The following is a 45,054-nucleotide window of genomic DNA, read 5'->3' on the forward strand; positions in this document are numbered from 1 at the left end:
CCCACTTGCCTGTCATGATCCGGCCCGAACAGGGCGCGGTCACGGAAAGGCGTGGGTGGATGCGGGCATTGGGGACGATGAAGAGAGGATCGAAGGACGGCGTGGATGAGACCGGGGCCATGCCCGTCGTCGCCGCCTCGCGGGCGGCAGCCCGGGGCGGCGACGGAATGCGGTGTCCAGGCAGGCAACCCGACGCGACGTTCGCGTCACGCGGTCGCCACGCCGCGAGCCTTACTCCACGGCCTGCGCGAACAGATCCTCGAACACCTTCTTGGCCTTGCCGGTCTGCTTCGCCGCCTTGGCCTCCTCGATGTTGCCCGGCTCGCCGACGACGATCAGCGCCACCATGCCCATCGCGTAGTGCGGCTTGCACTGGAGACCGTAGACGCCCTCCTTGTCGAAGGTCACCGAGATCGGCTCGTTGAACTTGGTCTTGAAGGCCTCCGCCGCCTCGGGGATCATCCCCTTCATGGTCTCCACGTTGTGCCCCTTGTCGGTGGGCACGAAATGCACCGTGTCGCCGGGCGCCAGCCTGAGAAAGTCGGGCTCGAACACCATCGCGCCCTTTTCGCCCTTGTTCAGCATCTTCACCTCGAACTCGGCGGCCAGCGCGGCGCCGGACAGGGCAAGCGCAACGCCGATCGTCAGCACGGCAATGATCTTGGTCATGATGTCGTTTCCTTTCTTGCGACGGCCGATGTGCAACCGTTGGTCGCCGGGATACCGCGGGTGGACCGTCGCGACTTTGCGCGAACGCAAACAGTCGGTAGAAAGGCCCGGCACGGACAGGAAGCGAGCGCATGCCGCCACTCGACAGAAGCCTCATCGCCGGCCTGCCCGCCTTCGCCGGCCTGCCGGGCGACCAGCTCGACGCGATCCTCGCCCGGGCGCGCTCCGCTCACTTTGCCCGCGACGCCGAGATCTTCGGCCAGGACGAGGACGCGACCGCCTTCCACCTGCTCCTGTCCGGCCATGTCCGCGTCGTTCGCACCTCGCCGGAGGGCCATCAGGTGATCGCGCGCTACATCGCCGAGGGCGAACTCTTCGGCATCGCCATGGCGATGGGGCGCACCACCTATCCGGCCAGCGCCATCGCCGCCGCAGACTGCGTGGTGCTGACCTGGCCCAACGCCGCCTGGCCCGACCTGCAGGCGCGGGTCCCGGCCTTCGGCGCCTCCGCCTGGCAGACCATCGGCACGCGCCTGCAGGAAACCCAGGCCACCGTCATGGAAATGGCCACCGAGCAGGTCGAGCAGCGGATCGCGCGCGCGGTGCTTCGCCTGGTGCAGCAGTCGGGACGCAAGACGCCGGAGGGCATCGAGATCGATTTTCCGATCACCCGCCAGGACATCGCCGAAATGACCGGCACCACGCTGCACACGGTCAGCCGCCTGCTCAGCGGCTGGGAGCAGCAGGGCCTCGTGCGCGGCGGCCGCCAGAAGGTCACGGTCGTGGACCCGCATGCCCTGATGCTGATCGCCGAAAACCGCCGCAAGGGTTGAGTGGACGGGCTCAGCCCGCGATCGCCGCCTCCAGTTCGGCCATGAACACCGCCTCCGCCACGCCGTGCTCGCGGCATGCGTCGGCGACGGTGTGGAAGCCGCCGATCGGGCAGCCGATGCACAGCATGTCGTGGCGGATCATCACCGCGATGGTCCGGGGCCACCGCCGCATGATTTCGTCCACAGGCATGTCTGGGTCGAGGGGGGAGGCGTGCGGCATGCTGGTTTCTCATCGATCGAGCGCATCATGATCTCACCCGCCGCCCCGCTGGTCGTTGCGCTGGAGCAAGGAAATCGATGTCGCCGCCCTGTCGCGCCGTGTCATCCGCCTCTCTCGACCGCGCCGTCCGCGCCTGATAGTCGCTGTGTGGAACGGTCGAGGGAGGAACCATGGTGACGGGCGGGATCGAAGGGCCGGGATCTTCGGCTGAACTCGCGACCTTCGCGGCCGGGCTGCGCTTCGAGGACATTCCGGCGTCGGTGGCGGGACGCGCGGTCGACCTCTTCGTCGACTGGGTCGGCTCGGCGCTGGCCGGCAAGGATGTCCGCCCGGTCGAAACCATCGCCGCTTTCGCCAGGACCATGGGTCCGGCAACCGGCTCCTGCGAGACCCTGATCGATCGCTCCGTCTCCTCGCCGCTGTTCGCCGCGCTGGTCAACGGCGCCTCCTCGCATGTCGCCGAGCAGGACGACGTGCACAATGGTTCGGTCTTCCACCCCGCCGCCGTGGTCTTTCCGGCAGCACTCGCGATCGCCCAGTCCATCCGCGCTTCCGGTCAGGAGTTCATCGCCGCTGTCACGGCCGGCTACGAGGTGGGCATCCGCGTCGGCGAATTTCTCGGCCGGTCGCACTACAAGGTCTTCCACACCACCGGCACGGCCGGGACGCTGGCCGCCGCCGCCGCCGCGGGACGCCTGCTGAAGCTGTCGCCCGATGCCATGCTCCATGCCTTCGGCTCGGCCGGCACGCAGGCCGCCGGCCTGTGGGAATTCCTGCGCGACGCGGCCGATTCCAAGCCGCTCCACACCGGCAAGGCCGCCGCCAACGGCCTCACCGCCGCCTTCCTCGCCCGCGACGGCTTCACCGGGGCGAGCCGCATCCTCGAGGGCCCGCAGGGCATGGCCGCCGGCATGTCGAGCGACGCCGACCCCGCGAAGCTGACCGACCGGCTCGGCACGCGCTGGGCGCTGGCCGAGACCTCCTTCAAGTTCCACGCCTCCTGCCGCCACACCCACCCGGCCGCCGACGCGCTCCTGAAGGCCATGACCGACGCGCAGTTGACGATCGGCGACATCGCGGCCGTCACCGCGCGCGTGCACCAGGCCGCGATCGACGTGCTCGGCCCCGTCGTCGTGCCGTCGAGCGTCCACCAGGCGAAGTTTTCCATGGGTACGACGCTCGGTCTCATCGCTTTGCACGGCCGGGCCGGCATGGCCGAATTCGATCGCGACCACGCCCGCCCCGATGTCGCCGCGTTCCGCGACCGGGTGACGATGGTGCTGGACGACGAGGTGAACGCCGCCTATCCCGCCCGCTGGATCGGCAAGGTCGAGGTCGCGACGGCCGACGGGCGCCGCATCGCGGCGCGGGTCGACGAGCCCAAGGGCGATCCCGGCAACACGCTGTCGCGCAGCGAGATCGACGCGAAGGTGCGTGGCCTTGCCGCTTTTTCCAGCGCCGCGACGCCGCCCGAGATGGACGCACTGCTCGATCGGCTCTGGAACATCGATCGCGCCAATGCGCTGGGCGCCCTGATGCCCCGCCGCCCAGCCGACTGACGGGTCCGGAAACCAGACGCAAGGACGAGGGAACGACCATGCCGATCAAGGACCTGCCGCAGGGAGACGAGATCGCCCAGATCCGCGAGAGCGTGCGCAAGCTGTGCGAGACCTTCCCGCCGGACTACTGGCGCAGGCTCGACCGGGAGAGCGCGTACCCGTCGGAATTCGTGAAGGCCCTGTCGGATGCCGGCTACCTGTCGGTGCTGATCCCCGAGGCCTATGGCGGTTCCGGCCTGCCGCTTTCGGCGGCGGCCGCCATCCTGGAGGAGGTCCAGCGCGCGGGCGCCAACGGCGCGGCCTGCCACGCGCAGATGTACATCATGGGCGCTCTGCTGCGGCACGGCAGCGAGGCGCAGAAGCAGGCCTACCTGCCCGCCATCGCGGCGGGTGAGCTTCGGTTGCAGGCCTTCGGCGTGACCGAACCGACGAGCGGCACCGACACCACCTCGATCCGCACCTTCGCCAGGCGCGATGGCGATCACTACGTCGTCAACGGCCAGAAGGTCTGGACCTCGCGCGCCGAACATTCCGACCTGATGCTTCTGCTTGCCCGCACCACGGCGAAGGAAGACGTCGCCAAGCGCACCGACGGGCTTTCGGTCTTCATCGTCGACATGCGCCAGGCGCTGACGGCCGGCATGACGATCAAGCCGATCCGCACGATGATGAACCACTCCACCACCGAGGTCTTTCTCGACAATGTCCGCATCCCGGCCGAAAACCTGATCGGTGAGGAGGGCAAGGGCTTCCGCTACATCCTGTCGGGCATGAACGCCGAGCGCATCCTGATCGCCGCCGAATGCATTGGCGACGCCAAGTGGTTCATCGACAAGGCCTCCGCCTATGCCGGCGAGCGCAAGGTCTTCGGCCGGCCGATCGGCCAGAACCAGGGCGTCCAGTTCCCGATCGCCCGCGCCTATGCGCAGATGCGCGCCGCCGAACTGATGGTGCACCAGGCCGCTTCCCTCTTCGAGGCGGGCGAGGATTGCGGCGAACAGGCCAACATGGCCAAGATGCTGGCGGCCGAAGCCTCGTGGGCGGCGGCGGAAGCCTGCGTCCAGACCCATGGCGGCTTCGGCTTCGCGGAGGAATACGACGTCGAGCGCAAGTTCCGCGAGACGCGGCTCTACCAGGTCGCGCCGATCTCCACCAACCTGATCCTGAGCTATGTCGCCGAGCACGTGCTCGGCCTGCCGCGCTCCTACTGATCCGGCGAGGTGGCGTCATGGACGGGATCGACATCGGGCACCTGAAGCAGTGGGTCGGCCGCGAGGATCGGCAGGCCGACGTCGTCACGCCGGGCCTCGTCGAGCGGTTTCATGCGACGCTCGGCGCGTCGGCGTTCCACGAGGCGGGCGAGGCCCCGCTCGCCATCCACTGGTGCCTGTCGCCGCCGTCCCTCGGTCCGGACGCGCTCGGCCCGGACGGCCATCCCGTGCGCGGCGGCTTCCTGCCGCCGGTGCCGCTGCCGCGGCGCATGTGGGCGGGCGGTCAACTGGATTTTCATGCACCGCTTCAGGTGGGGGCGGAAGTCACGCGCGTCTCGCGCATCGCCGATGTCGCCCACAAGGCGGGCCGCAGCGGCGAACTCGTCTTCGTGACGGTGGAACATGCCATCGAGAGCGACGGCCGGACGATGCTGAGCGAGCGCCAGGACATCGTCTACCGCCCGGCGGCGGAACCCGGCCTGACGTCAGCCACCGCCCCTCGGCAGCCTTTGGCCGACCCGCGCAAGGCCGAGGTCAGCGACACCGTCGACGCGACCACGACGCTGCTCTTCCGCTACTCCGCGCTCACCTTCAACGGCCACCGCATCCATTACGACGTCGACTACGCGCGGCAGGCGGAAGGTTACCCCGGCCTCGTCGTGCACGGCCCCTTGCAGGCGACGCTCATGTTGCATCTCGCCGCGCGCATGTCCGGCGGACGAACCCCGCGACGCTTCGCCTATCGCGGCGTCGCACCGCTCTTCCATGGCGCCCCGTTCACGGTCAATGCCGCGGAGGCAAGGCAGGGGCTGGAACTCTGGTGCGCGGATGCGGCGGCGCATCCGACGATGACCGCGACCGCGGTCTTCTGAACCAGCCGGGCAGGGCGTCGTCCCGTCAGGACCGCCCTTCGAGGCTGGTCTCCAGCGCGGCGGCCTCGGGGAGCGCCTCGGGTTCGTACGCGGCCGCGAGCCCGGACATTTCCTCGCCCGCGGCTTCCCGCACCCATTCGCGCCAGATCGCCACCAGCAGCGCCATCAGCACCGGTCCGATGAACAGGCCGAGGAACCCCATCGTTTTCACCCCGCCGATGAGGCCGAAGAAGGTCGGCAGGAATGGCAGGCTGATCGGCCCGCCGACGAGCCTGGGCCGGATCGTCTTGTCGACGATGAACAGTTCCAGGCTGCCCCATGCGAAGAGGCCGATGCCGGCCACCGGCGAACCGCTGGCGAGGAGATAGATCGAAACCAGGGTCATGGCCAGCGGTGCGCCGCCCGGTACCAGCGCCAGCAGCCCGGTGATCACCCCCAGCGTCACCGGGGAAGGAACTCCTGCGATCCAGTAGGCGGTGCCGAGCACGATACCCTCGCCGATGGCGATCAGCGTCATGCCCACCACCGTCGAGCGGATCGTCAGGGGAACGACGCGCGAGATCCGCTCCCAGCGGGCCGGCAGGATGCGTTCGCCGATCTTGTCGAGCTCGCCGGCGAAGCTTTCGCCATCGCGATAGACGAAGAACAGCACGATCATCATGAACAGCAAGGTCAGGATCAGGTCGAAGGCGCCGCTGCCCGTGGCCAGCACCGCGCGGTAGATGTTGCCGATGTTGGCGCCGCTGACCATCTGGGCGAGTTCGCCCAGCGCCCCGGGGTGGCCGATGTAGCGGACCCACTGCTCGTCGAGCCACTTTCCCACCAATGGAAGCTCGGCGATCCAGAACGGCGTCGTCGCGCCGCGCTCGTTGGTCTCGACAGCCCAGCTGAACCAGATGGCGATCTCGTCCAGCGTGTAGGCGATGGCGACCGCGATCGGCACCACCAGGAAGAACAGGATCAGCAGGATCGCGATCGTGGCGCCGAGCGTGCTGCTACCGCCGGTCCGGTCGAGCAGATGCCGGTAGAGCGGCCAGCTGGCGAAGCCGATGACCAGCGCCGCCAGCACCGGCACGAGAAAATCCTGAAAGAAATAGATCCCGGCCGCCGCGATCAGGACCAGAAGCCAGCGCGCGGCCGAGAGCGGCGGGATCAGGGCGGTGCGTGTCGGGAGCGACGAGCCAAGCCAAGGCTGCTCGTCTCGATTCGCCCGGGGTTCCATCACTGTGGGCTCGCTGTTGTCCCCCGCTTGTGTCCCAAGTGCCGGCGGTTTGCAAGCGCCCGCTCGAGCCGCACGCCGCCGGGGCGACGAGGAAGCGGCCACCGCTCATCGTCTCAGTCGAGCGTGGCCACCTTCGGATGCGACAGGGCGGTGATGATGCCGCGCAGTTCGGCCAGACCCTTCAGCCGTCCGATGGAGGGATAGCCCGGCTGCGCCTTGCGGTTCAGGTCGTCGAGAATGTCCTGCCCGTGGTCCGGCCGCATCGGGATCGACCAGTCGGCCCGGCCCGCGGCCTTGCGCCGGTTCTCCTCGCGCAGCGCGGCGGCCAGCAGCGCGACCATGTCGGTGTCGCCGCCCAGATGTTCGGCTTCGTGGAAGGAGCCCCTGATCGCGCCGGTCTCGCGCTTGACGTTGCGCAGGTGGAGGAAGTGCACCCGCTCGCCCATCCGCTCCATCATGCCGGGCAGGTCATTGTCCGGCCGTGCGCCGAGCGAGCCGCTGCACAGCGTGATGCCGTTCGCGGGCGTGTCCACCGCGCTCATGATCGCCTGGTAGTCGGCCTCCGTCGACATGACGCGCGGCAGGCCGAGCAGGTCGAAGGGCGGGTCGTCCGGATGGCAGCAGAGCCTCAGGCCGAGATCCTCGGCCACCGGCGCCACTTCGGTCAGGAAATCGATGAAATGCGCGCGCAGCCGCCCGGCGTCGATCGAGCCGTACTCGTCGAGGTGCCGGCGAACGTCGTCGAGCGTGAAGTTTTCGGCCGCACCGGGCAGGCCGAAGACGACGTTGCGGGCGAGTGCGTCGCGATCCGCCGCGCTCATCGCCGCGTGACGCGCCCGGGCCGTCTCGGCGATCTCGTCGGGATAGTCGGCAGCGGCGTTGCGCCGCGAAAGGATGTGGATGTCGAAGGCGGCGAAATCGGCATAATCGAAGCGCATGCAGGTCGCCCCGGTCGGCACCCGCCAGGCCAGCGACGTGCGTGTCCAGTCGAGCACCGGCATGAAATTGTAGCAGATCACCTCGATGCCGGCGTCCGCCAGGTTCTTCAGGCTGATCTTGTAGTTGGCGATGTGTTCGCGCCAGGCGCCCTTCTGCTTCTTGATGTCCTCCGACACAGGCAGGCTTTCGACCACCTCCCAGCGCAATCCGGAGGGCTGGCCGTCCTTCATCACGGACAGCTCGCGCTGGCGCCTGGCGATCTCATCGGGCGACCAGACGTTGCCGGTGGTCACATGGTGAAGCGCGGTCACCACGCCTTCCACGCCGGCCTGGAGCATGTCGTCTATCGACACGATGTCCTTCGGTCCGAACCATCGCCAGGTCTGTCTCATGCGCTTCTCCTCTCGCCGGGCTCTTCTTCTAGCCGAAAGCCGCGTGGCGTGGCGATATCAGAACGTCGCGGTGCAGGACATGGGCAAAAAGCGCAAGCCGATGAGACGGCAGCCATGCCCGTCCGTCGGACCGCTCCGGAGTGGCCCGGGGCGACACACAGCCCAAACGCCCGTGCGCCATGCGGTTGGTGGGGGAGGGCATTCGCCCTCCCGCCTGCACGGCATTTCGCGTCTGGACCGGGGCCCGTCAGATCGCCTGGTAGGCGGCCAGAACCGCGGCCACCTGACTGGCGTTCATGGCCTGGATCTGCGCCGAGGTCAGCGCCTGCACCTGATCGGCGCTCAGGCTGCCGATGTCGTCGGCGGAGAGGCCTGAGATGCCGTTGGCGCTGATCGCCGCGATGTCGCCGGTCGAGAATTCGGCGAGGTCGTCCGTCGTCATGGCCGCGATCTGGCTGCCGCTCAGGGCCGCCGTCTGCGCTTCCGTGAACGCCTCGATCTGTTCCGAGGTCATGGCGTCGATGTGGTTCGCGTTCAGGCCGGTGACGGCGTTGACACTCAGCGCCGTCACCTGGTCGGTGCTCAGGGCGCCGATCTGGTCGGTGGTCATCGCACCCACCTGTGCCGCGTTCAGTGCGCCGATCTGGCCGGTCGAGAGCGCGGCGATCTGGTCGGTCGTGAAGGCCGCCACCTGGGTTGGCTTCAGGCCTGCAATCTGGGCGTTCGACAGAGCACCCAGCTGGTCCGTGGTCAGCGCCGAGATCGCGTCGTTGCCGAGCCCGGAAATCGACTTGGCGTTGATCGCCGAAATCGCACCAGTCGAGAACTCCGCGATGTCGTCGGCGCCGAGCGCGCCCAGTTGCGTGGCGCTGAGTACGGCGACCTGCCCGGTCGTCAATGCGCCGACCTGCTCAGTCGACAGTGTCCCCATCTGGGCCGCCGTCAGGCCGACGACCGCCTTCGTCGTCAGCGCACCAACCTGATCGGTGGACAGCGCGCCAATCTGGCTCGTGGTCATGCCGGCCACCTGCGTCGCGCCGAGCGCACCCACCTGCGCAGAGGAGAGGTCGCCGATCTGGGCGGTCGTCAGCGCCGCAACCTGGGCGGCGGTCATCGCCGCGACCTGCGCCGTCGACAGGGCGCCGATCTGGTCCGTCGTCAGCGCGGCGACCGCGCTGGTGGACAGGCCGGAGATCGACTTGGCGTTGATTGCCGCGATCGCGCCGGTGGAGAACTCGGCGATGTCGTCGGCGCCGAGTGCGCCAAGCTGCGTGGCGCTCATGGCCCCGATCTGGGCGGTGGTGAGCGCACCGACCTGTTCGGTGCTCATGGCGCCGATCTGGGACGCCGATAGTCCGGTCATGGCCTTGGCGCTGAGCGCCGCGACCTGGTCGGTGCTCAGGGCGCCGATCTGGTCGGTGGTCATTCCGGCCACCTGCGTCGCGCCGAGCGCACCGACTTGCCCGGTGGACAGCGCGCCGATCTGGTCGGTCGTGAGCGCCGCCACCTGGCTCGCCTTCAGCCCGGCCATCTGACCGTTCGTCAAGGCGCCGATCTGGTCGGTCGTCAGGGCGGCGACCGCGCCGGTCGACAAGCCTGCGATCGACTTGGCGTTGATCGCGGTCATCGCCTCTGTGGAGAATTCGCCGATGTCGTCGGCGCTGAGCGCTCCGAGTTGCGCAGCGCTCAGCGCGCCGATCTGGCTCGTGGTCAGTGCCCCGACCTGCTCGGTGCTCAGGGCTTCGATCTGCGCCGGCTTGAGGCCGGTCATCGCTTTGGCGCTCAGCGCGGCCACCTGCTCGGTGCTCATGGCGCCGATCTGGTCTGCCGTCAGGGAGCCGACCTGGGCCGCCGTCAGCGCGCCGATCTGGCCGGTCGAGAGATCACCGATCTGGTCGGTGGTAAAAGCTGCCACCTGGGTTCCCTTGAGCGCGGCGATCTGGCCATTGGTCAGCGCGCCGATCTGATCGGTCGAGAGCGCCGCCACGGCGGCTGTCGAGAGGCCGGAGATCGCCTTGGTGCTGGTCGCCGTGATGTCGGCGGTGGAAAACTCCGCGATGCCGTCCGCGCTGATCGCCGCAATCTGCGTGGCGCTCAAGGCCGAGACCTGGGTCGCCGACAGCGCCTCGATCTGTTCCGTGGTCATGGCGCCGATCTGCGTTGCGGTCAGGCCCGTCACGGCCTTGGCGCTGAGGGCCGTGACCTGATCGGTCGTCAGCGCGCCGATCTGGTCGGTCGTCAACGCGCCGACCTGCGCCGCCGTCAAGGCGCCGATCTGGCCAGTCGAGAGTTCGCCGATCTGGCCGGTGGTGAACGCGGCCACCTGGCTCGGCTTCAGCGCCGCCATCTGGCCGTTGGTCAGGGCGCCGATCTGGTCCGTCGTCAGCGCAGCCACCGCGTCATTGGAAAGACCCGAAATCGCCTTGGTGTTCATGGCGGCGATCTCGTCGGCCGAAAATTCCACGATGTCGGCCGCGCTGAGCGCCCCGAGCTGTGCCGCGGTCATGGCGCCGGTCTGGGTGGTGTCCAGCGCCTCGATCTGCTCCGTGCTCATGGCGCCGATCTGGCTCGCCGACAGGCCGGCCACCGCCTTGGCGCTCAATGCTCCCACCTGGTCGGTGCTCATGGCGCCGATCTGGTCGCTGGTCAGGCCCGTCACCTGGGCCGCTCCCAGCGCGCCGACCTGGGCGGTCGACAACGCTTCGATCTGGCTGGTTGTGAAGGCCGCCACCTGGCTCGCCTTCAGGCTGGAAATCTGCCCGTTGGTGAGTGCCCCGACCTGATCTTCCGACAGCGCCGCGACGGCGGCGGCCGAGAGACCGGAGATCGCCTTGGCGCTGATCGCCGCGATGGCCTCCGCGGAGAGTTCGGCGATGTCGTCGGCGCCGAGGGCTCCGATCTGCTTGTCATTGAGCGCGGCCACCTGGTCGTTCGTCAATGCGCCGACCTGTTCGGTCGACAGCGCCCCGACCTGCGTCACCGTCAGGCCGGTCACGGCCTTGGCGCTCATCGCGCCGATCTGACCGGTCGACAGCGCGCCGATCTGGTCGGTCGTCAACGCTCCCACTTGGGGCGCCGTCAACGCGCCCACCTGGTCGGTGGAGAGGTAGCCGATCTGGTCGGTGGTCAGGGCCGCGACCTGCTTGCCGCTCAACGCGGCGACCTGGCCGTTGCTCATCGCGCCGATCTGGCTTTCCGAAAGTGCAGCGACCGCGGCGGTCGACAGGCCCGAGATCGCCTTGGCACTGATCGCGGATATGGCATCGGTCGACAGTTCGGCAATGCCGTCGGCACCCAGTGCCCCGAGCTGCTTGTCATTCAGCGCCGCGATCTGGCCCGTCGACAGCGCTCCCACCTTTTCCGGCGACAGCGCCCCGATTTGCGTCGCCGTCAAGCCGGTGACGGCTTTGGTGCTCAGCGCCGCGACCTGATCGGCCGTCATCGCGCCGATCAGGTCGGCGGTTAGCGCCCCTGCCTGCGGCGCCGTCAAGGCGCCGACCTGGCCGGTCGTGAGATAGCCGATCTGGTCGGTGGTCAGCGCGGCCACCTGGCTCGTCTTCAGATTGGAAATCTGGGCGTTGGAGAGGGCGCCGACCTGATCTTCGGACAGCGCGGCGACCGCGGCGGTCGAAAGACCGGAGATCGCCTTGGCGTTGAGCGCCCCGATGGCGTCGGTTGAGAGTTCGGCAATGCCAGCGGCGCCCAGCGCGCCCAGCTGCTTGTCATTGAGCGACGCGATCTGGCCGGTCGTCAGCGCACCGATCTGGTCCGTCGACAAGGCGCCGACCTGCGTCGCGGTCAGCCCGGTGATGGCCTTCGTGCTCAGCGCCGCCACCTGGTCCTCGGTCAGCGCGCCGATCTGGTCGGTCGTCAGGGCGCCGACCTGCGTCGCCGTCAGCGCTCCCACCTGATCCGTGGTGAGATATCCGATCTGGTCGGTCGTCAGCGCAGCGACCTGTGTCCCCTTCAACGCCGCCAACTGGCCGGAGGACAGGGCGCCGATCTGGTCTTCCGAGAGAGCGGCGACCGCATCCGTCGACAGTCCGCCGATCGCCTTCGCGCTGATCGCCGAAATGGCGTCGGTCGACAGCACCCCGATGGCGTCGGCGCCCAGGGCGCCCAACTGCTTGTCGTTCATCGCGCCGACCTGTGCCGTGATGAGCGCATCCACCTGGTCCGTCGACAGCGCCCCCACTTGCGTTGCCGTCAGGCCCGAGACCGCCTTGGCGCTCATCGCCCCGATCTGGTCCGTGCTCAGCGCGCCGATCTGGTCGGTCGTCAGCGCGCCGGCCTGCGCCGCCGTCAGGGCGCCCACCTGGTCGTTCGACAGATATCCGATCTGGTCCGTCGTCAGCGCCGCCACCTGGGTCGGCTTCATGCCAGCGATCTGCGCGTTCGATAGCGCGCCGACCTGGGCTTCGGAAAGCGCCGAGACGGCGTTGGTCCACAACCCACCGATGGCCTTGGCGTTGATCGATCCGATGGCTTCAGCCGAGAATGAGGCGATGGCGCCGGTGCCCAAAGCGCCGATCTGCTTGTCGTCGAGCGCCGCGATCTGCCCCGTCGTCAGTGCGCCGGTCTGGAGTTCGTGCATTCCGCCTAGAACGAATGGCGAGAGACCGGTGATGGCTTTCGCGCTGATCGCCGCGACCTGATCTCCGGTCAGCTGCCCGATATGCGCCCACGACATCGCGCCGACCTGCTGCGCCGTCAGCGCGCCGATCTGGTCGTTCGTGAAACTGCCGATCTGCTCGGGCCACATCGCCGCGATCTGGCTCGGCTTGAATGCGGCGATCTGCGCGTTGGACAGGGCGCCGAGCTGGTCCTCCGAAAGATACTGGATCGCAGGATCCGACAAGCCCGAGATCGCCTTGGCGCTGATGGCCGAAATGGCGTCGGTCGAAAGCACCATGATGTCGTCGAAGTCCAGCGCGCCGAGCTGCTTGTCATTGAGCGCCGCGATCTGGCCGGTCGTCAGCGCGCCCACCTGGTCGGTGGAGAGCGCCCCGACCTGGGAGGCTGTCAATCCAGTCACCGCCTTGGCGCCGATCGCCGCGATCTGGTCTTCCGACAGGGCCCCGATCTGCTCCGTCGTCAGGGCGCCGACCTGCGCCGCGGTCAATGCGCCGATCTGGCCCGTGGTCAATGCGCCGATCTGGTCGGTCGTCATCGCTGCCACCTGCTTGGCGGAGAGGGCCGAAATCTGCCCGTTCGACATCGCGCCGAGTTGGTCGGTCGAAATCGCGGCCACGGCAGCGGTCGAAAGACCGGAGATCGCCTTGGTGCTGATCGCGCCGATTTCCTCGGCGGAGAATTCGGCGATGTCGTCGGCGCTGAGCGCCGCAAGCTGCGACGCGCTCAGCGCGCTTGTCTGGCCCGTCCCGAGCGCCTCGATCTGCTCCGTGCTGAAGGCGGCGATCTGGCTGGCCGAGAGGCCCGTCACCGCCTTGTCGCTCAGCGCCGCCACCTGCCCGGTGCTCATCGCGCCGATCTGGTCCGTCGTCAGGGCGCCGGCCTGCGCCGCCGTCATCGCGCCTACCTGGCCGGTGGAGAGGTAACCGATCTGGTCGGTGGTCAAGGCCGCAACCTGCGTGCCTTTGAGAGACGCGATCTGCGCGGTGGACAGGGCGCCGATCTGGTCTTCCGACAATGCGGCAACCGCCGCCGTCGAGAGGCCCGAGATCGCCTTGGCGCTGATCGCCGAAATGGCGTCGGTGGAAAGCTCGGCGATGTCGTCGGCGCCCAGCGCCCCGAGCTGCTTGTCATTCATCGCCGCGATCTGGCCGGTCGTCAGCGCGCCCACCTGATCCGTCGACAAGGCGCCGACCTGCGCGGCCGTCAGGCCGGTCACGGCCTTCGTGCTGAGTGCCGCCACCTGACCGGTGCTCATCGCGCCGATCTGGTCCGTCGTCAGGGCGCCGGCCTGCGCCGCGGTCATCGCGCCCACCTGGCCGGTGGAGAGGTAACCGATCTGGTCGGTCGTCAGCGCGGCGACCTGCGTGCCCTTGAGGGCCGAGATCTGTCCGTTCGACAGGGCGCCGATCTGGGATTCCGACAGCGCGGCGATCGAAGCGGTCGACAGGCCCGAGATCGCCTTGGCGCTGATCGCCGAGATGGCGTCGGTCGAGAGTTCAGCAATGGCATCGGCGCCGAGCGCACCGATCTGCTTGTCGTTCATCGCCGCAATCTGGCTGGTTGTGAGCGCGCCCACCTGTTCGGTCGACAGCGAGCCAACCTGGGCTGCCGTGAGCCCGGTCACAGCCTTGGCGCTCAGCGCCGCGATCTGGCCGGCCGTCATGGCCCCGATCTGGTCGGTGGTCAGGGCGCTGGCCTGTCCGGCCGTCAAGGCGCCCACCTGACCTGTCGAAAGATAGCCGATCTGGTCGGTCGTGAGCGCGGCCACCTGCTTGGCGCCCATCGAGGAGATCTGACCGCTGGACAGGGCCCCGATCTGGTCCTCCGACAGCGCGGCGACCGCGGCGGTCGACAGGCCGGAAATCGCTTTGGCGCTGATCGCCGCAATCGCGTCGGTCGAGAATTCCGCGATGGCGTCGGCGCCGAGTGCGCCAATCTGCGAGGCGTCGAGCGCCCTGATCTGCGTCGTCGTGAGAGCCCCGACCTGTTCGGTGGTCAGCGCGCCGATCTGCGCAGCCTTGAGGCCCGTGACCGCCTTGGCGGAAAGGGCGCCGACCTGATCCGTGGTCATTGCGCCGATCTGGGCGCTGGTCATCGCTCCTGCCTGCGCCGCCGTCAGTGCACCCACCTGGTCGGTGGAGAGGTAGCCGATCTGGTCGGTGGTCAGCGCCGCCGCCTGCCTGGCGCTCATGGCCGAGATCTGGGCCTTGGACAGCGCGCCGATCTGGTCTTCGGAAAGCGATGCAACCGCGTCGGTCGACAGACCAGCGATCGCCTTGGCGCTGATGGCCGAAATCGCGTCGGCGGAGAGTTCGGCGACGGCATCCGTGCCCAGTGCGCCAAGCTGCGCGGCGCTCAGGGCACTGACCTGCGTCGTGGAGAGCGCGCCGATCTGCTCGGCGCTCATGGCGCCGACCTGCGCGGCCTTCAGGCCGGTGATGGCTTTCGCGCTGAGCGCGCCGACCTGATCCGTCGTGAGTGCACCGATCTGGTCGTTCGTCAGGCCGCCGGTCTGGGCTGCCGTCATCGCGCCCACCTGGCCAGTGGAGAGATAGCCGATCTGGTCGGTGGTCAGAGCCGCGACCTGCTTGGCGCTCAGCGCCGCGACCTGGCCGTTGCTCAGCGCTCCGATCTGGGCTTCCGACAGCGCGGCCACGGCAGCGGTCGACAGGCCCGAGATTGCCTTTGCGCTGATCGCCGAGATGGCGTCGGTCGACAGTTCGGCAATGGCATCGGCGCCGAGCGCCCCGACCTGCTTGTCGTTCAGCGCCCTGATCTGCGTCGTCGTCAGCGCACCGATCTGCTCGGGACTGAACGCCGCGATCTGGGTCGCCTTCAGGCCGGTGATCGCCTTTGCGCTCAGGGCTCCCACCTGGTCCGTGCTCATGGCGCCGATCTGGGCCGTCGTCAACGCGGTCGCCTGGGCCGCCGTCAGGGCTCCCACCTGGGACGTCGTCAGCGCGCCGATCTGGTCCGAGGTCATCGCGCCGACCTGGGTCGGCTTCAACCCGCTGATCTGGGCTGCCGTCAGGGCGCCGAGCTGGTCTTCGGAAAGCGCCGCGATCACGTCGTTGGACAGGCCGGAGATGGCCTTGGCATTGATCGCGGCGATCTCGTCGGTTGTGAAGCCGGCAATGTCGTCGGCGCTGAGCGCACCGAGCTGCGTGGCATTGAGGGCGGAGATCTGCTGGGCATCGAGCGCCTCGATCTGCTCCGCCGACAGCGCGCCGATCTGGCTGCTGCTGAGGGCGGCGACCTGCGTCTTGCCGAGCGCCTGGATCTTCGTCTCGTCGAGCACCGCCAGCTGGTCGACGGTGAGCCCCTTCACCGATCCCGCCGAGATCGACTTGAGCTGGTCGGTGTTGAACGCCTCGAAATCCTCGATCTCGATCGCGGCGACTTGCTGGGCACTAAGCGCGCCGACCTGGGCGGTGGAGAGCGCGGCGATGTCGTCGGGCGTCAGCGCGGCGATCGTCGAGGTCGACATCGACCGGATCTGTGCCACGGAGAAGGACGAAACGATCGATGTCATTTGCGGCGCCTTTGTCGGTACGCGTTTACACCAGTCGCATCGATTCTTGGGGCTGCACGAACCCGCCGAAGCGGCGGGACGCGCACCGCGCCCTCGTCGACGGACGCCATTCGAGCCGCGCCGAAGGGCGAGGGTCGTCCGGGCATCCGCGAAGATGCGACCTTATGCTGCCTGTGACATGGCTCTCTCGCAGGAGCCTGTGCGTCGGAGATGCATCATGCATGCGGAGCGCATCGCGCCCCGATCCCGAGCCTGTTTATGCGAGCGTCTTTCCGGGGGAAGTCCGCGTCACCCATTTCCATCCAGGGACCGCATGGCTGCAATCGATGGATGGAGTCCTTGCCGGGAGAGATATCAGGACATTCTCTAATTTTGTTTTAACGCGAACCGAATCGCCCCGTCGGGAATCGCCGCGCCGCCCCCGAAACCCGTTCCAGCCGAGACGTCGGCGAGGGCGGCGGCCGCCCGCTTCAGGCGAGGAGCGCGCCGGGGTTCATCAGGTTCTTCGGGTCCAGCGTTCGCTTGATGTCCCGCATGATGGCGAGCCGGACCGGGTCGCCCAGACGCTCGAGCTCCGTCACCAGCTTGCGGCCGATGCCGTGCTCGGCCGAGATGGTGCCGCCGTGTCGCGCCGCCACGTCGTGGATGGCCATCTCCACCTCGAGCGCCTTCGCCTCTGGATCGGGCAAGGCCGCCCAATAGGCGTGGCTGAACATGACCGTGAAATGGACGTTCCCGTCACCGAGATGCGAGACGACCAGCACGCGCGCGTCCGGAAACCGCTGCGCGGTGACCTCGCTTGCCGCCTCGATGAAGGCCGGAACGGCCGAGTTGCGCACCGCTGTGTCATGCACGATGCCGACGCCCTCGATCTTGTGCGCTTCCGTGATCGCGTGACGGAAGCGCCAGATATCGGCCGCCTGGCCGTCGCTCTGCGCAATCACCGCGTCCACGACCAGCCCGGCCTCCATGGCCTCCGCGAGCACCTCCTCCAGCGCCGCTTGCAGCGATGCGTTCGGGTCCACGTCGCCGAGTTCGATCATCACCGACCAGGCGGGCGTTTCCGCGAAAACGCTTCGAACGCGAGGGATGTGGCCGCGGATGCAGTCGACCTCCGCCCCGTTCAGCATCTCGAAGGCTTCGATCGCGTCGCCGCAGCGGTGCTGCAGCCGCGACAAGAGCTCGACCGCCGCCTGCGGATCGCTGACCGAAACCCAGGCGTGTGCGCGCGCGCCGATCGGCGGATGCAACCGCAGCGCCGCGCCCGTGATCAGCCCGAGCGTGCCTTCCGCGCCGATGAAGAGCTGGCGCAACTCATAGCCGGTGTTGTTCTTCTTCAGCGCTTCCATCTCGCGCAGGATGCGCCCGTCCGCCAGCACCGCCTCGAGGCCGGCCACCAGGCTGCGCATGGCGCCGTAGCGGACGACGCCCGTTCCACCCGCATTGGTGGAGATCAGCCCGCCGATCTGCGCGGTTCCCTCCGAGCCCAGATGCAGCGGAAACTGCCGGTCGGCATCTGCGGCCGCCTCGTGGACGGCCGAAAGCGTGACGCCGGCATCGACCGAAATCACGTTGCCGGCCTGGTCGAGGTTCCGGATCCGGTTCATGCGCCGCATCCCGACCACGATTCCGGTGGCGCCGTTGCCGCCAGCCGTGGGCACCGCGCCAAAGCACAGTCCCGTATTGCCGCCGAGCGGAAACACGGGCACCTCGTGCTCGCTGGCCAGCCGCATGATCGCCGATGCCTCCTCCGCGCTGGCCGGCAGAGCCACGGCCTGCGCGCGACCGGTCATCCGCCCGCGGAAATCCGTGAGATAAGGGGCGACGTCGGCATCGTCCGTCAGCAGGCCTTGTCGACCGAGGGCAGCACCGAGACCCTCGAGAAATGCACTCATGCCGCCTCTTCCATGTCCCGCATCGCCGAATGCACCTCTTCCAGTGCCTTGCGCGTCTCGCTCGACGGGCTGGTGAGAGGCAGTCGGACCTGTCCTGCTCGCAGGCCGGCGAGATTCATGTAGTACTTCAGCGGCCCCGGGTTGGTCTCACGATAGATCGTATCGATGACGGGGTCGAGCTTCTGCTGCAGCCTGATCGCCGCGTCCAGCTTGCCCGCGCGGGCGAGGTTGAACACGTCGATCCAGATGCGCGGATAGACGGAGGCCGAGGCGAGGACGCCGCCCTGGGCACCCAGCGCGACGTGGGTGGCAAACAGTGGCTCCTCGCCGCTCAGCATCGCCATCTTGCCGCCGGCGAACTTCATCGCCTTGATGAATTCCGGCACGTCGTAGGACGAGCATTTCATGCCGATGATCGAACCGTCCTCGGCCAGGGTCGCGATGGTTTCAGCCTTGAGCGCCACGCCCGTGCGGCGGGGGATCTCATAGGCGAGCACCGGGATCCCGACCTCCTGGCGAAAGGCGCGGAAGTAGGCGACCATGCCGTCCTGGGGGCCCGCCGCGTAGTACGGCGTCACCGCCATGACGCCGCTGGCGCCGGCCTTGCGAAAGTCGAGCGCGGCCTCGACCGCGTCCTTGAAGCCGGTGGCGAGCACGCCCGGCAGCACCGGGGCGCCGTCGGCAACCTCGACGCAGGCCCGGACGACATCGGCGCGCTCGGCGCGCGACAGCGCGGGATACTCACCGGTTCCGCCGATGGGCACGATGCCGGTGGCGCCGCTTCTCAACTGGAAGCGGACCAGTGATTTCAGCGCCTCGAAGTCGACCGAGCCATCCTCGGCGAACGGAGTCACGATGGCCGTGAAGAGGCCGGTCAGGTCATCCTGGGTCAATGTCATGAAGGTCTATCCCGAAGTCAGTCTACGAAGCCGAAGAGGCGGGGAAGGGTCAGCGAGACGGCCGGCACGTAGGTGACGACCAGCAGGACCGCGAGGTTGGAGAGCAGGAAGGGTATGCTCTGCCGGACGATGGCGCCCAGAGGCACCCCGGATATGGATGAGCCGAGGTAGAGCGCCAGTCCGTAGGGCGGCGTCATCAGGCCGATCATGACGTTGACCACCATGATCACGCCGAAATGCACCGGGTCCACGCCCATCGCGGCGAGGATTGGGGTGAACAGCGGCGCAAACAGCAGCAGCTGGACCGAATCGCCGATCCATAGGCCGTTCAGCAGGAAGAAGACATTCAGCATCAGGAGCAGCATCCACGGCTCCAGCTGCATGTCGCGAACCATCGTGCTGAGTTCGCTCGGCACGCGCTCGTTGGCGAGCACCCAGCTGATGATCGTGGCGAAGCCGACGATCAGATAGACCGACGCCGAGGTGCGGGCGGCCCGGTCGAGAATGCCCCAGAACGCCTTCAGTGTGAGATTGCGGTAGGCGAAAACGCCGATGATCGTGGCATAGGCGACCGCGATCGCCGCGGCCTCGGTCGCCGTGAAGACGCCGGAGATGATGCCGCCGATGATGATCACCGGCATGATGATGGCGAAGAAGGCATTGAAGATGATGCCGGCCGCCACGGCGAAGGTGAGGTTGAGGATCGGATTGCTGGGGAAGCCCTTGCGGCGGGCCATCACGAAGAGAACCGCCATCTGCGCCATGCCGAGAAGAAGCCCGGGCACCGCGCCCGCCAGAAACAGCGCGGCGATCGACGTGTTCGTCAGCGCTGCGAAGACGATGAGCGGAATCGACGGCGGGATGATCGGCCCCTGGATCGCCGAACTCACCGTCAGCGCCGCTGCGAAGTCGGTGCGATAGCCGTCCTTTTCCATCATCTTGATCTCGACGGGACCGAGCGCCGAGATATCGGCCAGCGCCGAGCCGGAAACGCCCGAGAAGAACATCGAACCCACGACGTTCACATAGGCGAGGCCGCCACGCAGCCGCCCGACGAGCAGGCGAGAGAGGTTGAGCAGCCGGTCGGTCATCCCGATCGCCGTCATGATCTCGCCGGCGATGACGAAGAGCGGGATCGACAGCCAGATGAAGACGTCCATGCCGGTGAAGAACTTGTGCGCGTAAATGTCGAGCATGCCGATCATGCCCGGCTTGACGACGAAATAGGCCATGCCGGCAAAGCCGATGGCGAATATGACCGGGCTTCCCAGGATCATGAGAAGAAGAAGCAGGCCGATGACGACGAGCAGCGAATGATCCATCGGGCGCTCTCAGATCTCGGATTTGAGGATGGACGGCCCGGACTGTTCGGTCCGACCGAGAAGGTCGCGCAAGGCGAGCACGAGCATGTGGAACATCATCAGGCCAGCGCCGACGGGGATCGCGAGATAGACCCAGTAGAAACTCACACCCAGCGTCACGGCCGAGCGTCGCGCGCCGAACTGCGCGTTTTCGTAGCCCTTCCAGACCATGACGCCGAGAAGCACGGCGAGCAGAACGCGGAAGATGGCGTTGCGCAGCGACATCAGGCGCGCCGGCCAGTAGTGGTCGAAGAAGTCGACGCGGACGAGCTGGTCGTCCTTCACCAGCAGGCTGCCGGCCAGCATCACCACCCAGATCATGCTGTAGCGGGCGGCTTCTTCCGGCCAGGGCAGGGAGAAGCCGAAGCCGTAGCGCAGCACCACCTGCATGAAGAGGATCGCCGCGACGAAGACCAAAAGCAGCCGGGCGACGGTGGAAGCGACGAAGCCGAGCGCGTCGGCGATGCGATCGAGGGTCTTCAGCATGCGCGATCCTTCGCGACTGATGGCGGCGTGCGCCGTCTCATAGCGCACGCCTGTCCCGTTGATTGCGGGAGACTACTCCTGCGCAGCCTTCACAGCCGCCTGGAGATCGGCGATCAGGTCGGCGCCGACCTGACCGGCCAGCATCTCGGCGATGGGCTGCTGCACCTTGTCGACGAACATCTGGAACTCCGCCGCGGTCGGCTGGTAGATTTCGACGCCGGCATCGGCGATCACCTTGAGATCCTGCGATTCCTTGGCGGCGATGATGCCGAGCATGGCGAAGGTCGCCTCGCGGGCCGCGAAATCGAAGATGGCGCGATCGTCCTCGCTGAGGCTCTGGTAGAAGTCCTCGTTGATGGTGATCAGCGGCATGTTGATGAGGTGATGGTCAAGCGTATAGTACTTCTGCACCTGCTGCAGGTTCGCCAGAAGCATCGTGTAGGGCGCGTTCTCCTGCCCATCCACGACACCCGTCTGGAGGGCGCTGTAGAGCTCGGCCCAGGCGATCGGCGTCGGCGAGGCGCCCAGAAGCTCGACCATCTTGATGTGGATCGGTACCTGCTGTGTGCGGATCTTGAGGCCGACCATGTCGTCCGGAGTCTTGATCGGGCGCACCGAATTGGAGAAGTTGCGGAAAGCCGAGGGCAGGTAGCTCAGGATGCGCACGCCGCTTTGCTCGGCGATGGTGTCGGAGAGCGTCTTCCCAAATTCGCCGTTCAGCACTTCGCGGGCCACTTCCGTGGTCGGGAAGGTGTAGGGCATTTCGAGCACCTGCGCGGCGGGCGCATAGGCGCCGACATGGCCGGCGTTCAGGCCGCCGACGATCTGTAGCGAGCCCCTCACATTCTGCTCGAGCAGCGACTCGAGGTCTCCGAGCTGGCCGCTCGGGAAGACCTGGATCTCGTAGCGGCCGTTGGTCTGCGTCTTGACGGTCGAGCCGAACACTTCCGTGAATGTCCAGTAGGGGTTGGCAAGCAGGTCGCCCTCGCCATCGACATGCCCGAAGCGAACGATCGTCTGCGCCTGTGCCGGCGCGGCGACAAGGGCTGCCGCCCCGATCAGGACCACGGCGGTCAGGGCCCGGAATTTCCTTGAAAGCATCGTCATCTGCCAATTTCCCCTTTGAGTTCCGACCCGGTCGCAAGGCATCCCACGCGCCGACGACTCATCGGCGCGGCGAGAATACTCACCTTCGGTCTTTTTGGTTGTCGAACCATGGAAGCGCGGCGCGCGCCTCGGCTCGCATTCACCATACGAAACGTCATCTTCGTGTCAAGTCGGATAGTAGAATTCGTTTCGTATAGTGGATGAATGGTCCGATCGCGCTTCCGTCGGTACGGGTAAGCCTGTATACCCATCAGGCTACCCCAGCGTGCAGGGGGATTCCAACCAGCCGGAGCCAGGAATGAATTCGAGTTCGGTCGACACGCTGGAGGCAGACCTGCCCGAGATCGGCACGGGCATCGACGTCGGCGCCCGCTTGTCGCAACTGCGCCAGGAACGGGGCTGGACCCTTCAGCAGGCCAGCCGGCAGACCGGCGTTTCGGCGTCCGCCCTGTCGAAGATCGAGCGCAACGAACTGTCGCCCACCATCGCCACGCTGCAGCGGGTGGCGCGCGGCTACGGCATGGACGTGGTCGACCTGCTCGCCGACAAGGAGGCCGCGCGCAGCCTTGCTGGCCGCCGAAGCGTCACCCGCGCATCCGGTGGCCGCGCCTATCAGTCAAACAGCTGTGCGAATACCCTGCTCTGCGCCGACCTCATCGACAAGAAAATGACGCCGATCCGCAGCCGCGTGACCGCGCGCAAGCCTTCGGACTACGGCTCCTGGCCGGTCAGCGATTCGGAAATCTTCCTGACGGTGGTCCGCGGGGTCGTGGTCGTTCATAGCCAGATCTACGAGCCGCTGACGCTCAACGCCGGCGATTGCCTGTATTATGACGCCAGCACGCCGCACATCTGGCTCTCCGAGGGACCGGACCACGCGGAAGTGATCTGGGTCCTGGCGTCCTGACCGTCATGCCGGCCCTGCTCAACGCCGACGACTACCGGCTTCGGGCGCGCCGGATACTCCCGCGCGGCTTGTTCGAGTACATCGATCGCGGCACCGAGGACGAGAAGGCCCTGTTGCGCCAGCGCGCCAGCCTGGACGCGATCACGCTGACGCCGTCGGTGCTGACCGGTCACCGCGAACGGTCGCTTGCCACGCGGATCCTCGACCAGCACCAGGCGGCGCCGCTCGTCGTCGCGCCCACCGCGCTGGCCGGCATCGTCTCGCATGATGGCGAGACGAAACTCGCGCGCGCGGCGTCGCGGGTAGGCATCCCCTTCTGCGTCTCCACCCAGTCCGTGACCACCATCGAGACCATCCGAAAGGGCGCGCCGGACGCCCGGCTCTGGTTCCAGCTCTACGTGTGGCACGACCGGACGCTGACGGATGCTTTGCTCGACCGGGTCGCGGCGGCCGGCTGCGACTGCCTGGTCCTGACGGCCGACACGGCCGTCGCGCCCAACCGCGAATACAACCGGCGAAACGGTTTCTCCGTGCCTTACCAGCCGTCGCTGCGGTCGGCGGTCGACGGAATACTGCATCCGCGCTGGCTTCTTGGCGTCCTCGCCCGCACGTGGATGCGTGACGGCGTGCCGACCTATGGCCATTATCCCGACGCCTATCGCAGTTCGGTCACGCGACTGGCCATGGCGGATGCGGTCCGCCTGGACGGGTCGATCGACTGGAACGACGTTGCGCGCCTGCGCGAACGCTGGACCGGTCGACTGCTCGTCAAGGGCATCCTTTCTGTCGAGGATGCCCGGAAGGCTGCGGCCATCGGCGCCGACGGCATCGTCGTCTCGTCCCATGGCGGACGCAATCTCGACTGCCTGCCTTCGCCGGCCGACTGCCTGCCGGCGATCGCGAAGGCATGCGCGGGCCAGATCGCGGTGCTTGCCGACAGCGGCGTGCGCCGTGGCACCGATGTGCTGAAATATCTGGCGCTGGGCGCCGGTGCCGTCCAGGTCGGTCGCTTGCCGCTTTGGGGGCTCGCCACCGGAGGCGAAGCAGGCGCCGAAGCGATCCTGCGCCTCCTGCTTCAGGAGATGGACACGGCTATGGGTCTTCTCGGCGTTCGCGAGCCGCGGGAGTTGGAAGGGCGCGCGGCGCCGCCCGCGGCATCGCACCGCTGAACCGGATCCGTCGCCGCCGGCAAAGAGGCGTGGCGGTTTCGATATCTTGACGGCGCGGCCTTCCTTGCCGTCCCGATCCGGGGCGGCGCAGACACAACCGGCCGGTATTCCTTTCCCATTCGTTATCCATGTCTGCACCAAGAAGTCGATTCCGGCGCATTGCGTACTCTCGAGTTGCAAACCCGGAAAAGACCATGCAATGCTCTAATCATTGATGATTCTAAATTGACCGCCGCTCATGATTCGGTGGAAGGAAAACAATAATGTATTTCATGAAAAAATGCCGGACTGGAGAGAATAAATACAACAATAATATTGAAAAAAATCATGCGGCCGGCTTTTCGCCACGCGACGTGCGTGGGAATATTTTTGCTCAGTACAATATGAATTTGTTGTCGACGGTGGCCGTCGCGCTCGTGCCGATCGCCATGCTGGCGGCTCCGGAAGCGCGGGCTCAGGAGCTGCCGAGTTTCGCCGTCATCGCGGGATCGACCATCACGAACACGGGGCCGACCACCATTACCGGCAACATCGGCCTCAGCCCCGGCCTCTCGATCACGGGCGCGAACGACATAACGCTCACCGGCCAGACCTTCATTGCCGACGATGTCGCCGTACGCATGCAGGCCGACCTGACGACGCTCTACAACTTCCTCGCGTCACGCCCCGCCACCAGCGACCTGACAGGCCAGGACTTGGGCGGGCTGACCCTGACGCCGGGTGTCTACAGCTTCAGCAGTTCGGCGGGGCTCACTGGGAACGTGCCCTTGACGCTGGACGGCGGCGGCAATCCCAATGCCGTGTTCATCTTCAACATCGAATCGACGCTCATCACCGGTAGCGCGACGTCGATCGTGCTCCAGAACGGTGCCCAGGGCGGCAACGTTTTCTTTCGCGTCGGCTCGTCGGCGACGCTCGGCACCACCACCGATTTCCAGGGGCAGATCGTGGCATATGAAAGCATCACGCTGAACTCTGCCGCCACCATCGACTGCGGAGCCGCGTTTGCACGCGTCAGTGCCGTGACGCTGAACAACAACACGATCGGAATATGCACCATTGATTCCCTCGCCTTCGAGGATGTGTTCGGCGACGACGATACGCCCCTGACCGACAATGCCGCGTCGGTTGCCCGGGCGCTGGACGATTACGTCACGGGAGGTGGGGTGTTGCCGTCCGGCTTCGCGATCCTGGCCTTGACGCTGACCCCGGATGAACTGGCGGCGGCCCTCTCCCAACTCTCCGGGGAAGCGGCCACCGGTGTGGCGCCGACCGGTATGCAGTCGATGGATTCCTTTCTCAATCTGGCGCTCAGCGGCGGCAGGGGACGAACGACGCCGGGTTCAGCGGCCTCGCCCTCGGATCGGGGACCGGCCGAGCCAGGCACGGTAAGCACATTGGGATATGGTCCGATCGGGTCCGCCGCGAAGGACGGTCCGTTCGCCTCCCGCCACGAGGGACTTCCTCCGCGCAACTGGAGCGCATGGGGCGGCGCCTATGGCAGCCGCGGCGAGATCGATGGCGATGCCTCGATCGGGAGCCATGACCGGACGTCGACGGATTACGGCGTTGCCTTTGGCGTCGACTACCAGCTCGATCCATCGAGCAGGGTCGGTTTCGCGCTGGGCGCCGGTGGTGCAAGTTTCGACCTCGGCGACGATGTCGGCAGCGGTAGCAGCGACACCTACCACGTGGCGGTACATGGCCGCTCCGATCTCGATGCCGCCTATGTCCTGGGAGCCATCGCCTACGGTTACAACGACGCCTCCACCGAGCGCACCGTCACCATCGCCGGCACGGACCGCTTCGCTGCCAGCTTTGGCGCACACAACGTCGCAGGGCATCTGGAGGGCGGATACCGGATCGGCTGGATCACGCCCTACGCGGCGGTGCGAGGCCAGGTCTTCATGACCCCGTCCTACAGCGAGCGGACCATAGAAGGCGTGTCGACCTTCGCGCTCGACTACGAGAAGCGCACGGCTACGGCGCTGCGCACCGAACTCGGCGTCGGGGCGGAATGGTCGGTCCCCTTCGACGGCGGGTCGCTCGACCTGCGCATGCGCGCGGCCTGGGCTCATGACCATGGCGACGACAACGACGTCGACGCCGCGTTCCAGGCCATCGCCGGCTCCGGCTTCACCGTCAGCGGCGCCACGCCCGACAGGGATTCGATCCTGCTGTCGGCCGGCGCGGGCTTCGGTTTTGACAGCGGCATGTTCGTCTCCGGCTCCGCCGACGGCAAGCTCGCGATGGACGCGCAGATCTATTCTGGAAACGTCAAGCTCGGCTACGCCTGGTAGATCTCCAAATACTTGAATAGATTGCATCTTCAACATATTCGTAAGGGCATTCTATAGGCTGAGCCTTACAAGCTGATCGATGAAGAATGTTTATCGGTCAGCTTTTGCCTTGTGTCTCGGCTGCCTCTTGGGGCTCACGCCCTGGATGGTCACAGGCACAGTCGCGTCAACCTCGAAACTCGTTCGTTTCGAAAGCGCGGCCGCACCGGGAACGATCGTGGTGCGCACCGGCGAACGCCGGCTCTATCTCGTCCTCGGGGACGGTCGGGCACTGCGTTACGTCGTCGGGGTCGGGCGTGCCGAGACGCAATGGTCCGGTTCCTCACGCATCGCAGGAAAATTCATCCGCCCACACTGGGCTCCTCCGGCGGAGATCCGTCGCGACAATCCGCGCCTGCCCGCCGTGATCGCCAGCGGCTCGCCGTCCAATCCCATGGGCGCTGCCGCCCTGACCTTGTCGGGCGGTTCCTACGCCATCCACGGCACCAACAAGCCGGCCTCGATCGGCGGATTCGTGTCCTATGGCTGCATCCGGATGCATGATGCCGACATCCTCGATCTCTACGACCGCGTCAGCGTCGGTACCCGTGTCGTGGTCACGCGTTGAACGCTTCGACCTCTACGCGCTGAGCCCTTCGACGCCCGCCGGTTCCACCGCATAGCGGTCGCCGATGGCCTCGCGCACGTCCTGCAGCGAATCGTCGAGCAGCCGCTCCATGCGCGCGCGTGCGAGCCCGGGATCACGGCGCGCGATCGCGTCGACCACGTCGCCATGCTGTGCCAGCCGCTCCGCGCGGATGCCGCCGGCGCCGCGCCAGCTGATGGAAAAGGTGCTGACCATCGCTGCGTGGATCAGTGCGCTGAAAGCACCGATGAAGGGATTTCGCGTCGCCGACAGAATGGCGATGTGGAAACGCAGGTCGGCGTCGATGAGTTCGACCTCGCTGCCTGCGCAGGCCTGCATGTCGCGAAACGCCGCCTCGATCCGGCCCAGCGCCTCGGCATCGTGCACTTCGGCTGCGAGCGCCGAGGCCGGCGGCTCGACCATGCGGCGCAGTATGTAGAGGTCGTTGGCGATCGCGCCGGCCGGCAGGGTCTCGAGATGCCAGGTCAGCACCTCGGGGTCGAGCATGTTCCACAGCGATTGCGGACGGATGCTGGTTCCGACCTTGGGCCGTGCGACGATGAGGCCCTTGGCGGTCAGCTTCGAATAGGCCTCCCGCAGGGCGGTGCGCGACACCGCATAGCGCTGGCGCATCGCCGCTTCGTCCGGCAGCCGCGTCTCCGGCGGATAGACCCCGCCAACGATGTCGCGCCCGATCAGGTCGACGATTTGCGCCCGTCCCGCACCGGCATCGGACATGCCACTGGTGTTTTCGTTGCGCATGGCGCCGCCGGCCGAGAACCCGCCGATGCCGAGCGTGCCGGATGCGGTGAGGGTCTGTCTGCGCATGCTCAGGAACTGCCGCGCAGGTCGAAAGAGCCGACGAGGAAGCGATGCAGCACGATGAAGCCGAACAGGAGCATGCCGCTCGAGATCATGATCCAGGCGCTGTTGAGCGAACCATGGAAGATGATGAGTGTGGAAATCAGGCCCAGGATCATCCCTCCGAAAACGGTGCCGGCCACCAGCCCGACGCCGCCGGTGAGCAGGGTGCCGCCGAGAACGACCGCGGCGATCGCCGAGAGCTCCGTCGTCGACCCCGCCAGCGGATAACCGGAGGAGGTGTACAGCGCGTATATGACCCCGGCAAGCGCGCTGTAGAAGCCGCCCAGGCCATAGATCATCACCGTGGTGCGACGGATCGGCACGCCCATCAGGCGGGCCGATTCCTTGTCGCCCCCGATGGCGTAGATGTTGGTGCCGAACCGGGTGAAGTGGGCGATGAAGATCGCCACCGCGAGACTGAGCAGCATCACGATCGCCGAGGAGGTCAGGAACCCGCGTCCCGGCAGGGGAATGCGCGTGGTAGCGAAGGTCTGGACGAATTCGTGCCGGATCGGCACCGAATCCAGCGAGACCATGAAGCAGGCACCGCGCAGCAGGAACAGACCTGCCAGCGTGACGATGAAGGGCTGGATCTCGCAGAAGTCGATCAGATAGCCCTGCATGGCCCCGAAGAGGATGCCGAAGCACAGGAGCAGCGCGGCGCTGGCCAGCGGATGCCAGCCGGCCTGGTCGAGCACGGCCATGCAGACGCCGACGAAGCCGATCATCGAGCCGATCGACAGGTCGATGCCGCCCGACAGGATGACGAAGGTCGCGCCGATGGCGGCGATGATGACGAAGGCATTGTCGGCCAGGATGTGGCCGAGCACCAGCGTCGACAGGAAGTTCCGATACATCATGCCGCCGACCAGGAACAGCGCCACGAAGACGGTGACGGTGGCAGCGAGGGGCAGGTACTTGGCGTTGATCATCGTGCTCTTCCCCGGAAGGGACTGGTGATCGCCCGGCGGGCATTGTCGGATTGCAGAAGGAGGACGAAGAGAACCACGACCGCCTTCACCACGAGATTGTATTCGGGCGGCAGGCCGGAGATCAGGATCGAGGTCGTCAGCGCCTGGATCACCAGCGCACCGATGACGGTCATACCGAGATGGATGCGGCCGCCCGCCAGCGACCCGCCGCCAATCACCACCGCCAGGATGGCATCGAGTTCGATGTACATGGCGACGCTGACGGGGTCGGACGTGTGGGTGTCGGCAGTCATGATGACGCCTGCCCAGCCGGCGCAGAGCGCACACAGCACATAGGCGACGAAGGTGATCAGCCGCGCATTGACCCCGGCCAGGTTGGCGGCGGCGGCATTGCCCCCCACAGATTCGATGAACAGGCCGAGCGCGGTGCGGCGGATGATCAGCCAAAGCGCCAGGAAGATCGCGGCGGCGAGGAACAGCCGCGTCGGGATCGACATCAGGTGGCCAGTCGAAAGGCCTTGTAGAAGCGCGCTCTCGAAGCTCGGGTTGGTTCCGCCATAGAGCAGGTTGATCAGCAGCCCGATGCCGCGGCCCGACACCATCAGGATCAGCGTCGCAATGATCGGCTGGATGCCGAGGCCCGCCACCAGGAACCCGTTCCAGATGCCGCACAGCGTCGCCGCGCCCAGCGCCATCATCAGCACCACCAGATGGGGGTCGCCCATCTGGATACGCCAGGCGATCACCGCGCCGGTGATCGCGATGGTGGAGCCGACCGACAGGTCGATGCCTTTCGTGCCGATGACGACGGCCATGCCGAGCGCCACCAGCGCGGTCGGCGTCGCGCGGTAGACAATGTCGATGAGGTTGCCGAACAACCGGCCCTCGACGATGCGGATGTTGTAGAAACCGGGCGAGACGATCCCCGACACGATCAGGATGGCCGCCAGCGCCAGCAGCGGCCAGACTGCGCGGTGCAGCTTCATCCGCGGTCGCATCGCCACGGGTCGCGGTTCAGTCTGCTCTGCCATCATCCCCCGCAATCATCCGCACGATGTTGTCGCGCGTGATCTGTTCTCCCGATATCTCGCCGATCTTGGCCCTGTCGCGCAGCACGGCGACGCGATCGGTGGCGGCGACGAGCTCGTCGAGCTCCGAAGACGCGACGAGCAGCGCCAGGCCGTCCTTGCACAGCTTGCGGATCAGCTTGATGATCTCCGCGTGCGCGCCGACGTCGATGCCGCGCGTCGGCTCGTCGAGCAGCAGCACCGAAGGATTGGAGGCCAGCGCGCGGGCAAGCACGACCTTCTGCTGGTTGCCGCCCGACAGCTGGCCGACCGGCTTCTCGGCGTCCGGCGTGGCGATGCCGAGTGCGGCGATCATCTCGCGCGCCAGTTCGTCCTGCCGGCGTCGCGGGATGCGCTTCAGCCAGCCCTGCTTGGACTGGATCGACAGCATGATGTTCTCGCGCACGCTGAGTTCGGCGACCAGGCCCTCCGCCTTTCTGTCCTCTGGACAGAAGGCGATCCCGGCGCGCAGCGACTGGCGCGGCGCGGCGTTGCGTGTCGGCGTGCCCATGACGGTCAGTTCCCCGGCGTCGGCGCTGATGGCGCCAAACAGCATCTTCGCCGTTTCGGTTCGCCCGGAGCCGAGCAGGCCGGCCAGTCCGACCACCTCACCCTGTCGCAGGATCAGGTCGAACGGCTCCAGCACGCGCTTGCGGCCGAGGCCACGTGCCGACAGCCGTACGGGACCGGCGGCCATCGCGTCCTTCTCCGAGAAGGCTCGCTCGACCTCGCCCAGTTCGCGGCCGATCATCATCGACACCAGGTCGGGCCGCGAAACGTCCGAGGCCGCTGCCGTGCCGACCAGCCGGCCGTTGCGAAGCACGGTGATGCGGTCGCCGACTTCATAGACCTGTTCGAGGAAGTGGGTGATGAACACGACCGCGATGCCGCGCGCCTTGAGTTCGCGCATGATCGAAAACAGCGCGGTCGTCTCCTTGGCGTCCAGGCTGGCCGTCGGCTCGTCGAGCACGAGCACCCGGGTGTTGTCTTCGAGTGCCCGCGCGATTGCGACCAGTTGCTGCACGGCGACGGAGAACGAGCCGAGCGGCCGTTCGATGTCGATGTCCACGCCAAGCCTGGCGAGTTTGGCCCGCGCCTGCTCGCGCGCCTTGCGCCAGGAAATCATCCCGAAGCGGCCGGCGGCGCGTTCGAGAGCCATGTTCTTGGTGACCGACATGGTCGGGATGAGGTTGACTTCCTGGAAGACCGTGCTGATGCCCGCGGCCTGCGCCTCGCCGGTCGAGCCCGGGTCGATCGGCTGGCCGTCCAGCCACATCTCGCCGGAATCCCGCCGCACCGCACCGGTCAGAATCTTGATCAGGGTCGACTTGCCCGCGCCGTTTTCGCCGAGCAGGGCGTGTACCTCGCCTGGCCTGAGCGCGAGGTCGACGCCGTCGAGGGCGAGCACACCGGGAAAGGCCTTGCGGATCGCCCGCATTGCAATGCGGGGGACCGCCGCTGGCTCGGCAGGCATGATGAACTCCATCTGGGTCGGGCAATGATGGGCCGCGCGCGACCGCACCCTGGGGCGAGTGCGGCCGCGGCGTCCCCTTGCCTGCTGCGCCGGCTTAGTTGGCGGTATGCAGATCCGAGGGGATCACGATCCACTTGTCGAGCTCCGTCGGGCTCTTCAGGTAGTCGAGGATGATCGGATAGATGAAGCCGCCCACGGCCGAACGGAGTTCGACCGACGCATTGGCTTCGCCGGCCGCCAGCGCGTCCTTGATCGCCGGCACATAGTCGACCGAGACCATCTGGACGTCGGTTCCCGGCTTCAGGCCGGCTTCCTTCATCGCCTGGATGGCGCCCAGCTGCATGTTGTCGTTGTGCGCGAAGGAGGCGCAGATGCCGTCGAGGTTGTTGGTCGACTTGATGAAGGCTTCCATCACCTTCTTGCCGCCTTCGGTGGTGAAGTCCCCGCTCTGGGTCGCGACGATTTCCATCGCGGGGAACTGGGAGATCACCGCCTCGAAGCCCTTCTTGCGCTCGATGGCCGGCGCGGACCCGGTCGTGCCCTGAAGTTCCACGATCTTGCAGGTCCCCTTGCTCTCCGTGGCGAGCCAGGCGCCGGCGAGCTTGCCTTCGAGGTTGAAGTCGGCCGAGATGCGGGTCACGTAGAGCGTCTTGTCCTCGACGTCGACGTCGCGGTCGACGAGGAAGACCGGAATCTCGGCTTCCTTGGCTTCACGCAGAACCTGGTCCCAGCCGGTCACGACAACGGGCGCGACGATGATGGCGTCGACCCCCTGGGCAATGAAGGCGCGGACTGCGCGCAACTGCTCTTCCTGCTTGCCCTGCGCGTTGGCGAATTTCAGGTCGATCCCGAATTCCTTCGCAGATTCCTGCATGTTGGCCGAGAAGGCGGGGCGCCAGTCGCCTTCGGATCCGACCTGCGAGAAGCCGATCGTCTGGGCGCTGGCCATGGTGGCGGCGATGGTCGCGGCAAAAGCCACCGCGCCACCGAAGATGGTCTTCGGATGCATTGAATTCCTCCCTGGTTGCCTCACCGCCCTTGACTCCTCCAAGCTGGGCGGCAGGTGCAATAGTCATATAATACTACTTTTGACTTGGCAATCTTCAGGCGAGGCAGAATCGATGCGCAACCCGCAGCCCAGTGGGACACGACCGGGCGGGGCGGATCAGGCGGCGGGAAACGCCGCGCGGTCGCGACCCCGGGATTACCCGCTGGCCGCGACGTGCGCTTCGTGCCTTGTGTTGAAAACAATGAACGCGGGCGGTCTGCCCGCCAGCCCCTCCGGGCTGGCGGAGGGGCCACCTTCGAAAGCCTGATGCGGCCTTCGGGCGGCTCTAGACGCGAAGCCGCACGGGGTGGCTGCCGTCCCAGCCACGCGCGGCGGCGCGAAAGCCGTCGAACATCGCCTGCGTGGCCGGCAGGAACTCGATCGCCTCGATCATCGCCGGCAGCTTGCCATGCGTGTCGAAATAGCCGACGCGCGCCCCGTTCGCGACTTCGGCCTCGTAGACCAGCGTGAAGCCGAGGTTCCGGTAGTGTTCGAGGGCGGCGTCGTAGTCCGTCGCCGCGACGCCGAAATGATGCAGCCCGTGGCCCTTGCGCTCGGCCACCTCGCGGTAGACGGACGGGGTGTCGTCCAGTTGCTGGATGATCTCGAACTGCATGTCGCCGGCATAGCCCATGGCGATGGCGAGCGCGGTCGACGACGGTTGCCCGCGATAGACCTGACGCGGAAACACGCCGCGTTCGCGCAGGAACCACGGGCCGACGCCCAGCGTGGCCGTCATCTCCTTCATCGTCGCGTGGATGTCGTCGGTCGTGAACGCCGTCTGGATCAGCCGTCCGGCGAATGGCGTCGCCATGTGGGTGTCGGTCATTGTCTCGTCCTCCCGCTATGGCCCTATCTCGCCATGATCCCGCCGTCGACCGGGATCGTTATCCCGGTCATGAAGCTCGACGCCTGCGAGCAAAGCAGGATCGCCAGCCCCTTGATCTCGTCGGGAGAGGCAATGCGACCGAGCGGGACCATCGACGCGAACTCCGCCTCGATTTCCGGCTGCCGGATGCGCCCACCCGCGATGTTGGTGCGGAAGGGGCCCGGCGCGATACCGTTCACCATCACGTCGTAGGGTGCCAGTTCCATTGCCGCTTGGCGGACCAGGTTCACCACGGCCGCCTTTGTGGCGGTGTAGGCATAGCCGCACATGACTTCCGACTTCAGCCCCGCGACCGATGCCACCGCCACGATGCGGCCGGAACGCTGACGCTTCATGTGAGCGGCCGCCGACTGGATGGTGACGAAGACGCCCGTCAGGTTGATCGACAGAACCTGGTCCCATTGCTCGTCGCGCACCGCGTTGATCTGGCCGGCCTCGGTGCGATAGCCGGGTCCCGCCGTCACGCCCGCATTGGCGATCACCGCGTCCAGGCGCCCGTGGCGCGCCGCGATGGCGTCGATCCCCGCGCGGATCGCCGCGCGATCCGAAACGTCGAGCACGGCGGATTCCGCCCGCCCGCCCGCGGCGCGGATGTCTTCGCGGGCCCTGTCGAGCCCCGCCTCGTCGATGTCCAGGAGTACGACCGTGGCGCCCGCCGTCGAAAGCGCCTCGGCCATGGCGAGCCCAAGCCCGCTGGCCGCGCCGGTCACGGCCGCCACACGGCCCTCAAGCGCGAACATCTCCAGTGCCATCGGAACCCTCTTTCTCATTTGGTATGCAATATGGCGTCCAACGCCCTTCGATGTCCACTCGTAGGCTGATCAAAATAAGATAGCAATATCAATAAAATGATGCAGCGCAGCATAGTTGGCTTTCGTCTTTTGACGATTCCGCCTTGACCTGGATCACATGATAAGGTGTACAATTTGTCACATCAGACCAGTCGACACAAGAAGACGCGAAGGGAGGCAACGACCGCCATGCCGCATGAGGAAACATTCGAAACGGTGGCCGGATGCCGCATCCGGGTGATGCGGGGAGGCAAGGGTGAACCGCTGCTGTTCCTGCATGGTGCATCCGGCGCCAGCGGCTGGCTGCCCTTCATGGACATGCTGGCGCAACGCTACGACGTGATCGTGCCCGAGCATCCCGGCTTCGGCGCTTCCGATACGCCCGAATGGCTCGATACGGTCGGCGACCTCGCATACTTCTATCTCGACGTGATCGACCATTTCGGTCTCGACCGTGTGCACCTGGTCGGCACCTCGATCGGCGGCTGGATCGCGGCCGAGCTCGCCACCCGCTCCTGCGAAAAGATCAAATCGCTGACCCTCGTCGCCCCGGCGGGCATCACCGTGCCGGGTGTTCGCAAGGGCGACATGTTCATGTGGTCGCCGGAGGAACTGGCGCAGAACCTGTTCCACAACCAGGAAATCGCCAAGGCGATGCCGCAGCCGGCCAACGAGGACGAGCTTCTCGTGGTGCTGAAAAACCGGCTGATGACGGCCAAGCTCGGCTGGAGCCCGCGCTTCCACAATCCGCATCTCAGGAAGTGGCTGCATCGCATCGCGGTCCCGACGCTCATCATCTGGGGCGACGACGACAAGCTGATCCCGACCGCTTACGGCACGGCCTATCGCGATCTGATCCCGGCCTCCTCGCTCGAGATCATCCCCGAATGCGGACATCTACCGCATGTCGAGAAAGCCCAGGAATTCACCTCGAAGGTCGTCAACTTCATCCAGGGAGCTGCGTGATGAAATTCTACATGATGCATCTGATGCCCTATGCGGATCTGGATCTGGACTACGACCAGAAATACAACTCTGCCTGGATCACGCTGCCCAACAGCTATTACGACCCCAAGAAGGGCGCCAAGCTCTACAACCGCTATCTCGACGAACTCGAATATGCCGACCAGCTCGGCTTCGATGGCGTCTGCGTCAACGAGCATCACCAGAACGCCTATGGCCTGATGCCGCAGCCCGGCGTGATGGCCGGTGCGCTCGCCCGCCGCACCAAGAAGGTCAAGATCGCCATTCTCGGCCGCGCCTTGCCGCTGCTCAACAACCCGGTCACGGTCGCGGAGGAATTCGCGATGGTCGACAACATCACCGAGGGCCGCTTCATTGCCGGCTTCGTGCGCGGCATCGGCGCCGAGTATCACGCCTGGAGTTCCAACCCGGCCGACAGCCATGATCGGTTCCACGAGGCGCACGACCTGATCATCCGCGCCTGGACCGAGACCGGTCCCTTCGCCTTCGAGGGCAAGCACTACCAGTTCGAGTACGTCAATCTTTGGCCGCGCCCCTACCAGACGCCGCGCCCGCCGATCTGGATCCCCTCGCAGGGTTCGTCGGAAACCATCGAGTGGGCCTCGCATCCCGATCGTCGCTATACCTACCTGCAGACCTTCACGCCGGTGGCGATGCTGGCCCGGTACATGCAGATGTACAAGGACATGGCGGCCGAGCACGGCTACGAGGCCAGCGAGGACCAGCTCGGCTGGTCGGTGCCGGTCTACGTCGCCGAAACCGACGAGATCGCCCGCCGCGAGGCCAAGCCGCACATCGAGAACTTCCTCAACAAGTTCCTGCGGATGCCCAAGGAAATGCTGCTGCCGCCAGGTTACCTGTCGCTGAAGTCCATGCTCGGCGTCATGAAGGCGAAGTCGGCCATCGGCGGCCAGCAGACCATCGACGACGTCATCGACAAGGGCATGTTCATCTGCGGCAGCCCCGAGACGGTGCGCCAGCGGCTGGAGCAGTACCAGAGCGAGATCGGCTTTGGGCACCTGCTCACGCTGTTGCAGTTCGGCACGCTGCCGGCCGAGCTCACCCGCAAGAACATGGAACTCTACGCCACTTCGGTGATGCCCTGGTTGCGCGAGCGTCGTGCGGCGAAGACGCAGGTCGCTGCCGAGTAATCGCCTGACCCCGCCCCGGGATGGCGTCGCGTCACTCCGGGTCGGGCGCCGGGTCGTTGAGGATCGAGAACAGATGAGCACTCATCGCAGCTTCAGCCCAGTCGGGATTGCGCGCTTTCAGCGCCGCGATGATCTCGCGGTGCTGGCGGTGGGTGCGTCGGGTCCGCTCGTCGACCGGCTCGATGTAGTGGTTGAAGATCGATGCAGGCAACTCCAGCGAGGAGGCGAGGATCTTCTCCAGCCTCGGGCTGTCAGCGGCGCGGGCGATGATGGCGTGGAACTCGTTGTTCAATTCGTCGAAGCGCGACAGATGGCGGTGCCAGCCGAGTTCGGCGAATACCGCCTCCATCTCGTCCTCCACCGCCTCCAGCCGTGCGATGTCGTCCGCCGAGATGCGCCGGCAGGCGCGCCGCGCGCCATGGCCCTCGAGCTTGCCGCGCAGGCGGAACACCTCGGCCACGTCGGCCATGGAAAAGCTCGCGACCTGGCCCCGGCGATAGCGCTCGAGAACGACGAGCCCTTCGCTGGCGAGCCTGGACAGAGCCTCGCGCACCGGCGTGCGGCTGACCCCGATGCGCTCGGCCAGCCGCGATTCCTGCAGCGTCTCGCCGGACGCCAGGTCGCCGCTGATGATGGCGGTGCGAATGAAGCGATATGCGGTCTCGACGGCGCCGCTGGCTTCGCCGTCACGGGCTGGGGCGTTGTCCTGGTTCGTCATGCGGCGCCGGCTCCGATCCGTCGAGAGGGTGGGAAGGTTGTTTGGCATGCGACGAGCGGCCCCTGCAAGTCTGGAGCCTTGTATACGAACTTGCACGGAAATCGGATCGTTGACCGGAAGAACAGCAGGACGGCGATCGACTGGTATGCAAAAATGACGCCGTCGGAGGCCGGGAGGATAAACGCATGAAAATCGAAGCAGGAATGGCCGCCTACGTCACAGGCGGCGGCTCGGGGATCGGCCGCGGCATGGCCATGAGCTTCGCGCGCCGCGGCGTGCGCGTCGGTGTCTGCGACATCAGCGAGGCGGATGCGGCCGAGACCGTGCGCCTGATCGAGGCCGAGGGGGGCGCCGCGCGGGCGATCCGCGTCGACGTTTCGGACCGTGTTTCGGTGGAAGACGCCGTTTCCGCCGTCGAGACGGCGTTCGGCCCGATCGCCATCGCCTGCAACAATGCCGGCATCGCCATGCATGGCGTGCCGCTGCACGAGATCAGCGCCGCCGACTGGGACTGGGTGATCGGCGTCAACATTCACGGCGTCATCAACGGCATCCAGGCGATCGTCCCGCGGATGCTGGCCGCCGGACGTCCCGCCCATATCGTCAACACCGCGTCGATCGGCGGCTTCCAGGTCAATCCGAATTTCCTCACCGGTGCCTATTCGATGACGAAATACGCCGTCGTGGCGCTTTCCGAAGGCCTGCGCAACGAACTGGAGGGCAGGAATATCGGTATCTCGATCCTGGCGCCGGCGGCGGTCGACACGAAGATCCACCTTTCCGAGCGATCGAGGCCGGAACGGCTCGGCGGGGCCACGGTCAGGCCGCAGAATCATTTCATGGGCGATCTGATCAAGGGCCAGATGCAGCCCGCCGAGATCGGCGAGCGGGTCGCCAACGCCATCGAGGCGGACGAGTTTTACATCTTCACGCACCCGGAAACGAAGCAGTGGCTCGACCGACGCCACGCGGCCATCGACGCGGCCTTCGAAAGCGCGGAGCGCTTCGGCTCCGCTGCAACGGCCGCCGCGGCCGAATAGGAGAACGGCATGCTCGACAAGATTACCACACCGCCCATGCAGGGTTACGGCACGACCGACGCCGGCGGCTTTCGCCCCCACATCGTCGGCATCGGCGGGACGACGCGCATCGGGTCGTCCTCGGAGACGGCGTTGCGTTACACCATGGGCCTGATGGCGGAACTGGGCGCCACCACCGAGCTGATCGTCGGCCCGCTGCTCGACCTGCCGATGTATGATCCATCCGACGACCACCGCAGCCCGTCGGCACGGCGGCTGGTGCAGTCGCTTAGGCGCGCCGACGGCATCATCATCGCCACGCCCGCCTATCACGGCGGGATGTCGGGCGTGATCAAGAATGCGCTCGACTATGTCGAGGACATGCGCGCCGATCACCGCCCCTACTTCGATGGCCGCGCCGTCGGCATCGTCGTCAGCGCCTATGGCGCGCAGGCGCTGGGAACGACGCTGGTCGGCGTCCGCTCCATCGTCCACGCGCTGCGTGGCTGGCCGACGCCCTTCGCTGCGGCGCTGAACGCTCAGAACCGTCCGTTCGAGAACGGCTTGCCGGCCAACGAGGAGGTGGCGGGCCAGCTCGAGACCGTGGCTCGCCAGGTGCACGGCTTTGCTCTCGCGCACAACGCTGCCCTCGAAACGCCCATCGCCACGCGCCTGAAGGCCGCTGTCGGCACCTGATCGATAGCCGGCGCCGGGTCGCGCCGGACAAGAGCATTGCCGTGTGGCGGGCCAACGGGAGGAAAAATCCGTGCATCCCGCCGGACGGAGCTGAGCAACCCCCGCAGGAGCGGGACAACGGGAGGAAACGTTCATGAGACATCTGCTTCAACACGCAGCCGTGATGGCTGCGGGCCTCTTCCTGACCGGCGCCGTCGCGGCGCAGACGGTCAGCATCTCGACGCTGCCGCCGGGCTCGATCAACAACGTGCAGACCCAGGCCATCGCCAAGGTCGTGCAGGAACAGACCGGCCTGCAGATGCGCGTCATCACTTTCAATTCGCCGGCCGCTTCCATGGGCGCGGTGCAGGCCGGCCAGGCCGCCTTCACCTTCATGTCCAACGACGAGGTGGGCATCGCGGTGCGCGGCAAGGACGAGCATGAAGGCAAGCCGCTCGACAAGCTTCAGCTCGCCGCGACCGTCTTCCCGTTCAAGGTGGGCGTGCTGGTGCGCAAGGATTCCGGTATCGACACCGTGGCCGACCTGAAAGGCAAGCGCTTCCCGATCGGCTGGCAGGGCTTCCCGCAGGGTATCGCGCTGTCGAGCGCCATCCTCGCCACCGCCGGCCTGACGCTCGACGATACCGACGGCGTGCCGACCGCCAACCTCCTGCGCGCCGCCGACGATTTCAAGTCCGGCCGTCTCGACGCCACGGTCTTTGCCGTCGGCGCGCCGAAGATGGCTGAAGTGGATGCCGCTGTCGGCATCAAGTTCATCAGCCTCGACAATAGCGAAGAGGCCAAGGCCGCCATGGCTGGCGTGCGACCCGAATACACCATTGCCTCGCAGGTGCCGCTGCCGCATCTCAACGGCGTCATCGGTGAAACGAACCTGATGCAGTACGCCATGACGGTTGCCGCCAGTGCGGATGCGGACGAGGAGACGGTCTACCAGGTCGTCAAGGCGTTGCATGAGAACAAGGACGCGCTGGTTGCCGCCCATCCCTCCTTCAACGCGATGACCCCGGCCGACCTGGCCGTGCAGCAGCAGGACGTGCCCTATCACGCTGGCGCGATCCGCTACTACAAGGAAGTCGGCATCTGGCCGGCCGAGTAGGCGCTAAAAGCCGCTCGCGAAACGCCAGATAACCGGGACCACGCGCATGACGATGCAGGCCGAACACGATCTCGAGCCGCCCGCGAGCAGGGCGCTGGAGATGGCGACCACCGTGCTGGGGGCGGCCATCGCCCTTGGCGGGATCGCCTGGGGGGCCGATCTCTACCGTCTGGCCGGTTTCAACTTCCTCGCCGAGCAGTTCCTTGCGGTCGTGCTCGGCCTCGCCATGGCGATGGTCTATCTCATGCGGCCGTTCCGCCGCTCGGAAGCGCCGCGCGTGGCGGTTCCCTGGTATGACTGGCTGCTGGCCGCGACCTCCATCGCGGTCGGCCTCTACATGGGCTGGTCCTATCCGCGCATGCTGGGCGAGTTCTTCAATTCGCCCTGGGATGTGGCCATCGTCGCCTGGCTTCTCTTCCTGCTCGTTGTGGAAGGCTTGCGGCGCGCTTCCGGCTGGTCGTTGGTGGTCGTCGTGCTCGCCTTTTTTCTCTATGCGCTCGTCGGCCACCACGTCGGCGGGGCGCTGCAGACGCGTGAGGTCGAGGCGACCGGCATGGTCATCTATCTCGGCCTCGACACCAGCGGCCTGTTCGGGCTGGTGCTTCTGATCGGCGTCACGGTCGTCATCCCCTTCGTGTTCTTCGGCCAGCTGTTGTCGTCTTCCGGCGGGGCCAATTTCTTCAACGACGTGTCGCTCGGCCTGATGGGCCGCTTCCGTGGCGGCGCGGCCAAGATCTCGATCATGGCCTCCTCGCTGTTCGGCTCGATCAATGGTATCGTCGTCTCCAATATCCTCGCCACCGGCGTCATCACCATCCCGATGATGAAGCGGTCGGGCTTCAAGCCGGAGCACGCCGCCGCGATCGAGGCCAGCGCCTCGAACGGCGGCCAGTTGATGCCGCCAGTGATGGGCGCGGTTGCCTTCCTGATGGCTGACTTCCTCCAGATCAGCTACGCCGAGGTCGCCATCGCCGCGCTCGTGCCGTCGCTGCTCTATTATTTCGCGCTGTTCATCCAGGCCGATCTCGAAGCCGCCAAGGGCAAGATCCTGCGCGTGCCGGCCAAGGACATCCCCAATCTGCTGAAGGTCGTGGCCAAGGGCTGGCTCTTCCTCCTGCCCTTCGTCGTGCTCGTCTATGCGTTGTTCTGGCAGAACCGCGAGCCGGAAAACGCGGCCATCTATGCTTGCATCGCGGTTGCGGCGATCGGCTTCGCCCTCGGCTACGGCGCCCAGCGCCTGACCTTGCGCGAAGTCTGGGCCTGCATCGTGCGCACTGGCATGTCGTCGGCCGACATCATCATGATCGCCGCGGCGGCCGGCTACATCATGGGCATCCTCCAGATCACCGGCCTTGGCTTCGCGCTGACGCTTTTCCTCGTCGAACTCGGCTCCGGCAACGTCTTCCTGCTCCTGCTCATCTCGGGAGTGCTGTGCATCGTGCTCGGCATGGGCATGCCCACGCTCGGCGTCTACGTGCTTTTGGCCGTGCTCATCGTGCCGGCGTTGGTCGAGGTCGGCGTCTCGCCGATCGCCGCGCACATGTTCATCCTCTATCTCGGCATGATGTCCTTCGTGACGCCGCCGGTGGCGATCGCGGCGTTCTTCGCTGCAAACCTCGCCAAGGCGGATCCGATGCGCACCGGGTGGGCGGCGATGCGGTTTTCTTGGACCGCGTACATCATCCCCTTCCTCTTCGTCTTCTCGCCGAGCCTGCTGTTGCAGGAAGGCTCCTGGGTGGAAATCCTGTTCACCATCGGCACCGCCATCATCGGCGTCTGGTTCGTCTCGGCGGGCATGATCGGCTATGGCCTGCGCCGCATCGGCGTCGTCCTGCGCCTTGCCTCGCTTGCGGGCGGCGCGCTGCTTCTGGTGCCGCTCGGCATGGCGTCCTGGGCGCCCGCCGCCAACATCGCCGGCGCAGCCCTCGTCGTCGCCGTCTTCGCCATCGAGTTCATCGGCCGTCGCAAGGACGACGCATCGGTCAGGGAAATCGCGGCCGAATAGGCCGCTCGTATTGGGAGAAGCACCATGAGCACCGCCGCCGCAAGCTCCACCGAAGCCGAGCGCAAGGCCTTCTACGACAGGCTCGCGCCGCAGAACCTTGCGCCGTTGTGGGAGGTCCTGCGCGGACTCCTGCCCAACGAACCGAAATCGAAGGCTGCGCCGCATCGCTGGCGCTATGCCGACGTGCGACCGCTCTTGATGGAATCGGGCGACCTGCTGACCGCGAAGGAGGCCGAGCGCCGCGTCCTCGTCCTGGAAAACCCCGCCATGCCCGGCCAGTCGCGCGCCACCGCGACGATGTATGCCGGCCTGCAGCTCATCATGCCGGGCGAAACCGCGCCCGCGCATCGCCACACCCCCTCGGCGCTGCGCTTCATGCTCGAGGGCGAGGGCGCCTTCACGGCGGTTGGCGGGGAGCGTACGCCAATGCGCCGCGGCGATTTCATCATCACGCCGTCCTGGGCCTATCACGACCACGGCAACGAGGGCTCCGATCCCTGCGCCTGGCTCGACGGGCTCGACCTGCCGCTGGTCGCCTTCTTCGAGGCGGGCTTCAACGAACACTACAATGACGACCGCCAGTCGATCGTGCGGCCGGAGGGCGATTCACTCGCCCGCTTCGGCTCGGGCATGCTGCCGCTCGCACCCGTCAGCCGCTACGGGCTGACGACGCCGATCTTCAACTATCCCTATGAGCGCACCCGCGAAGCCCTGGTGGCGGCGTCGAAGGGCGAGGCGCCCGACGCCCACGAGGCGGTGACGATGCGCTACGCCAACCCGCTCGACGGAGGCTGGGCCATGCCCACCATGGCTGCCTGGATGACTTATCTGCCGAAGGGCTTCCAGACCAGGCCGATGCGCTCGACCGACGGCATCGTCATGGCGCTGGCCGAAGGTGCGCTGACCGCTTCGGTCGGCGACAAGAGCTTCGACCTGTCGGTCTCGGACGTGGCGGTCGCGCCCGGCTGGACCTGGCGCAGCTACACGGCGACCGAGGATTCCTTCCTGTTCTGCTTCTCCGACCGCGTCGCCCAGGAAAAGCTCGGCCTGTGGCGCGAGGAACGCGGGCGCTAAAAGAAACGACCGATCGACTGCAAGGATATAAACACATGCGCTTCTGCCGCTACGACGACGACCGCCTCGGCATCGTCCGTGGAAACCTCGTCCATGACGTCACGCCGGTGCTCGACCATCTCCCGCCGTTGAAGTGGCCCGTGCCGCGTGGCGACCACTTTTTCAACCATCTCGACGCCCTGCGTCCCCGGATGGAAGAGCTTGCCGGCACGGTCCCGGGCGTGCCCGTCTCGTCGGTTCGTCTGCTCTCACCGGTCGCCAACCCCGGCAAGATCGTCGCTGCGCCGGTCAACTACCAGCTCCATCTCGACGAATCGCGCGCGGACACGCAGATCAATTTCGGCACCCAGGTGAAGACCATCGCCGACTACGGCGTGTTCCTGAAGGCGCCGAGCTCCATGATCGGCGCCGGCGACGCGGTGGTTGCGGACTGGGCCGACCGGCGCATCGACCACGAGATCGAGCTGGCGCTGGTCATTGGCCGACAGGGCTTCCGCATCGACGAGGCCGACGCGCTGTCGCATGTCGCCGGCTACATGATCGGGCTCGACATGACCATCCGCGGCACCGAGGACCGCTCCTTCCGCAAGTCGCTCGACACTTTCACCGTGTTCGGCCCGCATCTGGTCACTGCCGACGAGATCGGCGATCCGGGCAATCTCGACTTCGAGATCAAGGTCAACGGCCAGTCGCGGCAGAAGTCCAACACCTCGCTGCTGATCTGGAACGTCCAGAAACTGATCGCCTATGCCAGCAAGGCCTACACGCTTTATCCGGGCGACGTCATCATGACCGGCACGCCGGAGGGCGTCGCGCCTGTCGCTTCCGGTGACATCATGCATGCCTGGATCGACCGGATCGGCGAGATGTCGGTCGCGGTCACCGGCTAGGACGGAACCCGAGGACAGCATGGTGGGGGCAAGGCGCATCCTGATCGCGGGCGGCGGCATTGGCGGGCTCACCGCCGCCGCCACGCTGCTCCAGGCCGGCTTCGAGGTCGCCGTCTTCGAGCAGGCACCCGTGCTTTCCGAAGTCGGCGCCGGCATCCAGGTCAGCGCCAATGCCGGCCGGGTCTACCGCTCGCTCGGCCTGATGGAGGCGGTCGAGGCGGCCGGCGTGATGCCCGACGCCTATCATTTCCGCATCTTCGACAGCGGCGAGATTCTCCAGACCATCCCGCTCGGCGCGGGCTATCGCGAGCGCCACGGCGTCCCCTACGTGACCATCCATCGGGCCGACCTGCACCGCCTGCTGGTCGGCAAGGTCAGCAGCCTCGACCCCGGCGCCGTGCGCACCGGACGGACGGTGACCTCCTTCGCCGAGGACGAGGACGGCGTCACGGTGACGCTCGCCGACGGCACGACCGAGCGCGGCGCGGTGCTGATCGGCGCCGACGGCATCAAGTCTGTCGTGCGGCGTGGCGTCGTCGGGTCGACCGAGGCAGCCTATACGGGCGATGCCGTCTGGCGGGTCATGGTGCCGATGGACCGGCTGCCGCCCGATCACCGCTGGCATTCCACCGACATCTGGGCCGGCCCCGGCCGCCACGCTGTCACCTATGCCCTTCGCGGCGGAACCGTGATGAACCTCGTCGGATGCGTCGAGTACGCCCAGTGGGAAGACGAATCCTGGACCACGCCTCGTCCCTGGGCCGAGATGCGCGCCGATTTCGACGGCTGGCACCCGATAATCACCGGGATCATCGACGCGGCCGACCGCGACCAGTGCTTCCGCTGGGCCTTGCGCGACCGCGAGCCCATCCGCGACTGGAGCACGGCGCGGGTGACGCTTCTCGGCGACGCCGCCCATCCGACCCTGCCCTACATGGCGCAAGGCGCCGCGATGGCGGTGGAGGACGCGGCCGTCCTCGCCCGCGCGCTGCTCAGGACGTCGGACGTCGCCGCCGCGATCGCCCTCTATCAGGCCAACCGCGTCGACCGCACCGCCCGCATCGTCAACGAATCGCGCGCCAACCGCGCCCTGTTCCACCTGCCCGACGTGGCCGCCCTGCGCGCCGCCTTCGCGAAGCGCGACATGAACGCGGAACGATCCGCCTGGCTGTTCTCCTACGATCCGACGACGGTCGAGCTGGTCGCCGCGTAGTTCAGGTCGTTCTTCCCGCTTCGCGCATTGCCCTGTATATCGTAAGTATAATGTCTGAATCCGCGATCATTTCCGAGAATTCATTGCCATTCCCTCCGATTCTTCTGATTCCCTGAGAATTTTCGCCGTCTCGATAATTTTACGCTTGGCGCGAATAATCTCTGGCACTCCTATCTTCCGAGTGCCAATGTCCGTATAGGGATGGTGTGGTCGCCCTATGCGCCGGCCCCAGAAAGAAATTTCATGACATTCCGTCCACTCCACGACCGCGTCGTCATCCGGCGCGCCGAGGGCGAACTGGTCTCCAAGG

General features: G+C 66.7%; 36 protein-coding genes. 17 read left to right on the forward strand and 19 right to left on the reverse strand.

Features of this window, described 5'->3' with window-relative positions:
• Positions 1 to 231: 231 nt before the first annotated feature.
• On the reverse strand, positions 232 to 669 hold the full coding sequence (locus EJC49_RS22195; protein ID WP_126702121.1) for a pseudoazurin: 438 nt from the start codon (positions 667 to 669) through the stop codon (positions 232 to 234).
• Between the two features lie 131 nt (positions 670 to 800).
• Here EJC49_RS22195 and EJC49_RS22200 point away from each other — a divergent pair, with 131 nt between their 5' ends.
• Positions 801 to 1,502, forward strand: a complete 702-nt coding sequence (locus tag EJC49_RS22200) for a Crp/Fnr family transcriptional regulator (RefSeq protein ID WP_126702122.1) — start codon at positions 801 to 803, stop codon at positions 1,500 to 1,502.
• Between the two features lie 10 nt (positions 1,503 to 1,512).
• Here EJC49_RS22200 and EJC49_RS22205 read toward each other — a convergent pair whose 3' ends face one another.
• Complete coding sequence (locus EJC49_RS22205; RefSeq protein WP_126702123.1) at positions 1,513 to 1,722, reverse strand: DUF1858 domain-containing protein; 210 nt, start codon at positions 1,720 to 1,722, stop codon at positions 1,513 to 1,515.
• Positions 1,723 to 1,892: 170 nt separating this feature from the next.
• On the opposite strand from EJC49_RS22205, the gene EJC49_RS22210 reads away from it, so the two are divergent.
• The 3 genes from EJC49_RS22210 to EJC49_RS22220 are packed head-to-tail and all read left to right on the forward strand — an operon-like array spanning position 1,893 to position 5,364.
• Complete coding sequence (locus EJC49_RS22210; protein ID WP_126702124.1) at positions 1,893 to 3,281, forward strand: MmgE/PrpD family protein; 1,389 nt, start codon at positions 1,893 to 1,895, stop codon at positions 3,279 to 3,281.
• A gap of 38 nt (positions 3,282 to 3,319) precedes the next feature.
• Positions 3,320 to 4,492, forward strand: coding sequence for an acyl-CoA dehydrogenase family protein (locus EJC49_RS22215; RefSeq protein ID WP_126702125.1), 1,173 nt, complete (start codon positions 3,320 to 3,322; stop codon positions 4,490 to 4,492).
• Positions 4,493 to 4,509: 17 nt separating this feature from the next.
• A complete protein-coding gene (locus EJC49_RS22220; protein ID WP_126702126.1) occupies positions 4,510 to 5,364 on the forward strand; it encodes an HTD2 family dehydratase in 855 nt (284 codons plus the stop codon).
• Positions 5,365 to 5,389: 25 nt separating this feature from the next.
• Here the strand turns inward: EJC49_RS22220 and EJC49_RS22225 are convergent, their stop codons facing one another.
• The 8 genes from EJC49_RS22225 to EJC49_RS22260 form a co-directional block, all read right to left on the reverse strand.
• Positions 5,390 to 6,586, reverse strand: a complete 1,197-nt coding sequence (locus EJC49_RS22225; protein ID WP_126702127.1) for an AI-2E family transporter — start codon at positions 6,584 to 6,586, stop codon at positions 5,390 to 5,392.
• A gap of 113 nt (positions 6,587 to 6,699) precedes the next feature.
• The gene (gene uxuA / locus EJC49_RS22230) at positions 6,700 to 7,917 is read right to left on the reverse strand and encodes a mannonate dehydratase (RefSeq protein WP_126702128.1); all 1,218 of its coding nucleotides are present in this window, start codon (positions 7,915 to 7,917) and stop codon (positions 6,700 to 6,702) included.
• 247 nt (positions 7,918 to 8,164) lie between these two features.
• A complete protein-coding gene (locus EJC49_RS22235; RefSeq protein WP_126702129.1) occupies positions 8,165 to 16,084 on the reverse strand; it encodes a hypothetical protein in 7,920 nt (2,639 codons plus the stop codon).
• A gap of 470 nt (positions 16,085 to 16,554) precedes the next feature.
• The gene (locus EJC49_RS22240; protein ID WP_126702130.1) at positions 16,555 to 17,979 is read right to left on the reverse strand and encodes an FAD-binding oxidoreductase; all 1,425 of its coding nucleotides are present in this window, start codon (positions 17,977 to 17,979) and stop codon (positions 16,555 to 16,557) included.
• Positions 17,976 to 18,878, reverse strand: coding sequence for a 4-hydroxy-tetrahydrodipicolinate synthase (gene dapA, locus EJC49_RS22245; RefSeq protein WP_126702131.1), 903 nt, complete (start codon positions 18,876 to 18,878; stop codon positions 17,976 to 17,978). Before dapA ends, EJC49_RS22240 begins: the two co-directional genes overlap by 4 nt.
• A 17-nt stretch (positions 18,879 to 18,895) precedes the next feature.
• Entirely contained in the window at positions 18,896 to 20,200 is a 1,305-nt protein-coding gene (locus EJC49_RS22250; RefSeq protein ID WP_126702132.1) for a TRAP transporter large permease, read from the reverse strand.
• Positions 20,201 to 20,209: 9 nt separating this feature from the next.
• Positions 20,210 to 20,725 (reverse strand): TRAP transporter small permease, encoded by a 516-nt coding sequence (locus EJC49_RS22255; RefSeq protein WP_126702133.1) that lies wholly within the window; start codon positions 20,723 to 20,725, stop codon positions 20,210 to 20,212.
• A 72-nt stretch (positions 20,726 to 20,797) separates the two neighbouring features.
• The gene (locus tag EJC49_RS22260; RefSeq protein WP_170314838.1) at positions 20,798 to 21,832 is read right to left on the reverse strand and encodes a TRAP transporter substrate-binding protein; all 1,035 of its coding nucleotides are present in this window, start codon (positions 21,830 to 21,832) and stop codon (positions 20,798 to 20,800) included.
• A gap of 298 nt (positions 21,833 to 22,130) precedes the next feature.
• Here EJC49_RS22260 and EJC49_RS22265 point away from each other — a divergent pair, with 298 nt between their 5' ends.
• The 4 genes from EJC49_RS22265 to EJC49_RS22280 all read left to right on the forward strand — a co-directional run bounded on the left by EJC49_RS22265 (position 22,131) and on the right by EJC49_RS22280 (position 26,815).
• On the forward strand, positions 22,131 to 22,739 hold the full coding sequence (locus tag EJC49_RS22265) for a helix-turn-helix domain-containing protein (protein WP_126702135.1): 609 nt from the start codon (positions 22,131 to 22,133) through the stop codon (positions 22,737 to 22,739).
• Positions 22,740 to 22,744: 5 nt separating this feature from the next.
• On the forward strand, positions 22,745 to 23,908 hold the full coding sequence (locus tag EJC49_RS22270) for an alpha-hydroxy acid oxidase (RefSeq protein ID WP_126702136.1): 1,164 nt from the start codon (positions 22,745 to 22,747) through the stop codon (positions 23,906 to 23,908).
• A 263-nt stretch (positions 23,909 to 24,171) separates the two neighbouring features.
• On the forward strand, positions 24,172 to 26,208 hold the full coding sequence (locus tag EJC49_RS22275; protein WP_126702137.1) for an ice-binding family protein: 2,037 nt from the start codon (positions 24,172 to 24,174) through the stop codon (positions 26,206 to 26,208).
• Positions 26,209 to 26,353: 145 nt separating this feature from the next.
• Entirely contained in the window at positions 26,354 to 26,815 is a 462-nt protein-coding gene (locus tag EJC49_RS22280) for a L,D-transpeptidase (protein ID WP_126702138.1), read from the forward strand.
• A gap of 12 nt (positions 26,816 to 26,827) precedes the next feature.
• On the opposite strand, the gene EJC49_RS22285 is transcribed toward EJC49_RS22280, so the two are convergent.
• The 7 genes from EJC49_RS22285 to EJC49_RS22315 form a co-directional block, all read right to left on the reverse strand.
• Positions 26,828 to 27,661: a FadR/GntR family transcriptional regulator gene (locus EJC49_RS22285; protein WP_126702139.1), complete on the reverse strand. Its 834-nt coding sequence runs from the start codon at positions 27,659 to 27,661 to the stop codon at positions 26,828 to 26,830.
• A gap of 2 nt (positions 27,662 to 27,663) precedes the next feature.
• Positions 27,664 to 28,626, reverse strand: coding sequence for a galactofuranose ABC transporter, permease protein YjfF (gene yjfF, locus EJC49_RS22290; protein ID WP_170314841.1), 963 nt, complete (start codon positions 28,624 to 28,626; stop codon positions 27,664 to 27,666).
• Positions 28,626 to 29,615, reverse strand: coding sequence for an ABC transporter permease (locus EJC49_RS22295; protein ID WP_210211844.1), 990 nt, complete (start codon positions 29,613 to 29,615; stop codon positions 28,626 to 28,628). The genes yjfF and EJC49_RS22295 overlap by 1 nt, the downstream gene beginning before the upstream one ends.
• Positions 29,616 to 29,643: 28 nt before the next feature.
• Positions 29,644 to 31,170: a sugar ABC transporter ATP-binding protein gene (locus EJC49_RS22300; protein ID WP_126702141.1), complete on the reverse strand. Its 1,527-nt coding sequence runs from the start codon at positions 31,168 to 31,170 to the stop codon at positions 29,644 to 29,646.
• Between the two features lie 94 nt (positions 31,171 to 31,264).
• Entirely contained in the window at positions 31,265 to 32,179 is a 915-nt protein-coding gene (locus EJC49_RS22305; RefSeq protein WP_126702142.1) for an ABC transporter substrate-binding protein, read from the reverse strand.
• A gap of 325 nt (positions 32,180 to 32,504) precedes the next feature.
• The gene (locus EJC49_RS22310) at positions 32,505 to 33,047 is read right to left on the reverse strand and encodes a VOC family protein (RefSeq protein ID WP_126702143.1); all 543 of its coding nucleotides are present in this window, start codon (positions 33,045 to 33,047) and stop codon (positions 32,505 to 32,507) included.
• Positions 33,048 to 33,070: 23 nt separating this feature from the next.
• Positions 33,071 to 33,859: an SDR family NAD(P)-dependent oxidoreductase gene (locus EJC49_RS22315; RefSeq protein ID WP_170314839.1), complete on the reverse strand. Its 789-nt coding sequence runs from the start codon at positions 33,857 to 33,859 to the stop codon at positions 33,071 to 33,073.
• 228 nt (positions 33,860 to 34,087) lie between these two features.
• Here EJC49_RS22315 and EJC49_RS22320 point away from each other — a divergent pair, with 228 nt between their 5' ends.
• Positions 34,088 to 34,864 carry an alpha/beta fold hydrolase gene (locus EJC49_RS22320; protein WP_126702144.1) on the forward strand — a complete coding sequence of 259 codons (777 nt, stop codon included), beginning with the start codon at positions 34,088 to 34,090 and terminating at the stop codon, positions 34,862 to 34,864.
• Complete coding sequence (locus EJC49_RS22325; RefSeq protein ID WP_126702145.1) at positions 34,864 to 36,033, forward strand: LLM class flavin-dependent oxidoreductase; 1,170 nt, start codon at positions 34,864 to 34,866, stop codon at positions 36,031 to 36,033. The genes EJC49_RS22320 and EJC49_RS22325 overlap by 1 nt, the downstream gene beginning before the upstream one ends.
• A 31-nt stretch (positions 36,034 to 36,064) precedes the next feature.
• On the opposite strand, the gene EJC49_RS22330 is transcribed toward EJC49_RS22325, so the two are convergent.
• Complete coding sequence (locus EJC49_RS22330; protein WP_126702146.1) at positions 36,065 to 36,751, reverse strand: GntR family transcriptional regulator; 687 nt, start codon at positions 36,749 to 36,751, stop codon at positions 36,065 to 36,067.
• A 185-nt stretch (positions 36,752 to 36,936) separates the two neighbouring features.
• Here EJC49_RS22330 and EJC49_RS22335 point away from each other — a divergent pair, with 185 nt between their 5' ends.
• The 7 genes from EJC49_RS22335 (at position 36,937) to EJC49_RS22365 (ending at position 44,744) form a co-directional block, all read left to right on the forward strand.
• Entirely contained in the window at positions 36,937 to 37,791 is an 855-nt protein-coding gene (locus EJC49_RS22335) for an SDR family NAD(P)-dependent oxidoreductase (RefSeq protein ID WP_126702147.1), read from the forward strand.
• A gap of 9 nt (positions 37,792 to 37,800) precedes the next feature.
• On the forward strand, positions 37,801 to 38,466 hold the full coding sequence (locus tag EJC49_RS22340; RefSeq protein WP_245453523.1) for an NADPH-dependent FMN reductase: 666 nt from the start codon (positions 37,801 to 37,803) through the stop codon (positions 38,464 to 38,466).
• A 133-nt stretch (positions 38,467 to 38,599) separates the two neighbouring features.
• Entirely contained in the window at positions 38,600 to 39,562 is a 963-nt protein-coding gene (locus EJC49_RS22345; protein ID WP_126702148.1) for a TAXI family TRAP transporter solute-binding subunit, read from the forward strand.
• A 46-nt stretch (positions 39,563 to 39,608) separates the two neighbouring features.
• Positions 39,609 to 41,567 (forward strand): TRAP transporter permease, encoded by a 1,959-nt coding sequence (locus EJC49_RS22350; RefSeq protein ID WP_126702149.1) that lies wholly within the window; start codon positions 39,609 to 39,611, stop codon positions 41,565 to 41,567.
• A 24-nt stretch (positions 41,568 to 41,591) separates the two neighbouring features.
• On the forward strand, positions 41,592 to 42,641 hold the full coding sequence (gtdA, locus tag EJC49_RS22355; protein WP_126702150.1) for a gentisate 1,2-dioxygenase: 1,050 nt from the start codon (positions 41,592 to 41,594) through the stop codon (positions 42,639 to 42,641).
• Between the two features lie 35 nt (positions 42,642 to 42,676).
• Complete coding sequence (locus tag EJC49_RS22360; protein WP_126702151.1) at positions 42,677 to 43,531, forward strand: fumarylacetoacetate hydrolase family protein; 855 nt, start codon at positions 42,677 to 42,679, stop codon at positions 43,529 to 43,531.
• Positions 43,532 to 43,550: 19 nt separating this feature from the next.
• Positions 43,551 to 44,744 carry an FAD-dependent monooxygenase gene (locus tag EJC49_RS22365; RefSeq protein WP_170314840.1) on the forward strand — a complete coding sequence of 398 codons (1,194 nt, stop codon included), beginning with the start codon at positions 43,551 to 43,553 and terminating at the stop codon, positions 44,742 to 44,744.
• Between the two features lie 66 nt (positions 44,745 to 44,810).
• Here the strand turns inward: EJC49_RS22365 and EJC49_RS25985 are convergent.
• Positions 44,811 to 45,054, reverse strand: a 244-nt coding sequence (locus tag EJC49_RS25985; RefSeq protein WP_210211845.1) for a hypothetical protein, incomplete at its 5' end; no start/stop codon positions are given.

Origin of the sequence: Aquibium carbonis, from assembly GCF_003970795.1 — a bacterium.
Lineage (GTDB): Bacteria > Pseudomonadota > Alphaproteobacteria > Rhizobiales > Rhizobiaceae > Aquibium > Aquibium carbonis.

Bases quoted from the DNA above. Each gene is read 5' to 3' on its own strand.
- EJC49_RS22300 (WP_126702141.1), bottom strand. From the start codon at position 31,170: ATGCCTGCCGAGCCAGCGGCGGTCCCCCGCATTGCAATGCGGGCGATC.
- EJC49_RS22305 (WP_126702142.1), bottom strand. From the start codon at position 32,179: ATGCATCCGAAGACCATCTTCGGTGGCGCGGTGGCTTTTGCCGCGACC.
- gtdA (WP_126702150.1), top strand. From the start codon at position 41,592: ATGAGCACCGCCGCCGCAAGCTCCACCGAAGCCGAGCGCAAGGCCTTC.
- EJC49_RS22330 (WP_126702146.1), bottom strand. From the start codon at position 36,751: ATGACGAACCAGGACAACGCCCCAGCCCGTGACGGCGAAGCCAGCGGC.
- EJC49_RS22270 (WP_126702136.1), top strand. From the start codon at position 22,745: ATGCCGGCCCTGCTCAACGCCGACGACTACCGGCTTCGGGCGCGCCGG.
- uxuA (WP_126702128.1), bottom strand. From the start codon at position 7,917: ATGAGACAGACCTGGCGATGGTTCGGACCGAAGGACATCGTGTCGATA.
- EJC49_RS22250 (WP_126702132.1), bottom strand. From the start codon at position 20,200: ATGGATCATTCGCTGCTCGTCGTCATCGGCCTGCTTCTTCTTCTCATG.
- EJC49_RS22240 (WP_126702130.1), bottom strand. From the start codon at position 17,979: ATGAGTGCATTTCTCGAGGGTCTCGGTGCTGCCCTCGGTCGACAAGGC.
- EJC49_RS22225 (WP_126702127.1), bottom strand. From the start codon at position 6,586: ATGGAACCCCGGGCGAATCGAGACGAGCAGCCTTGGCTTGGCTCGTCG.
- EJC49_RS22280 (WP_126702138.1), top strand. From the start codon at position 26,354: ATGGTCACAGGCACAGTCGCGTCAACCTCGAAACTCGTTCGTTTCGAA.
- EJC49_RS22310 (WP_126702143.1), bottom strand. From the start codon at position 33,047: ATGACCGACACCCACATGGCGACGCCATTCGCCGGACGGCTGATCCAG.
- EJC49_RS22315 (WP_170314839.1), bottom strand. From the start codon at position 33,859: ATGGCACTGGAGATGTTCGCGCTTGAGGGCCGTGTGGCGGCCGTGACC.
- EJC49_RS22350 (WP_126702149.1), top strand. From the start codon at position 39,609: ATGACGATGCAGGCCGAACACGATCTCGAGCCGCCCGCGAGCAGGGCG.
- EJC49_RS22295 (WP_210211844.1), bottom strand. From the start codon at position 29,615: ATGAAGCTGCACCGCGCAGTCTGGCCGCTGCTGGCGCTGGCGGCCATC.
- EJC49_RS22325 (WP_126702145.1), top strand. From the start codon at position 34,864: ATGAAATTCTACATGATGCATCTGATGCCCTATGCGGATCTGGATCTG.
- EJC49_RS22345 (WP_126702148.1), top strand. From the start codon at position 38,600: ATGAGACATCTGCTTCAACACGCAGCCGTGATGGCTGCGGGCCTCTTC.
- EJC49_RS22215 (WP_126702125.1), top strand. From the start codon at position 3,320: ATGCCGATCAAGGACCTGCCGCAGGGAGACGAGATCGCCCAGATCCGC.
- EJC49_RS22360 (WP_126702151.1), top strand. From the start codon at position 42,677: ATGCGCTTCTGCCGCTACGACGACGACCGCCTCGGCATCGTCCGTGGA.
- EJC49_RS22365 (WP_170314840.1), top strand. From the start codon at position 43,551: ATGGTGGGGGCAAGGCGCATCCTGATCGCGGGCGGCGGCATTGGCGGG.
- EJC49_RS22195 (WP_126702121.1), bottom strand. From the start codon at position 669: ATGACCAAGATCATTGCCGTGCTGACGATCGGCGTTGCGCTTGCCCTG.
- EJC49_RS22260 (WP_170314838.1), bottom strand. From the start codon at position 21,832: ATGACGATGCTTTCAAGGAAATTCCGGGCCCTGACCGCCGTGGTCCTG.
- EJC49_RS22335 (WP_126702147.1), top strand. From the start codon at position 36,937: ATGAAAATCGAAGCAGGAATGGCCGCCTACGTCACAGGCGGCGGCTCG.
- EJC49_RS22220 (WP_126702126.1), top strand. From the start codon at position 4,510: ATGGACGGGATCGACATCGGGCACCTGAAGCAGTGGGTCGGCCGCGAG.
- EJC49_RS22200 (WP_126702122.1), top strand. From the start codon at position 801: ATGCCGCCACTCGACAGAAGCCTCATCGCCGGCCTGCCCGCCTTCGCC.
- EJC49_RS22205 (WP_126702123.1), bottom strand. From the start codon at position 1,722: ATGCCGCACGCCTCCCCCCTCGACCCAGACATGCCTGTGGACGAAATC.
- EJC49_RS22265 (WP_126702135.1), top strand. From the start codon at position 22,131: ATGAATTCGAGTTCGGTCGACACGCTGGAGGCAGACCTGCCCGAGATC.
- EJC49_RS22285 (WP_126702139.1), bottom strand. From the start codon at position 27,661: ATGCGCAGACAGACCCTCACCGCATCCGGCACGCTCGGCATCGGCGGG.
- EJC49_RS22255 (WP_126702133.1), bottom strand. From the start codon at position 20,725: ATGCTGAAGACCCTCGATCGCATCGCCGACGCGCTCGGCTTCGTCGCT.
- dapA (WP_126702131.1), bottom strand. From the start codon at position 18,878: ATGACATTGACCCAGGATGACCTGACCGGCCTCTTCACGGCCATCGTG.
- EJC49_RS22275 (WP_126702137.1), top strand. From the start codon at position 24,172: ATGTATTTCATGAAAAAATGCCGGACTGGAGAGAATAAATACAACAAT.
- EJC49_RS22235 (WP_126702129.1), bottom strand. From the start codon at position 16,084: ATGACATCGATCGTTTCGTCCTTCTCCGTGGCACAGATCCGGTCGATG.
- EJC49_RS22210 (WP_126702124.1), top strand. From the start codon at position 1,893: ATGGTGACGGGCGGGATCGAAGGGCCGGGATCTTCGGCTGAACTCGCG.
- EJC49_RS22340 (WP_245453523.1), top strand. From the start codon at position 37,801: ATGCTCGACAAGATTACCACACCGCCCATGCAGGGTTACGGCACGACC.
- EJC49_RS22320 (WP_126702144.1), top strand. From the start codon at position 34,088: ATGCCGCATGAGGAAACATTCGAAACGGTGGCCGGATGCCGCATCCGG.